The 56966-nt window shown below is 71.6% G+C and carries 51 protein-coding genes and 1 pseudogene (2 of these 52 cut by a window edge); 8 read left to right on the top strand and 44 right to left on the bottom strand.

All coding sequences use genetic code 11. From position 1 onward, the window contains the following. From A6A06_RS36105 to pyrR, 3 genes are all read right to left on the bottom strand, one after another. Nucleotides 1–360, bottom strand: the 5' portion of a protein-coding gene (locus A6A06_RS36105) for a dihydroorotase (protein ID WP_073767684.1). 936 nt of this gene lie to the left of the window's left edge; 360 of the gene's 1296 nt are visible here — the first part of the coding sequence; the start codon lies at nucleotides 358–360; its stop codon lies beyond the left edge, outside the window. Beyond that, nucleotides 360–1391, bottom strand: a complete 1032-nt coding sequence (locus A6A06_RS36110; protein ID WP_073767686.1) for an aspartate carbamoyltransferase catalytic subunit — start codon at nucleotides 1389–1391, stop codon at nucleotides 360–362. The genes A6A06_RS36105 and A6A06_RS36110 overlap by 1 nt, the downstream gene beginning before the upstream one ends. A gap of 94 nt (nucleotides 1392–1485) precedes the next feature. Then, a complete protein-coding gene (gene pyrR, locus A6A06_RS36115) occupies nucleotides 1486–2061 on the bottom strand; it encodes a bifunctional pyr operon transcriptional regulator/uracil phosphoribosyltransferase PyrR (protein ID WP_073767688.1) in 576 nt (191 codons plus the stop codon). Between the two features lie 222 nt (nucleotides 2062–2283). On the opposite strand from pyrR, the gene bldD reads away from it, so the two are divergent. Further along, nucleotides 2284–2784: a transcriptional regulator BldD gene (gene bldD / locus A6A06_RS36120; protein ID WP_003982726.1), complete on the top strand. Its 501-nt coding sequence runs from the start codon at nucleotides 2284–2286 to the stop codon at nucleotides 2782–2784. A 347-nt stretch (nucleotides 2785–3131) separates the two neighbouring features. Here bldD and nusB read toward each other — a convergent pair whose 3' ends face one another. The 4 genes from nusB to A6A06_RS36140 form a co-directional block, all read right to left on the bottom strand. Then, complete coding sequence (nusB, locus tag A6A06_RS36125; RefSeq protein ID WP_073767690.1) at nucleotides 3132–3566, bottom strand: transcription antitermination factor NusB; 435 nt, start codon at nucleotides 3564–3566, stop codon at nucleotides 3132–3134. A 2-nt stretch (nucleotides 3567–3568) separates the two neighbouring features. After that, nucleotides 3569–4135, bottom strand: a complete 567-nt coding sequence (gene efp / locus A6A06_RS36130) for an elongation factor P (RefSeq protein WP_073767692.1) — start codon at nucleotides 4133–4135, stop codon at nucleotides 3569–3571. Between the two features lie 67 nt (nucleotides 4136–4202). Beyond that, nucleotides 4203–5309, bottom strand: a complete 1107-nt coding sequence (locus A6A06_RS36135; RefSeq protein ID WP_073767694.1) for an aminopeptidase P family protein — start codon at nucleotides 5307–5309, stop codon at nucleotides 4203–4205. A 151-nt stretch (nucleotides 5310–5460) separates the two neighbouring features. Then, nucleotides 5461–6438, bottom strand: a complete 978-nt coding sequence (locus A6A06_RS36140; protein WP_073767696.1) for a recombinase family protein — start codon at nucleotides 6436–6438, stop codon at nucleotides 5461–5463. A gap of 14 nt (nucleotides 6439–6452) precedes the next feature. Between A6A06_RS36140 and A6A06_RS36145 the strand changes: the two genes are divergently transcribed. Further along, nucleotides 6453–6665 (top strand): hypothetical protein, encoded by a 213-nt coding sequence (locus A6A06_RS36145; protein ID WP_073767698.1) that lies wholly within the window; start codon nucleotides 6453–6455, stop codon nucleotides 6663–6665. Here A6A06_RS36145 and A6A06_RS36150 read toward each other — a convergent pair. The 13 genes and pseudogenes from A6A06_RS36150 to A6A06_RS36215 all read right to left on the bottom strand — a co-directional run bounded on the left by A6A06_RS36150 (nucleotide 6662) and on the right by A6A06_RS36215 (nucleotide 20455). Beyond that, nucleotides 6662–7654 carry an aldo/keto reductase gene (locus tag A6A06_RS36150; protein ID WP_073767700.1) on the bottom strand — a complete coding sequence of 331 codons (993 nt, stop codon included), beginning with the start codon at nucleotides 7652–7654 and terminating at the stop codon, nucleotides 6662–6664. The two genes, A6A06_RS36145 and A6A06_RS36150, sit on opposite strands and share 4 nt — an antisense overlap. 130 nt (nucleotides 7655–7784) lie before the next feature. Continuing rightward, nucleotides 7785–8775 (bottom strand): annotated as a pseudogene (locus A6A06_RS44085) (Tn3 family transposase); the annotation flags it as partial. 75 nt (nucleotides 8776–8850) lie between these two features. After that, nucleotides 8851–9705, bottom strand: coding sequence for a Pro-rich N-terminal domain-containing protein (locus tag A6A06_RS36165; protein ID WP_073767702.1), 855 nt, complete (start codon nucleotides 9703–9705; stop codon nucleotides 8851–8853). A gap of 371 nt (nucleotides 9706–10076) precedes the next feature. Next, nucleotides 10077–10514 carry a type II 3-dehydroquinate dehydratase gene (gene aroQ, locus A6A06_RS36170; protein ID WP_073767704.1) on the bottom strand — a complete coding sequence of 146 codons (438 nt, stop codon included), beginning with the start codon at nucleotides 10512–10514 and terminating at the stop codon, nucleotides 10077–10079. After that, a complete protein-coding gene (aroB, locus tag A6A06_RS36175; RefSeq protein ID WP_073767706.1) occupies nucleotides 10511–11602 on the bottom strand; it encodes a 3-dehydroquinate synthase in 1092 nt (363 codons plus the stop codon). Before aroB ends, aroQ begins: the two co-directional genes overlap by 4 nt. Next, complete coding sequence (locus A6A06_RS36180; protein WP_073767708.1) at nucleotides 11599–12180, bottom strand: shikimate kinase; 582 nt, start codon at nucleotides 12178–12180, stop codon at nucleotides 11599–11601. The genes aroB and A6A06_RS36180 overlap by 4 nt, the downstream gene beginning before the upstream one ends. Continuing rightward, entirely contained in the window at nucleotides 12177–13361 is a 1185-nt protein-coding gene (gene aroC, locus A6A06_RS36185; protein WP_073767710.1) for a chorismate synthase, read from the bottom strand. Before aroC ends, A6A06_RS36180 begins: the two co-directional genes overlap by 4 nt. A 116-nt stretch (nucleotides 13362–13477) precedes the next feature. Continuing rightward, nucleotides 13478–14317: a shikimate dehydrogenase gene (locus tag A6A06_RS36190; RefSeq protein WP_073767712.1), complete on the bottom strand. Its 840-nt coding sequence runs from the start codon at nucleotides 14315–14317 to the stop codon at nucleotides 13478–13480. A 126-nt stretch (nucleotides 14318–14443) separates the two neighbouring features. Next, on the bottom strand, nucleotides 14444–16384 hold the full coding sequence (gene mltG, locus A6A06_RS36195; RefSeq protein WP_073767714.1) for an endolytic transglycosylase MltG: 1941 nt from the start codon (nucleotides 16382–16384) through the stop codon (nucleotides 14444–14446). Between the two features lie 127 nt (nucleotides 16385–16511). Continuing rightward, nucleotides 16512–16976: a Holliday junction resolvase RuvX gene (gene ruvX / locus A6A06_RS36200; protein ID WP_030023480.1), complete on the bottom strand. Its 465-nt coding sequence runs from the start codon at nucleotides 16974–16976 to the stop codon at nucleotides 16512–16514. 13 nt (nucleotides 16977–16989) lie between these two features. Then, nucleotides 16990–19659, bottom strand: coding sequence for an alanine--tRNA ligase (gene alaS / locus A6A06_RS36205; protein ID WP_073767716.1), 2670 nt, complete (start codon nucleotides 19657–19659; stop codon nucleotides 16990–16992). Then, nucleotides 19659–20012 (bottom strand): DUF6167 family protein, encoded by a 354-nt coding sequence (locus A6A06_RS36210; protein ID WP_073767718.1) that lies wholly within the window; start codon nucleotides 20010–20012, stop codon nucleotides 19659–19661. Before A6A06_RS36210 ends, alaS begins: the two co-directional genes overlap by 1 nt. An 8-nt stretch (nucleotides 20013–20020) precedes the next feature. After that, the gene (locus A6A06_RS36215; RefSeq protein WP_242441128.1) at nucleotides 20021–20455 is read right to left on the bottom strand and encodes a DUF948 domain-containing protein; all 435 of its coding nucleotides are present in this window, start codon (nucleotides 20453–20455) and stop codon (nucleotides 20021–20023) included. A 168-nt stretch (nucleotides 20456–20623) separates the two neighbouring features. Between A6A06_RS36215 and A6A06_RS36220 the strand changes: the two genes are divergently transcribed. Further along, complete coding sequence (locus A6A06_RS36220) at nucleotides 20624–22867, top strand: ATP-binding protein (RefSeq protein WP_073767722.1); 2244 nt, start codon at nucleotides 20624–20626, stop codon at nucleotides 22865–22867. 57 nt (nucleotides 22868–22924) lie between these two features. Here the strand turns inward: A6A06_RS36220 and rpsD are convergent, their stop codons facing one another. Continuing rightward, nucleotides 22925–23536 carry a 30S ribosomal protein S4 gene (gene rpsD / locus A6A06_RS36225; protein WP_030023487.1) on the bottom strand — a complete coding sequence of 204 codons (612 nt, stop codon included), beginning with the start codon at nucleotides 23534–23536 and terminating at the stop codon, nucleotides 22925–22927. A gap of 185 nt (nucleotides 23537–23721) precedes the next feature. On the opposite strand from rpsD, the gene A6A06_RS36230 reads away from it, so the two are divergent. After that, nucleotides 23722–24480, top strand: coding sequence for a DUF2470 domain-containing protein (locus A6A06_RS36230; protein WP_073767724.1), 759 nt, complete (start codon nucleotides 23722–23724; stop codon nucleotides 24478–24480). Nucleotides 24481–24696: 216 nt separating this feature from the next. Here the strand turns inward: A6A06_RS36230 and A6A06_RS36235 are convergent, their stop codons facing one another. The 4 genes from A6A06_RS36235 to A6A06_RS36250 form a co-directional block, all read right to left on the bottom strand. Continuing rightward, complete coding sequence (locus tag A6A06_RS36235; RefSeq protein WP_073767726.1) at nucleotides 24697–26052, bottom strand: replication-associated recombination protein A; 1356 nt, start codon at nucleotides 26050–26052, stop codon at nucleotides 24697–24699. 87 nt (nucleotides 26053–26139) lie between these two features. After that, nucleotides 26140–26784, bottom strand: a complete 645-nt coding sequence (locus tag A6A06_RS36240) for a vitamin K epoxide reductase family protein (protein ID WP_073767728.1) — start codon at nucleotides 26782–26784, stop codon at nucleotides 26140–26142. A 199-nt stretch (nucleotides 26785–26983) separates the two neighbouring features. After that, entirely contained in the window at nucleotides 26984–28246 is a 1263-nt protein-coding gene (hisS, locus tag A6A06_RS36245) for a histidine--tRNA ligase (RefSeq protein WP_073767730.1), read from the bottom strand. 11 nt (nucleotides 28247–28257) lie between these two features. Further along, on the bottom strand, nucleotides 28258–28995 hold the full coding sequence (locus A6A06_RS36250; protein ID WP_073767732.1) for an MBL fold metallo-hydrolase: 738 nt from the start codon (nucleotides 28993–28995) through the stop codon (nucleotides 28258–28260). Between the two features lie 155 nt (nucleotides 28996–29150). On the opposite strand from A6A06_RS36250, the gene A6A06_RS36255 reads away from it, so the two are divergent. Further along, nucleotides 29151–29975: a peptidylprolyl isomerase gene (locus tag A6A06_RS36255; RefSeq protein WP_073767734.1), complete on the top strand. Its 825-nt coding sequence runs from the start codon at nucleotides 29151–29153 to the stop codon at nucleotides 29973–29975. Between the two features lie 253 nt (nucleotides 29976–30228). Then, nucleotides 30229–31461, top strand: coding sequence for a DUF349 domain-containing protein (locus tag A6A06_RS36260; protein WP_073767736.1), 1233 nt, complete (start codon nucleotides 30229–30231; stop codon nucleotides 31459–31461). Between the two features lie 57 nt (nucleotides 31462–31518). Here A6A06_RS36260 and A6A06_RS36265 read toward each other — a convergent pair whose 3' ends face one another. The 15 genes from A6A06_RS36265 to pgsA form a co-directional block, all read right to left on the bottom strand. Further along, nucleotides 31519–34089: a RelA/SpoT family protein gene (locus A6A06_RS36265; protein ID WP_073767738.1), complete on the bottom strand. Its 2571-nt coding sequence runs from the start codon at nucleotides 34087–34089 to the stop codon at nucleotides 31519–31521. A 221-nt stretch (nucleotides 34090–34310) separates the two neighbouring features. Then, nucleotides 34311–34859 carry an adenine phosphoribosyltransferase gene (locus tag A6A06_RS36270; RefSeq protein ID WP_073767740.1) on the bottom strand — a complete coding sequence of 183 codons (549 nt, stop codon included), beginning with the start codon at nucleotides 34857–34859 and terminating at the stop codon, nucleotides 34311–34313. Next, nucleotides 34856–35998, bottom strand: coding sequence for a protein translocase subunit SecF (secF, locus tag A6A06_RS36275; RefSeq protein WP_073767742.1), 1143 nt, complete (start codon nucleotides 35996–35998; stop codon nucleotides 34856–34858). The genes A6A06_RS36270 and secF overlap by 4 nt, the downstream gene beginning before the upstream one ends. 1 nt (nucleotide 35999) lies before the next feature. Continuing rightward, complete coding sequence (gene secD, locus A6A06_RS36280; protein ID WP_073767744.1) at nucleotides 36000–37772, bottom strand: protein translocase subunit SecD; 1773 nt, start codon at nucleotides 37770–37772, stop codon at nucleotides 36000–36002. A 149-nt stretch (nucleotides 37773–37921) separates the two neighbouring features. Beyond that, a complete protein-coding gene (gene yajC, locus A6A06_RS36285; protein ID WP_073767746.1) occupies nucleotides 37922–38476 on the bottom strand; it encodes a preprotein translocase subunit YajC in 555 nt (184 codons plus the stop codon). A 162-nt stretch (nucleotides 38477–38638) separates the two neighbouring features. After that, nucleotides 38639–39739: a Holliday junction branch migration DNA helicase RuvB gene (gene ruvB / locus A6A06_RS36290; protein WP_073767748.1), complete on the bottom strand. Its 1101-nt coding sequence runs from the start codon at nucleotides 39737–39739 to the stop codon at nucleotides 38639–38641. Nucleotides 39740–39878: 139 nt separating this feature from the next. Then, on the bottom strand, nucleotides 39879–40499 hold the full coding sequence (ruvA, locus tag A6A06_RS36295) for a Holliday junction branch migration protein RuvA (protein ID WP_073767750.1): 621 nt from the start codon (nucleotides 40497–40499) through the stop codon (nucleotides 39879–39881). Continuing rightward, complete coding sequence (gene ruvC, locus A6A06_RS36300) at nucleotides 40496–41119, bottom strand: crossover junction endodeoxyribonuclease RuvC (RefSeq protein WP_073767752.1); 624 nt, start codon at nucleotides 41117–41119, stop codon at nucleotides 40496–40498. The genes ruvA and ruvC overlap by 4 nt, the downstream gene beginning before the upstream one ends. A gap of 149 nt (nucleotides 41120–41268) precedes the next feature. Next, nucleotides 41269–42021 carry a YebC/PmpR family DNA-binding transcriptional regulator gene (locus A6A06_RS36305; protein ID WP_073767754.1) on the bottom strand — a complete coding sequence of 251 codons (753 nt, stop codon included), beginning with the start codon at nucleotides 42019–42021 and terminating at the stop codon, nucleotides 41269–41271. 104 nt (nucleotides 42022–42125) lie between these two features. Then, nucleotides 42126–42713, bottom strand: coding sequence for a pyridoxal 5'-phosphate synthase glutaminase subunit PdxT (pdxT, locus tag A6A06_RS36310; protein ID WP_073767756.1), 588 nt, complete (start codon nucleotides 42711–42713; stop codon nucleotides 42126–42128). Between the two features lie 55 nt (nucleotides 42714–42768). Further along, entirely contained in the window at nucleotides 42769–43698 is a 930-nt protein-coding gene (gene pdxS / locus A6A06_RS36315) for a pyridoxal 5'-phosphate synthase lyase subunit PdxS (RefSeq protein WP_030023508.1), read from the bottom strand. Nucleotides 43699–43835: 137 nt separating this feature from the next. After that, entirely contained in the window at nucleotides 43836–44381 is a 546-nt protein-coding gene (locus A6A06_RS36320) for a hypothetical protein (RefSeq protein ID WP_073767758.1), read from the bottom strand. Nucleotides 44382–45151: 770 nt separating this feature from the next. Beyond that, the gene (locus A6A06_RS36325; RefSeq protein ID WP_073767760.1) at nucleotides 45152–46312 is read right to left on the bottom strand and encodes a glycosyltransferase family 4 protein; all 1161 of its coding nucleotides are present in this window, start codon (nucleotides 46310–46312) and stop codon (nucleotides 45152–45154) included. Then, nucleotides 46309–47349: a phosphatidylinositol mannoside acyltransferase gene (locus A6A06_RS36330; protein ID WP_073767762.1), complete on the bottom strand. Its 1041-nt coding sequence runs from the start codon at nucleotides 47347–47349 to the stop codon at nucleotides 46309–46311. Before A6A06_RS36330 ends, A6A06_RS36325 begins: the two co-directional genes overlap by 4 nt. Then, complete coding sequence (pgsA, locus tag A6A06_RS36335) at nucleotides 47346–48059, bottom strand: phosphatidylinositol phosphate synthase (RefSeq protein ID WP_443333821.1); 714 nt, start codon at nucleotides 48057–48059, stop codon at nucleotides 47346–47348. Before pgsA ends, A6A06_RS36330 begins: the two co-directional genes overlap by 4 nt. A 219-nt stretch (nucleotides 48060–48278) precedes the next feature. Between pgsA and A6A06_RS36340 the strand changes: the two genes are divergently transcribed. Both A6A06_RS36340 and A6A06_RS36345 read left to right on the top strand, forming a co-directional pair. Then, nucleotides 48279–50477 (top strand): elongation factor G-like protein EF-G2, encoded by a 2199-nt coding sequence (locus A6A06_RS36340; RefSeq protein WP_073767766.1) that lies wholly within the window; start codon nucleotides 48279–48281, stop codon nucleotides 50475–50477. A gap of 134 nt (nucleotides 50478–50611) precedes the next feature. After that, nucleotides 50612–52282, top strand: a complete 1671-nt coding sequence (locus tag A6A06_RS36345; protein WP_073767768.1) for a hypothetical protein — start codon at nucleotides 50612–50614, stop codon at nucleotides 52280–52282. Nucleotides 52283–52331: 49 nt separating this feature from the next. On the opposite strand, the gene A6A06_RS36350 is transcribed toward A6A06_RS36345, so the two are convergent. The 4 genes from A6A06_RS36350 to thrS form a co-directional block, all read right to left on the bottom strand. Further along, nucleotides 52332–53537, bottom strand: coding sequence for a YncE family protein (locus tag A6A06_RS36350; protein ID WP_073767770.1), 1206 nt, complete (start codon nucleotides 53535–53537; stop codon nucleotides 52332–52334). After that, entirely contained in the window at nucleotides 53537–54337 is an 801-nt protein-coding gene (locus tag A6A06_RS36355) for a polysaccharide deacetylase family protein (protein ID WP_079194601.1), read from the bottom strand. The genes A6A06_RS36350 and A6A06_RS36355 overlap by 1 nt, the downstream gene beginning before the upstream one ends. A 110-nt stretch (nucleotides 54338–54447) precedes the next feature. Then, a complete protein-coding gene (locus A6A06_RS36360; RefSeq protein ID WP_030999463.1) occupies nucleotides 54448–55005 on the bottom strand; it encodes an HIT family protein in 558 nt (185 codons plus the stop codon). Nucleotides 55006–55094: 89 nt separating this feature from the next. Further along, on the bottom strand, nucleotides 55095–56966 hold the 3' portion of the coding sequence (gene thrS / locus A6A06_RS36365) for a threonine--tRNA ligase (protein ID WP_073767774.1). It continues 111 nt past the right edge of the window; 1872 of the gene's 1983 nt are visible here — the last part of the coding sequence; the start codon falls outside the window, past its right edge; the stop codon is at nucleotides 55095–55097.

Below are 56966 nucleotides of genomic sequence, written 5' to 3' on the forward strand. Positions count from 1 at the left end.
CTGCACGTCGCAGTAGCCGGACTCCTTGCCCAGGCGCCAGACCTGCTCGACGACGCCCGCGGTGTCGGCGACGGGGAAGGTGTTGGCCATGGCGTGTACGGCGGTGAATCCGCCGACGGCGGCGGCCTTGGTGCCGGTCAGGACGGTCTCGGAGTCCTCGCGGCCCGGCTCGCGCAGGTGGGTGTGCAGGTCGACCAGGCCGGGCAGCAGGATCTGCCCCGCGGCCTCGACGACCGTCGCGCCCTCGGCGCCGGAGACGGTCAGGTCCGTGCCGACGGCGGTGACCGTGCCGTCGGTGATCAGGACGTCCTGCGGCTCGCCGCCCAGGACCTTCGCCCCGCGGATCAGGGTCTTGCTCATTACTTGCTCTCCTCGGTGCGATGGGAGGTGCGGCGCGCGGCGCCTCCGTCTGGGGTGGTGGCGGGCGACGGGTGGGCGGGGGACGTGGTGACGGCGGGTTCGTTGCCGCCCAGCAGCAGGTAGAGGACGGCCATCCGGATGCTGACGCCGTTGGCGACCTGCTCGACGGCGGTGCAGCGCGGCGAGTCGGCGACCTCGGCGGTGATCTCCATGCCGCGGTTCATCGGGCCGGGGTGCATCACGATCGCGTGGCCGGGCATCCGGCTCATGCGGTCGCCGTCGAGGCCGTAGCGCCGGGCGTACTCCCGCTCGGTGGGGAAGAAGGCGGCGTTCATGCGCTCGCGCTGGACGCGCAGCATCATCACCGCGTCGGACTTGGTCAGCACCGCGTCGAGGTCGTAGCTGACCTCGCAGGGCCACCGCTCGACGCCGATCGGGACCAGCGTGGGCGGCGCGACCAGCGTCACCTCGGCGCCCAGCGTGGTCAGCAGGTGGACGTTGGAGCGGGCCACCCGGCTGTGCAGGATGTCGCCGACGATCGTGATGTGGCGGCCGGACAGGTCCTGGCCCGCGCCGTCGGTCAGGTGCCGGCGCATGGTGAAGGCGTCCAGCAGCGCCTGGGTGGGGTGCTCGTGCGTACCGTCTCCGGCGTTGACGACCGAGCCGCCGATCCAGCCGGAGGTCGCCAGGCGGTGCGGGGCGCCGGAGTCGCCGTGCCGGATGACGACGGCGTCCGCGCCCATCGCCTCCAGGGTCAGCGCGGTGTCCTTGAGCGACTCGCCCTTGGAGACGGACGAGCCCTTCGCGGAGAAGTTGATGACGTCCGCCGACAGCCGCTTGGCGGCCGCCTCGAAGGAGATGCGGGTGCGCGTGGAGTCCTCGAAGAAGAGGTTGACGACGGTCCGCCCGCGCAGCGTGGGGAGCTTCTTGATCGGCCGGTCCGCTACCCGGGCCATCTCCTCGGCGGTGTCGAGGATCAGGACGGCGTCGTCGCGGGTGAGGTCGGCGGCCGAGATGAGGTGACGCTTCATCCGGTTTTCTCCGTGAGTGATGGAGGTGTACGGGTATGTCCGTCGAGCAGGCATGGGTACGGGCCCGGTCGCGCCGGGTCCGTCCGCGGGGGTGCTACTGCTCGCCGGCCGGGGCGGTCAGCTTGACGCCGAGCAGCACGGCGTCGCGGCCGTCCTCCTCGGTGAGCTGGACCTTGACCGTCTCCCGCAGCGACGTGGGGAGGTTCTTGCCCACATAGTCGGCACGGATCGGCAGCTCGCGGTGGCCGCGGTCGACCAGGACCGCGAGCTGTACGGCACGCGGCCGTCCGATGTCGTTCAGGGCGTCGAGCGCGGCGCGGATCGTACGGCCGGAGAAGAGCACGTCGTCGACGAGGAGGACCACGCGGTTCTCGATGCCGTCACCGGGGATGTCGGTGCGCGCGAGGGCACGGGCCGGGCCCAGGCGCAGGTCGTCGCGGTACATGGTGATGTCGAGCGAGCCGACCGGCACGGCGCGTCCGGTGATCTCTTCGAGCTTGACGGCCAGCCGGCGGGCGAGGAAGACGCCGCGGGTGGGAATGCCGAGCAGCACCACGTCGTCGGCGCCCTTGGCGCGTTCGACGATCTCGTGGGCGATGCGGGTGAGCATGCGCGTGATGTCCGGCCCTTCGAGGACCGGACGCGCAGCCTGTGAGCTGGGGGCGTCCATGAAGAACGGACCTCCTTCTCCGCCTCACGGGACGGACTTTAAAGGACGTCGGAATTACACCGTCCACGGTATCAGGAGCCCCGGCGGACTCCGACAGCACCCCTTCGAGGCCACCGTGTGACTCATTCGGCTTGACGAAGCCAAATTACGCTGCGTAACCTCACAGTGAGTTACCAGCCGCGCGGCCCGCGCCGCACGTCTACACAGTGTCCGGGGAGCTTTATGTCCAGCGAATACGCCAAACAGCTCGGGGCCAAGCTCCGCGCCATCCGCACCCAGCAGGGCCTCTCTCTCCACGGTGTCGAGGAGAAGTCCCAGGGCCGCTGGAAGGCCGTCGTGGTGGGCTCGTACGAGCGCGGCGACCGTGCCGTGACCGTGCAGCGCCTGGCCGAGCTGGCCGACTTCTACGGCGTGCCGGTGCAGGAACTGCTGCCGGGCACGACCCCGGGCGGCGCCGCCGAGCCGCCGCCGAAGCTGGTCCTGGACCTGGAGCGCCTGGCCCACGTGCCCGCCGAGAAGGCCGGCCCGCTGCAGCGCTACGCCGCCACGATCCAGAGCCAGCGCGGCGACTACAACGGCAAGGTCCTCTCCATCCGCCAGGACGACCTGCGCACCCTCGCGGTGATCTACGACCAGTCGCCCTCCGTGCTGACCGAGCAGCTGATCAGCTGGGGCGTGCTGGACGCCGACGCACGCCGCGCGGTGCAGCACGAGGACATCTGACCGCACGGGCGCCACCTGCAGAAACGTACCGCCGCTCCGGACCGCTCCGGGGCGGCGGTTTTCTGTGTCCGCGCTGCCGGGCCCGTCCGGCGGCCCCGCCCGTACGGCGCACGACCCTTCTCGCCCGTAGAGCGCACGATCCCCACCCGTACGGCGCACGACCCTTCTCGCCCGTAGAGCGCACGATCCCCACCCGTACGGCGCACGACGCTCCTCGCGCGTAGAGCGCACGATCCCCACCCGTAGGGCGCATGCCCCGCCCGCACACCGCACCTGCCCAGCCCCGCCCATGCGAAGGGCCCGGAGCGTCTCCGCTCCGGGCCCTTCGCATGGGATCCACCGCCGCCTTACTGCTCCTCGCGCCGCAGGCCGGGCTTCAGTTCTTTCAAGCGGGCCAGCAGGCCGTTGACGAAGGCCGGGGATTCATCCGTGGAGAATTCCTTGGCCAGCTGCACCGCTTCGTCGATCGCCACGATGTCCGGGGTCTCGTCCACCCAGACCAGCTCGTACGCGCCGAGCCGCAGCACATTGCGGTCGACCGTCGGCATCCGGTCCAGCGACCAGCCGACGGAGTAGGTGTCGAGCAGCTCGTCGATGCGCTCGACGTGCTCCGCGTACCCCTCGACCAGCTCCAGGGTGTACTCGTTGACCGGCGGCTGTCGCGGGTCCGTCCGGGCGTGCCGCATCCAGTCCGCGAGCACGGTCTGCACGTCGGCACCGCGCTGGTCGGCCTCGAAGAGGATCTGGAAGGCGCGCTTGCGGGCCTTGTTGCGGGCGGCCACGGTTAGCTGTTCACCCGGCCGAGGTAATCACCGGAGCGGGTGTCGACCTTGATCTTCTCGCCGGTCGTGATGAAGAGCGGCACCTGGATCTGGTGGCCGGTCTCCAGCGTGGCGGGCTTGCTGCCGCCGGTGGAGCGGTCGCCCTGGACGCCCGGCTCGGTCTCCGCGATGGTCAGCTCGACGGCGGCCGGCAGCTCGACGTAGAGCACCTCGCCCTCGTGCTGCGCCACGACGGCCTCGAAGCCCTCGAGCAGGTAGTTGGCGGCGTCACCGACGGTCTTGCGGTCGATGTGCAGCTGGTCGAAGGTGTCCATGTCCATGAAGACGAAGTACTCGCCGTCCATGTACGAGAACTGCATCCCGCGCTTGTCGACAGTAGCCGTCTCGACCTTCACGCCGGCGTTGAAGGTCTTGTCCACCACCTTGCCGGACAACACGTTCTTGAGCTTGGTGCGGACGAAGGCCGGGCCCTTGCCGGGCTTGACGTGCTGGAACTCGACGACGGACCAGAGCTGGCCGCCTTCGAGCTTGAGCACCAGGCCGTTCTTGAGGTCGTTCGTGGAAGCCACGGTTGCGGAATCTCCTGGACTGCGGGTGGTGGGACCCGGGGCACGCACGCGCCGAACCGGGTCCGGCTCAGAGCGCGAGCAGCTCCTTGGTCGTGATCGTGAGTAGCTCGGGTCCGCCGTCCGCCTCGGGGCGGACGACGAGTGTGTCGTCGATCCGGACACCGCCGCGGCCCGGGATGTGAACCCCCGGATCGACGGTGACCGGCACGCAAGCGTCCAGTTTACCCATGGCTGCAGGTGACAGCCGAGGGTCCTCGTCGATTTCGAGTCCCACACCGTGTCCGGTACCCGGTCCCAGGCTCTCACCGTGCCCCGCGCCGACCAGGACCTGGCGCGCCGCCCGGTCCACCTCGCGGCACTCCACACCCGGTGCCAGCGCCTCCCGTCCGGCCCTCTGGGCTGCGAAAACAAGGTCGTACAGCTCGATCTGCCAGTCCGCGGGCGTGGTGCCGATGACGAACGTACGGCCGATCTCGCAGCGGTAACCCCGGTAGTTCGCCCCCAGATTGACGGTCAGGAAGTCACCTTCCTCGACCCGCCGGTCGGTGGGCAGATGTCCGGGACGTCCCGAATACGGGCCGGAGGCGACCGAGGTGGGGAAGGCGGGGCCGTCCGCGCCGTGGTCCACGAGACGGCGCTCCAGTTCGAGGGCGAGGTGCCGTTCGGTACGGCCCACCAGAATCGACTCCAGCAGTTCGCCGAGGGCCTGGTCGGTGATCTCGGCGGCGATCCGCAGACAGGCGATCTCCTCGTCGTCCTTCACGACCCGCTGCGCCTCGACGGCACGGGCGAGGTCATCGAGCCGCAGCCGCGGGGCGACCTGGGTCAGCGCGCGGTGCCGGGCGACCGTGAGGTGGTGCTCCTCGACGGCGAGCGAGCCCGCCCCGGCCCGCGCCGCCTGGTCCGCGGCGGCCACGACCGGGTCGCCGTCCCGGGTGGGCAGCTCGGACACGCGCAGCTCCTCGGCGGGCCGCCCTTCCGAGGGATCGCCGCTCAGCGGCCCCCCGGTCAGCAGGAGGTCGTCGGCGGGACCGAGCAGCAGGGCCGCGCCGGGCGGCGCGCAGCCGGTGAGGTAGCGGACATTGGCGGGACGCGAGATCAGCGCCGCGGCGCTTCCGGCGGCGACGCAGCGGTCGCGCAGCCGCGTACGCCGGGCCGAGTACAGCTCGGACATGCACCGAGCGTACGGTCCCCGGCCCGGCCCGGCCGGTCGGGCGGGTCCGGGCGGGGGATCGTAGGGGGCTGGGCGGGGCGGGCGGCGTGGGGGCGGGGAGAGCTTGGCCGGGTGTGAGTGGTTGGCGTACAGGAAATCCCGGTGGGAACGATCATGGTTCGGTCGGCACGAGCGCGCTGACCCGGTTCTCGTACTCGCGGCGGGCCTTGCGCTGGGCCGGGACCGCGGGCATGCCCTGGCCGCCGTCGAGCGGTTGGCAGAGGGCGAGGATCCGGCAGTGCACGGCCGGGACTGCGGTGACGCGAAGTGTGTAGCCCTGGCCGCGCCGTACGACGACGCCCTGGGCGAGCGCGGCCCGCTCGGCGGCCTCCGGTTCGGCGGTGCGGAGGAAGTCGGCGGCCTTGCCCGGCATGTCGAGGGTGACCAGCAGCTCCAGGGCCGGGGCTTCCTCCTTGGCGGCGGTGTGGTCGGGCAGGAGGTCGGCGACGGCCGTGCGGATGGCGCCGCGGCTGACGCCATGGTCGCGGGCAAGGGCGGCGATGGAGCGGTCCTCCAGATATGCGGTGCGGACGTCGCCGGTCTTGTCGGCCGGGACGGCGGGGCGGCGTCCACCCTTGCTGCCCTTGGTCTCGGAGGCGCGCAGCCCGTCGTACGTCGGTTCCCGCTGGAGGTCGCGCTGGAGTTCGCCGGTGGCGGCGAAGGGCTGCACCATGAACTTCACGGTGGACAGCAGCTCGCCGGTGCGCGGGTGGCGTGCGGTGAGGTCCATGGCGGAGAACGCGCCGTCGTGGATGCGCAGCGCGACCTGGTCGCGGTGGAGGACGTCGAGCACGTCGAGGATGTGTCCGGTGCCGCGTACGAGGCGGGACATCTCGGAGATGTGCACGGTGTCCCCGGGCCGGGCGTAGTCGAGGAGGGCGCGGAACTTCGGACGCTGGAGCGGGTGGAGGCGGCTGGAGGTGCCGCCGTCCTCCTCGAAGACGACCGGGTCCGCGATCTCGAAGACGACCGGGTCCTCGATGCAGGCCGCGTCCAGGACGAGGTTCTGCCGGGCGGTCGGCTGCTGGTCGGTCGAGACCCGCTTGTAGACCAGATTCGCCGCCAGGGCCCCTTCCGTTTGACGACACATAGCTGAGCGTCGGCGTGCTCGCGGTGGGCGCGGACGAGCACCGGGCGCTGGTCTCCTACGGCGAGATCGCCCCGGGCTCCGGCAACCGGGGCGCGATCCCGGCCGTCGAACAGGACGGGGCACCGCCGGCCCGGCCCAGGCTGGTCGTGACCGGCGAGGTCACCGGTGGGCGCGACGTCCATGACGTCGTCGAGCTGGACGCCGGGCGCGTCGAGCCCACCGGCTAACCCCGAGCGACCTCAGCGGTGTGCGCGGGGGTGTAGCGCTCGCCCGTCACCTGGTCGCTCAGCGGGTCCAGCGCGGCCAGCGCCTCGGCGTCCAGGGTGAGCTCCAGCGCGGCCGCGTTCTGCTCCAGCCGGGCAGGGCTGCGGGTGCCCGGAATGGTCGCCACCGCCACCCCGAGCCGCTCGGCCTGGGCGTACACCCAGGCCAGCGCCACCTGGGCCGGGGTGGCCCCCAGCCGGTCGGCCACCTCGCGCACGGTCCGCGCGATCTTCTCGTTGGCCTCGCCCGCCTCGCCGGCGAAGCGGGGGTTGGTGCGCCGGAAGTCCTTCTCGCCCAGTGCGGAGCGGTCCAGGGTGCCGGTCAGGAACCCCCGCCCCAGCGGCGAGTACGGCACCAGCCCGACCCCCAGCTCGGCCATCACCGGGGTGACCGCCTCGACGTCGCGGGTCCACAGCGAGTATTCGCTCTGCACCGCGGTGATCGGGTGCACCGCGTGCGCCCGGCGCAGCAGCTCGCCGTCGACCTCGGACAGGCCCAGATGGCGGACCTTGCCCGCCTCGACCAGCTCGGCCATCGCCCCGACGGTCTCCTCGATCTCCACGTCCTGGGGCGGGCGGTGGGCGTAGTACAGGTCGATCACCTCGACGCCCAGCCGCAGCAGCGAGGCGTCGCAGGAGCGCAGCACGTAGTCCCGGGCACCGCGGATGCGGCGTGACCGGTCGCCGGCACTGCGGTCGATGCCGAACTTGGTGGCCAGCTGCACCTGGTCCCGGCGGCCGTGGATGGCCCGGCCCAGCAGCACCTCGTTGTGCCCGGTGCCGTAGGAGTCGGAGGTGTCCAGGAACGTGACGCCCAGCTCCAGGGCCCGGTCGATGGTGGCCAGGCCGCCTTCCCAGTCGGCGGCGCCGTAGCTCTCGCTCATCCCCATGCACCCCAGGCCCATCGCGCTGACGGTGAGACCGGACGAGCCGAGCGTGGTTCGGGTGATCATTCGCGGATACTCCTCCTGCCCGGCGGACCGGGCGGTACCTCAAGGGCTGACGAACGCCTCCGACACTAGGAATTGGAGCGCGCTCGAAGTCAAGCCGGAGGACCGGCCCCCGCCGGTGGGTCAGGCGCGGCGGGCGCAGGCCCTGGCCGGGGCCGCTGGCCTTGATGTTGAACAGGTAGCGGCCCAGGAAGTTGATGTGCCGGTCCTTGAGCGGAGAGAGGCGGGCGACGTCCTCGTCCTTGATGTCGTGGCTCGCGGCGCGGAGCTGGGCGACGGCAGCGTCCTGGTAGCGGGTGTTCCACGGGACGACGGCGTCTGGGACGAGGCCGAGGGCGGCGAGCTGGTCCTCCTGGCCCTCGCGGTACGCCTGGCGGATCCGGCCGCGGCCGCCGTGGCAGATCGCGCGGGCGAGGCGGTGGCGGGATTCCCGCACGGTGAGCTGCCGGTTCATCAGCCTGCGGTAGGTGTCGGTCGACCAGCGCGAGCAGGTGCATGGTCCTGTCGATCCGCCCTTACTCGACGAACGCGGCGCCCAGCGGGGCCGGGTGGCCTTCGCGGCCGAACAACCCGCGACCTGGTCATTGACGGAATTCAGCCAAGTCACACCCCTCGCGGGTGTGCCTCTCGGGCACCTGGCCGAAGGCGTCGAGGAACCCGGTCCAGGAGTGGGCCCGTCCAGCAACCGGGCGCGCGGGCCCACCCACCGGTTCGACGGGGAGGCGAACACATCGCGCCGGTTCAGGGCGCGGTGCAGCTGCTCCAGGACGCTCACCACGTACGCGTCGCAGTCGACCGTGCCCTGCGGCAGGCAGCTTGGTGTTGGAGAACACTGCGCGCTTCCACATCGCCGACACCAGCTCGGCGTCGACTTCGCGGGGCAGTGGCGGCCGGTCCTTGACCCGGCGCCGGACAGCGCGGCCAGGCGGCGCACCGCCTTGAGGATGCGCCGCCCGGCTGGGGCGCCGCCCAGCGCGTCCGGCTCGCCCAGCAGGGGCAGGAACGGGCGCACGGTGTTGTAGCGCAGGGCCGGCTTCTCGCGGCATCGCCGCCTCCGCCGACCCGTCGTCCTCGGGCACCAGGGCCTCGACGGTCGCCACAGCGCCGGCCACCGCCGTACGCGGCCGTGATCGTCCCCCCGGCGGGGGAATACCCGGAGGGAGCGGCGCGAACCCCGGGAGCTCGGCGCCGCCCCGCCGCTACCAGCTCGGCGGGCTCGCGATGCTGCGGGCGACCACGTCGTCCAGGAGGCGGGCCGTGGTGGGCACGTCGTGTGCCGAGTTGTCGATGATGGGCAGGCCGGAGCCGTACCAGCCCGCCATCCGGCCGTGGATGCGGGCGACCTCCTCGTCGGAGAGGCGCCGGTTGCCCGTACGGCGGGCGTTCCGCTCCAGGACGATCTCCAGGCCCGGCAGCAGCACGATCGGCAGCAGCCCGGGACCCACATGGCGTTTCCAGCCACCGAGGCCGATGACCGGGCGGTCCGGGAACACGGCGTCGTCGAGGATGCAGGAGATGCCGTTGGCGAGGAAGTTGCGGGCCGCGAAGCCGCAGGTGCGGCGGGCGAGGCGGTACTGCGCCTCGGAGTGGTCGTTCCAGCCCGTCCGGGGGTCCGCGAAGCCGGACCGTACCCATTCGCGGACGTCGTCCAGGCTGATGTGGGCGGTGGGCACCCTGCGGGAGTCGGCCCAGTGCCGGGCGACGCTGGTCTTGCCGGCGCCGGCCGGGCCGATGAGCAGTACGGCCACGGCGGCGTGCGCAGCGTCCTGGGCTGAGGTGCCGACGGGCGGGCTGGGCAGCGCCACGGGGGCGCCGGGCGGGAGCTGGATGTGCCCGGTGGCCTCGGCGGGGGGCGGCGCGGTCGGTGCGCCGTGCGGCGGGGCGGTGGGCGGCGGCGGCGCGGCGGGCCAGCCGGGCGCGGGCGGCGCGGTCTGCGGCTGGTGCTGGTGCGGCGGTATGGGATGGCCTGCGCCGGGGTGCGGGGCCATCGCGGCCCCTTGGCCCGGCACCGGTCCATGAGGCGGTGGCAGCGGAGTCCCCCCTGCGTGCTGCATCCGGTGGCTCTCCGTCTCGTGCGGTCGAATTCCGTGGCCCGCCCGCGGTGTGCGGAGTGCTCGCGGTACGGGCGGGAGTCGTCCGTACGGTGCTCGCGTGTCCGGCGCGCCGGGCGTCCGGCCCGGGTGGGCCGAGGTGGTTGTCCGGCGAACGGTACCCGCAGAAGGTGGCCGCAGTCCTCCCCCGGCAAGGCAGCCTGCGCCCCCGGCCGTCGGCAGCCGTTGTCCCCCGCAGGACAGCCGGTCCCCCCAGCCGTCGCCGGCCGTCGCCCCCGGCCGTCGACAGCGACGACGGCCGGGGGGGGGCGGGACGACAGCCGGGGGGACGGGACGACAGCCGGGGAACGGCGCGGTGCCCCCGAGAGCCGCCCTCAGCCGGTGAGTTCGGCGGCCAGCGCGCGCAGCGCGAGTTCGTACGAGCCGATGCCGAAGCCGGCGACCGTGCCGCTGGCCACCGCCGCGATCACGGAGGTGTGGCGGAACTCCTCGCGGGCGTACGGGTTGGAGATGTGCACCTCGACGAGGGGCGCCGTGCGCTGGGCGGCGGCGTCCCGCATCGCGTACGAGTAGTGCGTGAACGCTCCGGGGTTGATGACGACCGGAACCGATCCGTCCGCCGCCTCGTGCAGCCAGCGGACCATCTCGCCCTCGTCGTTGGTCTCCCGGACCTCCGCCGCGAAGCCCAGCTCCTTGCCGAGCGCGGTGCACCGCTCCACCAGCCCGGCGTAGGAGGTGGCGCCGTACACGTCGGGCTCGCGGGAGCCCAGACGGCCGAGGTTGGGCCCGTTGAGGACCAGGACGCGCCTCACGCGGCGATCTCCGCGTGCGCGGCGAGCAGCATCGCCGGGTCCGGGCCCTCCAGGACGGTGGGCTTGGCCAGGCCGTCCAGGACGATGAAGCGCAGCCGGTCGCCGCGTGTCTTCTTGTCGACCTTCATCGTCTCCAGCAGCTTGGGCCACTGGTCGCCGCGGTAGGTCAGCGGCAGGCCGACCGAGCCCAGCACGGCGCGGTGCCGGTCGGCGGTCGCGTCGTCCAGCCGGCCGGCGATCCGGCCCAGCTCGGCGGCGAAGACCATGCCGACGGAGACGGCGGCGCCGTGCCGCCAGTTGTAGCGCTCGTTCTTCTCGATGGCGTGCGCCAGCGTGTGCCCGTAGTTGAGGATCTCGCGCAGGCCGGACTCCTTGAGGTCCGAGGAGACGACCTCGGCCTTGACCCGGATGGCGCGCTCTATCAGCTCGGCGGTGTGCGGGCCGTCGGGGCGCTTGGCGCCCTCGGGGTCGGACTCGATCAGCTCCAGGATCGCCGGGTCGGCGATGAAGCCCGCCTTGATGACCTCGGCGAGCCCGGAGACGTAGTCGTGGACCGGCAGGGAGTCCAGCGCGGCCAGGTCGCACAGCACGCCGGCCGGCGGGTGGAAGGCGCCGACCAGGTTCTTGCCCTCGGCGGTGTTGATGCCGGTCTTGCCGCCGACGGCGGCGTCGACCATGCCGAGCACGGTGGTCGGTACGGCGATCCACCGCACCCCGCGCAGCCACGTCGCGGCGACGAAGCCCGCGACGTCGGTGGTGGCGCCGCCGCCGACCCCCACGATCACGTCGGTGCGGGTGAAGCCGGTCTGGCCCAGCGCCTTCCAGCAGTACGCGGCGACCTCGGCGGTCTTGGCCTCCTCGGCGTTGGGCAGCTGGATGGCGATGGCCTCGTACCCCTGGCCCGCCAGGTCCTCGCGCAGTGCCTCGCCGGTGGCGGCCAGCGCTTCCGGGTGCAGTACGGCGACGCGCTTGGCCTTCCGGCCGATCAGGCTCGCCAGCTCGCCCAGCAGCTGCCGGCCGACCAGGACCTCGTACGGGTCGGTGCCCGCGGTACCGCCGACCTGGATACGGGTGGCCTGCTCCGTCACGGGTGTTCCTTCCTCCCGGGCGTGCCGGGGGCCGCGGCGTCCGCCGCCTGCGTCCCGGCTTCCGGTGATGTGTGTAGCTGCAATGCGTCCAGTACGGCTTCGGCGACCTCTTCGGGCGCCCGGCTGTCCGTGGCGACCACGGCGCGCGCGACCTCCGTGTACAGCGGGCGGCGCGCCTCCATCAGCTCGCGCCAGCGCTGGCGCGGGTTGACGGCGAGCAGCGGCCGCGGTGCGTCCAGCCCCACGCGCCGTACGGCGTCGGCCAGTTGGACGTCCAGGAAGACGACGGGCAGCCCGGCCAGCAGGGCACGGGTGCCCTCGTCCATGATCGCCCCGCCGCCGAGCGAGAGCACCCCGGGGTGGCTCTCGACCGCGGCGCGCACGGCCTGCCGTTCCAGCTCGCGGAAGTGCGGCTCGCCGTGGTCGATGAAGATGTCCGGGATGGGCTTGCCCGCGCCCGCCTCGATGTCCGCGTCGGTGTCGCGGTACCCCGCGCCCAGCCGCTCGGCCAGCAGGGCCCCCACGGTGGACTTCCCCGCGCCCGGGGGGCCCACCAGCACCACGAGCGGCGGCGTCACCTGATCGCCAGGCCGTCGAGGAAGGACCGCACGTTGCGGCGGGTCTCCGGCACGCTGTCGCCGCCGAACTTCTCCGCCACCGCGTCCGCCAGCACCAGCGCGACCATCGCCTCGGCGACGATGCCGGCCGCGGGGACCGCGCACACGTCGGAGCGCTGGTGGTGCGCCTGCGTGGCCTCGCCGGTGGCGACGTCGACGGTGGCCAGCGCGCGCGGGACGGTCGCGATGGGCTTCATCGCGGCCCGTACGCGCAGCAGCTCGCCGGTGGTCAGACCGCCCTCGGTACCGCCGGAACGGCCGGTGGTGCGGCGGATTCCTTCGTCGGTGGAGACGATCTCGTCGTGCGCCTGGGAGCCGGGCACCCGGGCCAGACCGAAGCCGTCGCCGACCTCGACGCCCTTGATGGCCTGGATGCCCATGAGGGCACCGGCCAGCCGGGCGTCCAGCCGCCGGTCCCAGTGGACGTGCGAGCCGAGGCCGACGGGAACGCCGTACGCCAGTACCTCGACGACGCCGCCGAGGGTGTCGCCGTCCTTGTGGGCCTGGTCGATCTCGGCGACCATCGCCGCGCCCGCCTCCGGGTCCAGGCAGCGCACCGGGTCGGCGTCCAGCCGCTCCACGTCGGAGGGCTTGGGGACCACGCCGTACGGGGCCTTCGCCGCGGCCAGCTCGACCACGTGCGAGACGATCTCGATGCCGGCCGTCTCCTTGAGGAAGGAGCGGGCGACCGTGCCGAGCGCGACGCGGGCCGCGGTCTCGCGGGCGGAGGCGCGCTCCAGGATCGGGCGGGCCTCGTCGAAACCGTACTTCTGCATGCCGGCGAGGTCGGCGTGGCCGGGGCGGGGGCGGGTCAGCGGGGCGTTACGGGCCAGTTCGGCGAGCTCCGCCTCGTCGACCGGGTCGGCCGCCATGACCTTGTCCCACTTGGGCCACTCGGTGTTCCCGACCATGATCGCCACGGGCGAGCCGAGGGTGAGTCCGTGCCGGACACCGCCGAGGAAGGTGACCTCGTCGCGCTCGAATTTCATGCGGGCACCGCGGCCATAGCCGAGCCGGCGACGGGCCAGGGCGTCCGCCACCATGTCCGTGGTGATCGGGACGCCGGCCGGGAGGCCCTCCAGCGTCGCCACGAGTGCGGGGCCGTGCGACTCCCCCGCCGTCAGCCAGCGCAACCTGCTCAACGATGCTCCTCATGTCCTGCTACTGCGCGAAGTCTTCCCCCTGATCCTCCCACGTCCGCGCCGGTGGACCGCTGCCCGTCCAGGAACCGGACCGCCGGCCGGACAGGCCGGCCGGGTCAGCGCCCGGCGAGCGCCGCCTCCCCCGCCGCGCGCATGGCCTCCAGCGGCGCCGGCGAACGGCCCGTCATCTGCTCCACCTGCAGTACGGCCTGGTGGACGAGAAGGTCCAGGCCGCCCACGACCGCCCCGCCGCGTGCGCCCCACGCCGTGGCCAGGGTGGTCGGCCACGGCTCGTACAGCACGTCGAAGAGGGTGCCGGGCCGTTCCGGCACGGCGGCGGCCAGCGCGTCGGTGGTCCCGGCCGGGGTGGTGGCGACGACCAGCGGCGTGTCGAAGGCCGCTGCCGCCCGGGACCAGTCGGCCGTACGGACGTCCACGCCGAGCCGCTCGCCCCAGCCGCGCATTTCCGCGGCCCGCGCCTCGCTGCGTACGTAGGCGGTCACCTCGCCCGTGCAGATGTGGGACAGGGCCGCGAGCGCGGAGGAGGCGGTGGCGCCGGCGCCCAGGATCGCGGCCTGTCCGACCTGCTGGACACCGCGCTCGCGCAGCGCGGCCAGCATGCCAGGGATGTCGGTGTTGTCGCCCGTGCGCCGCCCGTCCTCGGTGAAGACGACGGTGTTGACGGCCTCGACGGAGGCGGCGGTGTCACTGATCCCGTCCAGCAGCGGAATGACCGCGCGTTTGAGCGGCATGGTCAGGGAGAGCCCCGCCCAGCCGTCGTCCAGCCGCTCCAGGAAGCCGGGCAGCGCGGCCTCGTCGATCTCGTGGCGGCCGTACTCCCAGCCGGTCAGGCCCAGTTCGGCGTAGGCGGCCCGGTGCAGGACCGGGGACAGGGAATGGGCGATGGGCGACCCGAGGACCGCCGCGCGGTGCCGGGCCTGGACTTCACTGGACATGCTGCTCCTCAGCTCGGACCCGCGAAACGGTGGATGGACGAACCGCGCGCGGCGGCCGGGGCACCCCGGACCCGGCCGCGCCACGGCCGGGCGGGGGCCGGGCGGCACCGGCCGCCGGGACCCGCCCTACTGGTGCTTGCGCTTGTTGAACTCCTGGACCAGCTTCTCGTGGTCCTTGAGGTTGGTCGTGAAGTCCGTCTTCTTGCCGTCGATCGAGATGAAGAACAGCCACTTGGCGCTGTCGTCCGGGTCGACCGACGCCTTGAGCGCGTCCTCGCCCGGGTTGCCGATCGGGCCGGGCGGCAGGCCCTTGTAGAAGTACGTGTTGTACGGGTCGTCGTAGTTGCGGATCTCGCGCGTACCGATGTTGATCTTGCTCTGGTTCTTCAGATAGTTGTACGTCGAGTCGAACTCGAGTTTCTGGTTCGTGATCGTGTTGCTCGTCGCCAGCCGGTTGTAGACGACCGCGGCCATCTTCCGGAAGTCGTCGTGGGTGATGCCCTCGGCCTGGGTGAGGCTGGCGACCGTGATCAGGTCCAGCGGCGACTTGAGGCCCAGCTTCTGCGCGTTCTCCTCCAGGTCGTACTTGGTGTACTCCCGGTTGGCGCGCGCCACCATCTCCTTGAGGACGTCCTCCGGCTTGGCCTTGCCGCTGACGCTGTACGTGGAGGGGTAGAGGAACCCTTCCAGCGGATCCTTGATCTTCGGATTGCTGTTCGCCCAGGAGGGCAGCCCGAGGTTCTTGGCCTGGGAGGCGGCGATGTCCTTGGTGGTGCCGGACTTGAGGCTGAGCTTCTTGTCGATCAGCTCGTAGACCGCGCCGTTGCGCAGGCCCTCGCGGACGGTGAGGCCGTTCCGGCTCTTGGGGTCGAGCATGAGCTGCACCGCGGACGCCGCCGACATCTGCTTGCGCAGCGAATAGGCGCCGGCCTGGAGCTGCTTGTCGCTCGCCGCCTCCGTGAAGGCGTCCGCGCTCTTGACGACGCCCTCGCGCTTGAGGATCAGACCCATCTTCATGAGGGAGGTGCCCGCGGGGATCTGGACCTGCACGTCCCCCGTCCCCTCGCCCTCGAAGTCGGGGGCCGGGCCGAAGCGGCTCTGCCAGAAGTCGTAGCCGAAGTAGGCGATACCGCCGCCACCGACGACGAAGACACCGGCGACGAGCAGGCAGGCCATACGGCTGCGCTGCTTGTTCTTCTTGCCGCGGCGCTCGCGGCCGGCCCGGCGCTCCTCGCGCAGATCGGCGTCGTCGTAGCCGTCGTCGCCGTTCCGGCCGGGCCTGTCGGTCCGGTCGTCCCGGTCGTCCTGGAAGAAGGAGTGCGCGGGGTCCCGTACCTGCTCGTCCTGGTCCGACCCGGGACCGGCCCGGAAGTCGTCGCCCGGCGGGGTGGGGTGCGGCGGCTGGCGGAGCTGATCCGGGCGTACCGCCTCGAACTGGGCCGTCTGGGCGACCTGATCACTCGGATCGGCCTGATCGCCCTGGTCCGGCCGCCCGTGCGGTCCGGGCGGGCCCTGTGGCCCAGGCTGGCCGTGCTGCCCGGACTGATCGTGCGGTCCCGGCTGGCCGTGCGGGCCCGGCTGCCCCGCCTGCTGCTGGCGCAGGTGCTGCGGCTGCGGCGGCGGGTAGGCGTCCGGCGTTCCGTAGTAGTCGGGGCTCTGGCCGCTGTACGGGTCGACCGGCGGATGCTGTCCGTACGGGTCGTACGGAGCGCCGCCGTGAGAGGCGTCCCATCCGCCGTCATACTGCTGCTGGGCCGGGGGGTAGGGGCCGGACAGCTCATCCCACTGCCCGCCCTGCGGATGCTGCCCGTAGGGCGGCTGCAGGCCCGCGTACGGCTGGCCTGCATGAGGCTGGCCTGTATGCGGCTGCCCTGCATGAGGCTGGCCCGCGTGCGGCTGGCCTCCGTAAGCGGCCTGCTGCTGCGGGTCGCCGTACTGCTCCCCGTAGGGACCGTGCTGAGGGTGCTGAGGGTGCTGCGGCTGCCTCCCGTAACGACCCTGGTCTCCGTAGAGAGGGTCGTCGGGATGCCACGGTTCGGAGCCGTAGCCCCGGCCATACTCAGTCATCGATCCCCTAGAGCCGCGAGGCGGTGCGCTCCTGGGTGGCAGCGCGCTGACGGTACCGACCGCCTCTTTCTGCACGTGCGGTTGTTCGATCCGCCGCTACGTCGCGCGGAACGTTACCGTACCGCGATCAGATGACCACTTCGACGCTCTCTCCGGGTGGCTGCCCAGACACCCGTTCGGTCTCCAGCGCGCTCTGCAGGATCACCACGGCAGCGGCCTGGTCCACGACGGAGCGGCCCTTCTTGCTCCGGACCCCCGAGGCCCGCAGTCCCTGCGTGGCTGTGACCGTTGTCATGCGCTCATCGACGAGCCGTACCGCCACCGGAGCGATCCCCCGCGCCATCTCCTGCGCGAAGGCCCGCACCTTTGCCGCGGCCGGCCCCTCTCCCCCGTTCAGGGAGCGGGGCAGGCCGACGACGACCTCGATGGGTTCGTACTCCTCGACGATGGCCTTGAGCCGCCGGTGCGCGGCCGGAACGTCCCGGCCCGGCACCGTCTCGACGGGGGTCGCGAGGACCCCGTCGGGGTCGCACGAGGCGACCCCGATCCGGGCGTCACCGACATCGATGGCGAGGCGCCTGCCGCGCCGCATCTCACTCACGCGCTCAGGCCGCCTCGGCCACGAGACGCTCGACGGCCTCGATCGCCTCGGGCACCGCGGCGGCGTTCTGGCCGCCGCCCTGGGCGACGTCCGGCTTGCCGCCGCCACCGCCGCCGAGCGTCTTGGCAGCGGTACGGACCAGGTCACCGGCCTTGATGCCGCGCTCGCGGGCGGCCTCGTCGGTGGCGATGACGGTCAGCGGGCGTCCGTTGGCCACGGTGAACAGGGCGACGACGACCGGGCGGTCGCCCGGGATGCGGCCGCGCACGTCCAGCACCAGCTTGCGCAGGTCGTCGGCGGAGGTGCCGTCGGCGACCTGGGCGGCGGCCAGCGCGATGCCCCGTACGTCCTTGGCGCCCTGGGCCAGCCCGGCGGCGGCCTGGAGGACCTTCTCGGCGCGGTAGCGCTCGATCTCCTTCTCGGCCTCGCGGAGCTTGGCCAGCATCCCGGAGACCTTCTCGGGCAGCTCCTCGGGACGGCCCTTGACCAGCTCGGTCAGCTGCGAGACGACGGTGTGCTCACGGGCCAGGAAGTGGTACGCGTCGGCGCCGACCAGGGCCTCGACGCGGCGCACGCCGGAGCCGATGGACGACTCGCCGAGCAGCTTGACCAGGCCGAGCTGGGCGGTGTTCGCCACGTGCGTGCCGCCGCACAGCTCCTTGGAGAAGTCGCCGATGGTCACCACGCGCACCTGGTCGCCGTACTTCTCGCCGAACTCGGCGATGGCGCCCTGCTTCTTGGCGTCCTCCATGCTCATGACCTCGGCCTGGACGTCCAGCTCGCGGGAGAGCACCTCGTTGATCCGCTGCTCGACGTCGGTCAGGACGGTGCCGGGCACGGCGGCCGGCGAGCCGAAGTCGAAGCGGAAGCGGCCCGGGGAGTTCTCCGAACCGGCCTGGGCGGCGGTGGGGCCGAGCGCGTCGCGCAGCGCCTGGTGGGTGAGGTGGGTGGCGCTGTGGGCGCGGGCGATGGCCCGGCGGCGCCTGACGTCGATGGTGGCGTACGCGGCCGAGCCGACCACGACCTCGCCGACCTGGACGACGCCCTTGTGCACCGTGACGCCGGGGACCGGCCGCTGCACGTCGCGGACCTCGACGACGGCGCCCGACTCCAGCCGGATGCGGCCGGTGTCGGCGAGCTGGCCGCCGCCCTCGGCGTAGAAGGGGGTGCGGTCCAGGACGATCTCGACCTCGTCGCCCTCGTGGGCGGCGGGCGCGGCCGAGCCGTTGGCCAGCAGGCCCACGACGGTCGACTCGCCCTCGGTGTGGGCGTAGCCGGTGAAGACGGTGGCGCCGGCGCGGTCGGCGACCTCGCGGTAGGCGGACAGGTCGGCGTGGCCGTGCTTCTTGGCCTGGGCGTCGGCCTTGGCGCGCTCCCGCTGTTCCTTCATCAGCCGGCGGAAGCCGTTCTCGTCCACCGAAAGGCCCTGTTCGGCGGCCATTTCGAGGGTGAGGTCGATGGGGAAGCCCCAGGTGTCGTGGAGCAGGAACGCCTTGTCGCCGGAGAGCACCGTGCCGCCGCCGGCCTTGGTCTCGGTGACGGCGGTGTCCAGGATGTTGGTGCCGGCCTTGAGCGTCTTGAGGAAGGCGGCCTCTTCGGCGAGGGCGACCGTCTCGATGCGCCTGCGGTCCTCCAGCAGCTCCGGGTACTGCTGGCCCATCGTCTTGATGACGACGTCGAGCAGTTCGGCGACGACGTGGCCGGTGGCGCCGAGCAGGCGCATGTTGCGGATGGCGCGGCGCATGATGCGGCGGAGCACGTAGCCGCGGCCCTCGTTGCCGGGGGTGACGCCGTCGCCGATGAGCATGGTGGAGGTGCGCATGTGGTCGGCGACCACGCGCAGCGACACGTCGGAGTCCTCGCCGGCGCCGTAGCGCACGCCGGTCAGCTCGCCGGCCTTGTCGATGACGACGCGCAGGGTGTCGGTCTCGTACATGTTGTGGACGCCCTGGAGGATCATCGCCAGGCGTTCCAGGCCGAGGCCGGTGTCGATGTTCTGGCTCGGCAGGTCGCCGAGGATCTCGAAGTCCTCCTTCGAGGTGCCGGCGCCGCGCTCGTACTGCATGAAGACCAGGTTCCAGATCTCCACGTACCGCTCGTCGTTGACGGCCGGGCCGCCCTCGACGCCGAACTCCGGGCCGCGGTCGTAGTTGATCTCGGAGCACGGGCCGCACGGGCCCGGGACGCCCATGGACCAGTAGTTCTCGGACTTGCCCAGGCGCTGGATGCGCTCCTTGGGCACGCCGACGACCTCGTGCCAGATGCGCTCGGCCTCGTCGTCGTCCAGGTAGACCGTGACCCAGAGCTTCTCCGGGTCCAGGCCGTAGCCGCCGTCCGCCTGCGAGCTGGTCAGCAGCTCCCAGGCGTACGTGATGGCGCCTTCCTTGAAGTAGTCGCCGAAGGAGAAGTTGCCGCACATCTGGAAGAACGTGCCGTGCCGGGTGGTCTTGCCGACCTCTTCGATGTCCGGCGTGCGCACGCACTTCTGGACGCTGGTGGCCCGGTCGAAGGGCGGCTTGACCTCGCCGAGGAAGTACGGCTTGAAGGGCACCATGCCCGCGGGGACCAGCAGCAGCGTCGGGTCGTCCGCGATGAGCGACGCCGACGGCACGACGGTGTGCCCGCGCTCCTCGAAGAAGCGCAGCCAGCGGCGGCGGATTTCAGCCGACTCCATCAGTGGTCCTCATTTCCGGTCGGTCCGGCCGGGCCGGGTGTTCTCGTTCGGTACTGCGTGATCTGGTACTGCGTCGTTCCGAGTGCGCCGCGGGGGCGCGCCGGGGGCAGCTCGCGGGCGTCGCCCTGGTCCGTCAGGCCCAGTGCTTCGTGCAGCTGCCCCTCACGGTCCGCCATTCCCGTGCGGACGTCCAACGCGAATTGGCGGAGCCGGTGTCCGGTCTCGACGGCCTTGTCCGCGGCCTGTGCCGCGAGGCTTTCGGGCTGCAGCTTGCGGAGCTTGCGGTTGACCTTGGTGGTGGCCCAGACCCCGGCGGCGGCGCCGGTGGTGAACCAGAATGCGCGGCGGAACATCGCGGCGATCAGTCCTTGGAGCGACGGTTGCGGCGCCCGCCGCGGCGGGCGGAGGGCAGGGTGCGGCCGACGACGGTGCGCTTCGGCTCGGGCGGTGCGCCCTTCTTGCCGATCGCGCTGCGCACGCCGTAGCCGAACGCCGCGACCTTGACCAGCGGTCCGCCGAACGCGGAGGAGACGGTCGAGGAGAGCGCGGAGGCGTTGGCGGTGACCTCCTGGACGTCGGAGGCGATGGCGTCGACGCGGGCGAGCTGGGTGTGCGCGGAGCGGACGGTCGCGGACGCGTCGGCCAGGAGCGGTACGGCCTGTTCGGACACCTCGGCGACCATCTTGGTCGTCGCCTTGAGCGTCTGTGCGAGCCTCACCAGCACGAGGGCGAGGAAGGACACGAGGATCGCCCAGAAGACGGCCACGAGGATCCCGGCCACCTCTCCACCGGACACGTTGGCACCACTCTCCGACTGACTTGGTCTGGTCTCGTCCTGCTCGAACGGCAGAGCCCGAGCCTATCGCGCCGCGGCCGTCCGCCCGTACCGCGTTCCCCGTGCGGCGCGGGGCCTGCCGACGGGCGATTGTACGGTGCGCACACCTGCGAGTACGCTCCGTGTTCCATGCGACGCTCCATGCGCCCCGGCCCTGCTTCCCGCCCGTTCACCACGCGTCTGCGGGGGCCCGGGAACCTTCCCGCGGAGTTCACCCGGTTCGTCGGCCGCGACGGGGAGCTGGCCACGCTCGCCGTCCACCTGGAGTCGGCCCGGCTGGTGACGCTCACCGGTGTCGGCGGTGTCGGGAAGACCCGGCTCGCCACCCAGGCCGCAGCCCTCGTGCAGGATCGCTTCTGCGACGGGGTGTGGCTGGTCGAGCTGGCCACCCTGCGCCACGGCCACCTGCTGGACCACACCGTCGCCGAAGCCCTGGGCCTCGCCGACCACACGAGCCGGCCCCCGCGCGCCGCGCTGCGCGACCACCTCGCCGGGCGCGAGCTGCTGCTCGTCCTGGACGGGTACGAGCAGCTGGCCGGCGACTGCGCGGCACTCGCCGCCGACCTGCTGCGGCGGGCTCCCGGCCTGCGCATTCTGGCGGCGGGCCGGCGGCCGCTCGGCCTGCCCGGCGAGCAGCACCTGCCGCTGCCGCCGATGAACGGCCCGGACGCGGCCGTCCTCTTCCACGACCGCGCCGCGGCCGTGGTCCCCGGCTTCCGCGCCGGGGACCACGCGGAAGCCGTCTCCGAACTGTGCCGTCGGCTGGACGGCATCCCGCTCGCCCTGGAGCTGGCGGCCGGGCGGCTGCGGGCCCTGTCGGTGGAGCAGATGCTGCACCGCATCGACGACCGCTTCCGGCTGCTGACCGGCGGCGCGTGCACCCCTCCCCCGGACTGCTCCGCCGCGCCCGGACCGGGAGGACCCCTGCCGCGCCACCAGACGCTGCGCACGGCCATCGGCTGGAGCCATGAGCTGTGCGCGCCCGCGGAACGGCTGCTGTGGGCGCGGCTCTCCGTCTTCGCCGGGCAGTTCGACCTGGACGCCGCGGAGTACATCTGCTCGGGCCCGGACCTGCCCGCGGACGAGCTGGTCGACGTCCTCGGGGAGCTGGTGGCCCAGTCCGTCGCCGTACGGGAGGAGACCCCGGCGGGCCTGCGCTACCGGATGCTCGACACCGTACGGGAGTACGGAGGCGGCTGGCTGGAGGCGCTGGGCGACATCGAGCGGCTGCGCCGCCGGCACCGCGACTGGTACCTGGGCCTGGCCACCTGGTGCGAGCTGGACTGGTTCAGCCCGCGGCAGGCGGAGGTCGCCGCCCGTATCGAGTGCGAGCTGCCCAATCTGCGGATCGCCCTGGAGTACAGCCTCGACAGCCCCGGGGACGCGCACCTGGGCCAGTACCTGGCGGGCACCCTGTGGTTCTACTGGGTCGGCTGCGGCCGTCTCTCGGAAGGCCGGCACTGGCTCGACCGCTCCCTGGAACTGGACGGCGAGCACGACGACGCACGGCTGAAGGCCCTGTGGGTGGCCGGGTACGTGGCGGCGCTCCAGGGCGACGCGGTCGGCGCGATGAGCGCGCTCCGGGAGTGCGGCGAGGAGGCGGAGCGCGCGGGCAACGCCACCGCGGCCGCGTACGCCGTGCACCGCACCGGCTGCCTCGCACTGGTCAGCGACGACATGCCGCGCGCCGAGCTGCTGCTGCGCGACGCGCTCGACCGCTACCGGGAGATCGGCGAGCTGAACAGCAATGTGCTGATGGGGCAGGTCGAGCTGGCGATGGCAGTGGCCTTCCAGGGTGATGTCGCGCAGGCGGTACGGCTGTCCGAGGACGTACGGCAGATCTGCGACGACCACGGGGAGCGGTGGGCACTGGCGTACGCGCTCTTCGTGCTGGCCTACGCGGCCTGGAGCCGTGGGGAGGCGGCGCAGGCGCGGGCCCTGCTGGAGGAGTGCCTGGCCATCGACCACGCCTTCCACGACCTGCTGGGCGCGGTACTGGCCGTCGAGCTGCTGGCGCTGGTCACGCTCGGCGAGGGCGACGCGGCGGAGGCGGCGCTGCTCCAGGGGGCCGCCGGGCGGATCTGGCCCTCGGTGGGGCTGCCGCTGTTCGGGTCCCGCTATTACAACCAGCCGCACCTGCTCTGCGAGGAGCAGGCACGGGAGCTGCTGGGGGCGGAGCGGTACGAGCACTGTGTGGCGGCCGGCGCCCGGCTGGACCTGGACGCCGCGGTCACCCGGATTCTCGGCGGCGGGGAGAGGTCCCGGCCGGACGGGTCCGTACCGGGTCCGCGCGGCGCGGCGGCGGAACCGCGCCCGGGAAACAGCGAACCCGCCGCCTCCCCCACCGCGAGCGGCGGGGAGACGACGGGCTGAGCACGCGGCTGTCCGCGCGCGGGGCGCGGACCGATCCGTGCGGTGTCTACGCCTGGATCAGCGGGCGTAGTACTCGACGACGAGCTGCTCGTCGCAGATCACCGGGATCTCCTTGCGCTGCGGGTCACGGTCCAGGCGGAACGCCAGGGCCTTGAGGTTGACCTGCAGGTAGCGGGGGGTCTCGCCGTCGGGGGCGTAGCCACCCTCGCGCGCGACCTGGAAGGGGTGCTTCTCGCGGCTGCGCTCGCGCACCATCACGACGTCGTCGGGACGGACGCGGAAGGACGGCTTGTCGACCTTGCGGTCGTTCACCGAGATGTGGCCGTGCACGACCATCTGGCGGGCCTGGTAGATCGTCCGGGCGATGCCCGAACGCAGGACGAGCGCGTCCAGACGGCGCTCAAGCTCGATGATCAGCGCTTCGCCGGTCTTGCCTTCGACCTTCCGAGCGCGGTCGTAGGCACGCGCCATCTGGCGCTCGCTGATGTCGTACTGCGCACGCAGACGCTGCTTCTCGAGCAGGCGGACCTTGTAGTCACTGTTCTGCTTGCGGCCACGGCCGTGCTCGCCGGGCGGGTAGGGACGGGCCTCGAAGTACTTGACGGCCTTCGGCGTCAGCGCAATGCCGAGCGCGCGCGACTTCTTGACCTTGGGACGCGACTGGTTCACGTGGAACGGACCTCCGTGTAAGTTAGGTTAGGCTTACCTTACCGCGAGGAGAACGCATGTTTCGACCTGGGATCCCCCTGCCCGGTGCTGATCAGAGCACCGAGATGGGTCAGCCGCGTCCCGTGGAAGACGCCCAGCAGCCAGTTGCCGCCGAGCGCGTACGAACCCTCGTCGAGTCCAATGGTATGGCCTCGTTGAGCATCCCCGGAATCGAGGACCCCGACGACGCCGGACTCTCGTCCCCAGTATGCCGTACGGTCACCCCCTCAGGCGACGTGCTGTTGCTGGTTCCTGGGGACTCCGCGGCCGCCAGGGCCGCCGCACACGCCCAGGACGACGACCTCACCGCCGTGATGGAGATCACCGACGTGGCCCCCGTCTCGGTGCCCCACCGCATCCGCGGCCGGGCCTGGGTGGCCGGCTGGCTCACTCCCGTACGCAATGAGGAGCGCGCCCGCGCGGCCATGCTGCTCGCCGAGCGGCACCCCGTCGGCGAGCTGCTCGGCATCGGTGAGGCCCTGCAGCCGGACCCGCAGCCGGGCATGTTCGGGCGGCCCGCCTGGATGATGCTGCGCATGGAGGTCGGCGAGGCGGCCGTGGACGACCTGTGGGGCGCGCAGTCCATCGAGCCGGAGGAGTTCGCCAGGGCCGAACCCGACCCGCTGGCGGCCCACGAGGCGGAGCTGCTCCAGCATCTCCACTCGGCCCACAGCGACCAGGTCCGCGGCCTGTGCACGCTGCTCGGCGACCGCTCGCAGCGTGCGTGCGACTTCCACGACCGGGCCGTACCCGTGGCCCTGGACCGCTTCGGCCTGCGGGTGCGCTTCACCGACTCCCGGCACCGCTCCTTCGACGCCCGCTTCGACTTCCCGGAACCCGTCCGGGACGTCGTCGAACTCCGCCACGCCATGCACACCCTCTTCGACGCGGCCGCGTCCGGATGAACCCGAACCCCACTCAATCGCCGGACGGGCGGCCCCCCAGCCCGTCCGGCGCTTGAGGACGGCCGTCGGCTACGACGCGCCCGCACCCAGCAAGCCCCGCCCGGCAAAATCAAGCCCGTCCGGGGGCACCTCCCAGCGGTAGCTGGGGGAGCTTGAGGATGCCCCTCGGCCACGAGCAACCCGCACCCGTCGCGCAACCGCCCCCTCAACGCACCCCTACGACTCCTCACCGCGCAAGCGGCTACGTACGCGCTCCGTCACATCCGCATACCGCGCCTCGGAGCCATACCGCGTAGGCGCGTAATACCGCTTGCCGTGCACCTCGTCCGGCGCGTACTGCTGCGCCGCGATTCCGCCGGGCAGGTCGTGCGGGTACTGATAGCCCTTGCCGTGCCCCAGCTTCTCGGCGCCCTTGTAGTGGCTGTCGCGCAGGTGCGGCGGCACGGGGCCCGCCAGCCCGGCCCGTACGTCCGCGAGGGCCGCGTCGATCGCCAGGTAGGCCGCGTTGGACTTGGGGGCCAGCGCGAGCGCGATCGTGGCCTGGCTGAGCGTGATCCGGGCCTCCGGGAAGCCGATCAGCGCCACGGCCTGGGCCGCGGCCACCGCGGTCTGCAGGGCGGACGGGTCGGCGAGCCCGATGTCCTCGCTCGCCGAGATCATCAGCCGGCGGGCGATGAACCGCGGGTCCTCCCCCGCCTCGATCATCCGCGCCAGGTAGTGCAGCGCCGCGTCCACATCGGAGCCCCGGATGGACTTGATCAGGGCGCTGGCGACGTCGTAGTGCTGGTCGCCGGACCGGTCGTACTTCACCGCGGCCCGGTTGACGGACTCCTCCAGCGTCTGGAGGGTGATCTCCTTCTCCCCCTTGGAGATGGCCGCCCCGGCGCCCGCTTCCAGGGCCGTGAGCGCACGGCGCGCGTCGCCGCCCGCGACGCGCAGCAGATGCGCCTCGGTGTCCGCGGGCAGTGTGACCGCGCCCGCCAGCCCCCGCGCGTCCGTCAGGGCGCGCTTCAGCAGACCGCGCAGGTCGTCGTCGGTGAGCGGTTCGAGCGTCAGCAGGAGCGAGCGGGAGAGCAGGGGGGAGATCACCGAAAAGTACGGGTTCTCGGTGGTGGCGGCGATCAGCGTCACCCAGCGGTTCTCGACGGCGGGCAGCAGGGAGTCCTGCTGGGCCTTGCTGAAGCGGTGGATCTCGTCCAGGAAGAGGACGGTCTCCTTGCCGTAGCCGCCCGAGGCGCGGCGCGCGCCGTCGATGACGGCCCGCACCTCCTTGACGCCGGCCGTGATCGCGGAGAGCTCCACGAAGCGCTTGTTCGTCGCCTGGCTGACCACGTACGCGAGGGTGGTCTTGCCGATGCCCGGCGGGCCCCACAGGAAGACCGAGGACGGTCCGGCGGGCCCGCCGTCGCCCTCGCCGACGAGGCGGCGCAGCGGCGATCCGGGCTTGAGCAGATGCTGCTGGCCGACCACCTCGTCGAGGGTGCGCGGACGCATCCGTACGGCGAGGGGCGACCCCGTGGGGTCTTTCTCCTGGCGGTCTTCGGCAGCGGCGGTGAACAGGTCGGGCTCCACGCTCAAGAGCCTATGCCACCCCACTGACAACGCCGCCGGGCGCCGGTGTCCCCGGTGTCCCGGCGGCGCTCCGTGCCGCGGGAGATCTCAGACCAGGGTGCTCCAGTACGACCACCACTTGGTGAGGATCAGCAGGGCGATCACGCCGTACCAGAGCACCGGCACGACCCAGTGGAACTCCAGGACGGCCTTCCGCACGCCTTCCGGCACGGGGATGATGCCGTGCTTGAGGTTGTGCACGGTGGTGTACCAGAACATCAGGATCGTGACGCACCAGGTCAGCGTGCACCACAGGCAGAGCGAGTTGATGACGTACAGCGACTGCGACATCAGCCACATGCAGAACACGGCGCCCGCGAGGGTGCCGATGTTCAGGCCGATCCAGTACCAGGCGCGGTAGCGGGCGCCCGCGAGCAGCCCGACGCCGACCGCGAGGACCACGCCGAACGCGATCAGACCGGCGACCGGGTTGGGGAAGCCGAAGACCTCGGCCTGCGGGCTCTGCATCACGTTGCCGCAGGAGATGATCGGGTTCAGGCTGCAGGCCGGCTTGAAGTTGGGGTCCTTCAGCAGCTCGATCTTGTCCAAGGTGATCACCCAGGACGCGAGGATGCCCAGCGCACTGGTGATCACCAGCAGCCACGCCAGGCCCCGCCCCGAGCCGGTCGTGCCGCCGCCGCGGCCGGGGTGATCGTCGCCGGTGGACACGTCGTCAAGCGCTGTCGTCGTCATATCGCCGTTCCGTCGGTGCCTTGGGGAGTGAGCGGACGGCGCGTTCCAACTGGCGCGCGCCGGGCCCTCATTCTGCCCCAACCGGACACGGAACCACCGTTCGATGCGCATAAAGACCCCCTTCCGAGCCACCGCGCGGCGGACGGCCGGAAGGGGGCCTCTACACGACAGCGGGAGCGCCGTACAGGGGCGGAGGGGATCAGCCGAGCCTGCGGCGGACCTCTTCGACCACCGCGTCCGGCGCGACCGGCGTCTGCTCGCCGCTCTCCAGGTCCTTGAGCTGGACGACGCCTTCGGCCAGATCGCGCTCACCCGCGACGACCGCCAGGCGGGCGCCGGAGCGGTTGGCCGACTTCATCGCGTTCTTCAGGCCCTTGCCGCCGTACGCGAAATCGGTGGCGATCCCGGCCCGGCGCAGCTCGGTGACCGTGGCGAACAGGAGCCGCCGGGCCTCCTCGCCGAGCGGCACGGCGAAGACGGCCGTGCTCGCGGGCAGTTCCAGCTCGACGCCCTCGGCCTCCAGCGCCAGGACCGTGCGGTCCACGCCGAGCGCCCAGCCCACCGAGGGCAGCGCGGGGCCGCCGATCATCTCGGAGAGGCCGTCGTAGCGCCCGCCGCCGCCGACCGCGGACTGCGAGCCGAGGCCGTCGTGGACGAACTCGAAGGTGGTACGGGTGTAGTAGTCCAGCCCGCGCACCAGCTTCGGGTCGTCCTCGTAGGCGACGCCCGCCGCGGTCAGCAGCTCGCGCACCTGCTCGTGGTACGCCTTGCACGCCTCGCACAGGTGGTCGCGCAGCAGCGGCGCGCCCGCCAGCTGCTTCTGCACGTCGGCGCGCTTGTCGTCGAGCACCCGCAGCGGGTTGATGTCGATGCGGCGCCGGGTGTCCTCGTCCAGGTCGAGTCCGTACAGGAACTCCTGGAGGGCCGTCCGGTAGGCGGGGCGGCACTCCTTGTCGCCGAGCGAGTTGAGCAGGATGCGGAAGTCGCGCAGGCCCAGCGAACGGTAGGCGTCGTTGGCCAGGATGATCAGCTCGGCGTCCAGCGCCGGGTCCTCGGCGCCGATGGCCTCCGCGCCGACCTGGGAGAAGTGGCGGTAGCGGCCCTTCTGCGGACGCTCGTACCGGTAGTAGGAGCCGGAGTACCAGAGCTTGACGGGGAGGTTGCCCGCCTTGTGGAGGTTGGCCTCCAGGGCGGCGCGCAGCACGGAGGCGGTGCCTTCGGGGCGCAGCGCGAGCCGGTCGCCGCCCTTGGTCTCGAAGGCGTACATCTCCTTGCTCACGATGTCGGTGGACTCGCCGACACCTCGCGCGAACAGCTCGACGTTCTCGAATCCGGGCGTCTCGACGTACCCGTACCCCGACCGCTTGAGGGGTCCGGAGATGGCCTCGCGCACGGCGAGGAAGACCGCGGACTGCGGCGGGATCAGGTCGTAGGTGCCCTTGGGGGCCTTGAAGGTGCTCACGGAAGTTCTCGTCACATTCCTCGTCGCGGAGCCGGGCGCTGCGGTGCGCCGTCTCCGAGGCCGGCGGCCACCTCCCGCAGGAAGGGGTTGGTGGCGCGCTCGCGGCCGATGGTGGTCTGGGGGCCGTGGCCGGACAGCACCACGGTCTCGTCCTGGAGCGGCAGGCACACGCGCTCCAGCGACCGCAGTATCTCGGCGTGGTCGCCGCCCGGCAGGTCGGTACGTCCGATGGAGCCGGCGAACAGCAGGTCGCCCGAGAAGAAGACCGGCGGGCACCCCTGGTTTCCAGAGGTGGCGGCCTGCTCGGGCATCCCGAAGGTCACCGACCCCTTGGTATGGCCCGGGGTGTGCGCGACCGAGAACTCCAGCCCGGCCAGCTCCAGCTTCGCGCCGTCGCCCAGCTCCTTGACGTCGTCCGGCTCCCCCACGGTCAGCTCGCCCATGAGCTGCTGCCCGATGGAGCGGCCGAGGGCCTTCTCCGGGTCGCTCATCATGTAGCGGTCCTCGGGGTGGATCCAGGCGGGCACGTCGTGCGCGCCGCAGACCGGGACGACCGAGGCGACGTGGTCGATGTGGCCGTGGGTGAGGACGACGGCGACGGGCTTGAGCCGATGCTTCTTCAGCGCTTCCTCGACGCCCGGCGCGGCCTGGTGGCCCGGGTCGATGATCACGCACTCCTCACCCGCGGCCGGGGCGACCAGGTAACAGTTGGTCCCCCAGGCCCCGGCGGGGAACCCGGCAATGAGCACGTTCGTCCTCAACATTCGACGGCTACGGACGGATCACCGACGGCGATCCGGAAGATTTCGGCAGTTCCAGAGCCTACCGGCGGGACTCCCACCCGGGCGAACCCGTATACGGTACGGCCCACGGCAGACCTCAGCGCACACCTAGGAGACGACCGGTGGTCAGCAGCGATCAGCGGCGGCGGCAGCTCGCCCGCGAGAAGTTCGAGCGCCAGCAGCAGCGGCGGGACGCGGCCCGCCGCAAGGCCAAGCGCCGCAACGTGATCGTCGCGTCGGCCCTGGCCGTCGCGCTGGCCGCGGGCGCGGCCGCGTACGCCTCGGTCGGGCTGGCCGGCGGCGACGACACGGCGGACGCCGCGGCGCCGTCCCCGAGCAAGCCCGCCGACCCGTGCGGCAAGCCGGCGCCGGGCGCGCCGTCCAAGGAGCGCTGGAAGAAGGAGCCGGCGATGTCCGTGGACACTTCGGCGTCGTACGCGATGAAGCTCCGGACGACCTGCGGCGACATCGGCATCGAGCTGGATGCCGCGAAGGCGCCGCACACCGTCAACTCCTTCAGCTTCCTGGCGGACCAGAAGTTCTTCGACCACAGCACGTGCCACCGGCTCGTCGACCAGGGCATCTACGTCCTGCAGTGCGGCGACCCGACCGGCACCGGCGCGGGCACCCCCGGCTACACGATCCCGGACGAGAACCTGAAGGACCCGAAGCTCAAGGGCGACATCTACCCGGCGGGCACGGTCGCGATGGCCAACCGGTACGACGGCAAGAGCGACAAGACCCGCAACAGCGGCGGCAGCCAGTTCTTCCTGGTCTACCAGGACAGCAAGCTGCCCCCGAACTACACGCCCTTCGGCACGGTCACCGAGGGCCTGGACGTCGTGAAGAAGATCGCCGCCGCGGGTTCCAGTCCCGACCAGGCGACGGGCAACACCGCGCCGAACGCGACGGTGGTGATCAACCGGGCGACGGTCACGAAATCCTGACCCGGGCACGCCCCCGGGCACGCCGGAGGCGCCGCCGCGGTGGGCGAACCGCGAAATTTCGGTCGTGCTGGATGCGGACAGCCGGCCCGCCGGTCGCCTAGATTGGCGTTGTGTAGGGTGCCTGCTCCGACGGCTGCCACCCGCACCCGCAAGACACCCGTCGGACCGGCCGGGGCGCAGCCCCGCCGGACAGAAACTGTGGACGATGCCGGGGGGCGACGCGCTCTCGTCGGCATCATGTGGAGGAGGCGCTGTGAGCAGCGACCCATGGGGCCGCGTCGACGAGACGGGGACCGTGTACGTGCGTACCGCCGACGGCGAGCAGGTCGTCGGATCGTGGCAGGCGGGAACTCCCGAAGAGGCCCTCGCCTACTTCGAGCGCAAGTATGAGGGCCTGGTCGTCGAGATCGGCCTCCTCGAACGGCGGGTCAGGACCACCGACCTGTCGGCCAAGGACGCGACGGCCGCGATCGACCACCTGCGGCAGCAGGTGGACGAGCACCACGCGGTGGGTGACCTGGACGCGCTGCGCAAGCGGCTGGACCAGCTCGTCACCGATGTCGACGCGCGCCGCGAGGAGCGCAAGGCGCAGAAGGCGCGGCAGAGCGACGAGGCCCGGCAGGCCAAGGAGAAGCTGGTCACCGAGGCCGAGGAGCTGGCGGCCAGCGAGCAGTGGCGGGCGGCCGGCGAGCGGCTGCGGGCCCTGGTGGACACCTGGAAGGGCCTGCCGCGCCTGGACCGCAAGGCGGACGACGAGCTGTGGCACCGCTTCTCGCACGCCCGCTCGGCGTTCTCCAAGCGGCGCAAGGCGCACTTCGCGTCGCTGGACGCGCAGCGCGAGGAGGCCCGCAAGGTCAAGGAGCGGCTGGTCTCCGAGGCGGAGGCGCTGTCCGGCTCGACGGACTGGGGGCCCACCGCGGCCCGCTACCGCGAGCTGATGGCGGACTGGAAGGCCGCGGGCCGCGCCCAGCGCGAGCACGAGGACGACCTGTGGAACCGCTTCCGCGGCGCCCAGGACATCTTCTTCCAGGCGCGCAGCGAGGTGTTCGCGGAGCGCGACGCCGAGCAGCGGGAGAACCTGACGCGCAAGGAGGAGCTGGTCGTCGAGGCCGAGAAGCTGCTCCCGGTCTCGGACCTGAAGGCGGCGCGGGCCGCGTTCCGTTCGGTCAACGAGCGGTGGGAGGCCATCGGGCACGTGCCGCGGGACGCCCGCCCGAAGATCGAGGGCCGGATGCACGCGGTCGAGCGCGCCATCCAGGAGTCCGAGGAGACCGAGTGGCGCCGTACGAACCCGGAGGCGCGGGCGCGCGCGGCGGGTCTGACCGGGCAGCTCCAGGACGCGGTCGACAAGCTGCACCAGCAGATCGACGCGGCGCGCACGGCGGGCAACGACGCCAAGGCCGACAAGCTGGGGCGTGAGCTGGAGGGCCGGCAGGCACTGCTGGACCAGGCCTTGAAGGGCCTGGAGGAGTTCGGCGGCAAGTAGGCCGCAGCACGAGGGCCCCGGTACGGATGTCCGTACCGGGGCCCTCGTACGTGATCGTCACGGCCTGCGCGCCGACGTCACCCGGTAGACGTCGTAGACGCCCTCCACGCTGCGTACGGCCTTCAGGACATGCCCAAGATGCTTCGGGTCGCCCATCTCGAAGGTGAAGCGGGAGGTGGCCACCCGGTCGCGGGACGTCTGGACGGCCGCGGACAGGATGTTGACGTGCTGGTCGGAGAGGATGCGCGTGACGTCCGACAGCAGCCGGGACCGGTCCAGCGCCTCGACCTGGATGGCGACCAGGAAGACCGAGGACTGGGTGGGCGCCCACTCGACGTCGAGGATGCGCTCCGGCTGCTTGGACAGCGAGTCGACGTTGACGCAGTCGGCGCGGTGCACCGAGACGCCGTTGCCGCGGGTGACGAAGCCGATGATCGGGTCGCCCGGCACCGGCGTACAGCAGCGGGCGAGCTTGACCCACACGTCGTCGACGCCCTTGACCACCACGCCCGGGTCGGCGCTGGAGCGCCGCTTGGAGCGCGGCCGGATCGGGGTGGACTCGGCGATGTCCTCGGTCGCCTCGTCCTGCCCGCCGAGCGCCTGGACCAGCTTCTGCACGACGCTCTGCGCCGTGACGTGGCCCTCGCCGATGGCGGCGTACAGGGACGAGATGTCCGGGTAGCGCATCTCGTGCGCGAGGGTGACCAGCGAGTCCCCGGTGAGGATGCGCTGGATCGGCAGGTTCTGCTTGCGCATCGCACGGGCGATGGCGTCCTTGCCCTGCTCGATGGCCTCGTCGCGGCGCTCCTTGGAGAACCACGCGCGGATCTTGTTGCGGGCGCGCGGCGACTTCACGAAGCCCAGCCAGTCCCGGGACGGGCTGGCGCCGGGCGCCTTGGAGGTGAAGACCTCCACGAGGTCGCCGTTGTCGAGGGTCGATTCGAGCGGTACGAGCCGTCCGTTGACGCGGGCGCCTATGGTCCGGTGGCCGACCTCGGTGTGCACGGCGTAGGCGAAGTCCACGGGGGTGGCGCCGGCCGGCAGCGCTATCACGTCACCCTTCGGCGTGAAGACGAAGACCTCGTTGCGGGACAGGTCGAAGCGCAGCGATTCGAGGAACTCTCCCGGGTCCTCGGTCTCCTTCTGCCAGTCCAGCAGCTGGCGCAGCCACGCCATGTCGTTGACGGTGTCCTGGCCGTCGGCCTTGTTCTTCGGTACGTCGGTGCGCACCTTGGAAGCCCCGGCGACGGCCTCCTGTTTGTACTTCCAGTGCGCGGCGATGCCGTACTCCGCGCGCCGGTGCATGTCGAACGTACGGATCTGCAGCTCGACGGGCTTGCCGCTGGGACCGATGACGGTCGTGTGCAGCGACTGGTACATGTTGAACTTGGGCATCGCGATGTAGTCCTTGAACCGCCCCGGGACCGGGTTCCACCGGGCGTGGACGGTGCCGAGCGCCGCGTAGCAGTCGCGGACGGTGTCGACGAGGACGCGGATGCCCACCAGGTCGTAGATCTCGGCGAAGTCGCGGCCCCGCACGATCATCTTCTGGTAGACGCTGTAGTAGTGCTTGGGCCGGCCGGTGACGGTGGCCTTGATGCGGGCGGCGCGCAGGTCGGCCTGGACCTCGTCGGTCACTATGGCCAGGTATTCGTCCCGCTTGGGGGCGCGCTCGGCGACGAGCCGCACGATCTCGTCGTACATCTTGGGGTAGAGGATCGCGAAGGCGAGGTCCTCCAGCTCCCACTTGATGGTGTTCATGCCCAGGCGGTGCGCCAGCGGAGCGTAGATCTCCAGCGTCTCGCGGGCCTTCTTCTCCTGCTTCTCCCGCTTCAGGTAGCGCATCGTGCGCATGTTGTGCAGGCGGTCGGCCAGCTTGATGACCAGGACGCGCGGGTCCTTGGCCATGGCCACGACCATCTTGCGTACGGTCTCGGCCTGCGCGGCCTCGCCGAACTTGACCTTGTCCAGCTTGGTGACGCCGTCGACGAGCAGGGCGACCTGGTCGCCGAAGTCGCGGCGCAGGGTGTCCAGGCCGTACTCGGTGTCCTCGACGGTGTCGTGCAGCAGGCCCGCCATGAGGGTGGCCGGATCCATGCCCAGCTCGGCGAGGATCGTGGTCACCGCGAGGGGGTGGGTGATGTACGGGTCGCCGCTCTTGCGCTTCTGGCCGCGGTGCCAGCGCTCGGCGACCTGGTAGGCGCGCTCGACCTGCCGCAGGGTGGCGGCCTCGATCTTCGGGTCGTTGCTGCGCACGATCCGCAGCAGCGGTTCGAGGACCGGGTTGTACGGGCTCTGCCGCTGCACGCCCAGGCGCGCCAGGCGGGCCCGTACCCGGTTGGAGGAGCCGGTACGGCCGGTGTAGACGGGCGGCGTGGGCTTGGCGGCCGGTACGGGTGACGCGGCGGGCCGGACGGCGGGCGGCTGGGACTTCGGCACGCCGGAGCCCTCGCTGTTCTTCTGCACACCCGAACTCTGCGTGCCCGAATTCTGCGTGTCGGAGTTCTGCGTGCCGGAGTTCTGCGCACCCGAGGCGGCCGCGTCCGCGGGGCCGGGCTGGTCCGGATGGGCGGACTGCGATGCCCCCGGGCGGAGTCCGGGGGAAAGCGGCTGGGCCTCGTCTGGCAAGAGCACTCCTCAAAGGGGGTCCGGACCACAAGACCACGAACGGGTCAGGCTGCCATGGTATCGACCTCGGCGCTCCGGCTCCTCCGCGGCCGCCGGGTCCGTACATGACAGCAAAAGGGCATCCGGGTTTGTTCCGGATGCCCTTTTGCTCGGTTTTTGCGGAATTCCGTCCGTCCGGGGAGCGGCGCGGCCGCCCCGGGACGGCCGTCCCGCAGGTCCCGTCAGACCGTGATCAGCGACTCCAGCGGAGCGCCCTTCAGCCCCGGCTCCAGCCGCTGCCGCCCGGCCAGGAAGCCCAGCTCCAGCAGCACCGCCACGCCCGCGACCTCGGCCCCGGCCCGCCGGACGAGCTGCAGCGACGCCTCGGCCGTACCGCCGGTGGCCAGCACGTCGTCGATCACCAGCACCCGGTCGCCGGGGGCGACCGCGTCCGCGTGTATCTCGATCTCGGCCGTGCCGTACTCCAGGTCGTACGCCTGGCGGAGCGTCGCGCCGGGCAGCTTGCCCGCCTTGCGTACGGGGACGAAGCCGACACCGGCCCGTACGGCCACCGGAGCGGCGAGGATGAACCCGCGCGCCTCCAGGCCCACGACCTTGTCGGCCTCGTACCGCTCGCACAGGGACACGAACGCGTCGGTCAGCGCGCCGAACGCGGCCGGGTCCGCCAGCAGCGGCGTGATGTCCTTGAAGACCACGCCCGGCTTCGGATAGTCCGGTACGTCCGCGATCCGGCTGAGCAGCAGCTCCCGCAGGCCGTCGGGGGCGCTCACCGGCGCTTGCCCGACGGGCGGCCGCGGCTGCGGTTGCGGGACGCGGGCTGGTTGCGCTGGCCGACCATGCTGTCGGCCTCGTCCCCGGTGTCCTCCGCGTCCTGCGGCGCGTCCTCGTCCCCGGCGTCCGGCGCGGCGTCCTCCTGCTGCCCCGGTGCCCCGGCCTTGGCGGCGGCGGCGCGCTTGGCACGCACCCGCTTGGCCAGCGCCTTCATCCCCGGCTCGCGCTCCTTGAAGTCGGCGACCAGCGGGGTCGCGATGAAGATCGAGGAGTACGCACCGGCCGCGAGGCCGACGAACAGGGCGAGCGAGATGTCGTTGAGCATCCCGGCGCCGAGCACACCGCCACCGACGAAGAGCAGACCGGCGACCGGCAGCAGCGCCACGATCGTGGTGTTGATGGACCGCACCAGGGTCGAGTTGATGCTGCGGTTGGCCACCTCGCTGTAGGTGTAGCGGGTCTGCTTCTGGATGTCCTTCGACGATTCCTTCAGGCTGTCGAAGACCACGACGGTGTCGTAGAGGGAGTAACCGAGGATCGTCAGCAGACCGATGACGGTGCCCGGGGTGACCTCGAAGCCGACCAGCGCGTACACGCCGACCGTGATCGTGAGGTCGTGGATCAGCGCGATCAGGGCCGCCAGCGCCATTCTCCACTCGAAGGCGATGGCGAGGTAGATCACCACCAGGACCATGAAGATCCCCAGGCCCAGCCAGGCCTTGTTGGCGATCTCCTCACCCCAGCTGGGGCCGACGAGCTGGGTGTTGATGTCCTTGACCGGGACGTTCAGGTCCTTGGCCAGGGCCTCCTGCACCGGCAGCGACTGCTCGGTGTCCAGCTCGCTGATCTGGATGCGCAGGCCGCCGTTGCCCAGCTTCTGGACCGTGGCCTGGTGGCCCGTCGCCGCGGCCTCGGCCCGGTGCTCCGCCTCGGTGGCGGAGACGCTCGTCTTCGGGGTGGTGAAGACCGCGCCGCCGGAGAACTCGATGCCCATGTTCAGGCCGCGCACCGCCAGGCCGACGATGGCCGTGATGGTGATCAGGATCGAGATGCCGTACCAGATCTTCCGCTTTCCGATGAAGTCGTAACCGACCTCACCGCGGTAGAGCCGGGCGCCGATGTTGCCTAGCTTCGACATCTCACGCCTCCTTCGTCTCGGTGGGGGCGGTGGTGCGACGGCGGCGCAGCGGCGGCTTGGCACCCAGACGCTTGGGGTCCAGTCCGGACCACGGGTGGCCGTTGGCGAAGAACTTGCGCCGGGCCAGCAGCGTCATCAGCGGCTTGGTGAAGAAGAAGACCACGACGACGTCGAGCAGGGTGGTCAGGCCCAGCGTGAACGCGAAGCCCTTGACCTTGCCGACGGTGACGATGAACAGCACGAACGCGGCCAGGAACGACACGAAGTCGGAGACCAGGATCGTGCGCCGGGCCCGCGGCCAGCCGCGCTCGACGGCCGGGCGCAGCGTACGGCCCTCGCGGATCTCGTCCCGGATGCGTTCGAAGTAGACGATGAAGGAGTCCGCCGTGATGCCGATGGCGACGATGGCGCCGCAGACGGCCGGCAGGTTCAGCGCGAAGCCGATGGCCGGGCCCAGCAACGTCATGATCGCGTACGTGAGGACCGCGGAGACCCCGAGGCTCGCCAGCGCGACCAGCGCCAGACCGCGGTAGTAGGCGACCAGGTAGACGATGACCAGCGCGAGGCCGATGGCGCCCGCGATCAGACCCGCCTGGAGCTGCTCGCCGCCGAGTGCCGCGGTGACCGTGGTCTCGTCGGCGATCTTGAAGGAGAGCGGCAGGGCGCCGTAGGACAGCATGTTCGCCAGGTCGCCCGCGGACTCCTGGGTGAAGCCGCCGGAGATGGTGGCGCTGCCGCCGTTGAGCTGCTGGCTCACCCGCGGGTCGGAGACGACCGCGCCGTCCAGCACGATGGCGAACTGGTTCTGCGGCTGGGTCTTGGCGGCCAGCTTGCCGGTGATGTCGGCGAACTTCTTGCCGCCGGCGCCGGTGAAGTCCATCTGGACGATCCAGCCCTGGCCCTGCTGGCTCTCGAAGACCGCGGAGGCGTCCTTGACGTCGGTGCCCTCGACGGCGACCGGGCCCAGCACGTACTTCTGCGAGCCGTCGTCCTTGCAGGCCACGACGGGGTCGCCCGGCTTGACGCCGGCGGCCTTCTCGCCTGCGGCGGCGCGCGACTGCTTGGTGGAGCAGTCCAGGTCCGCGAGCTGCTTCTGCAGCGCGGCCGGGATCTCGTCGGCGCCGGTGGACGGCTGCGGGGTGTCGCCCGGCTTGGGCGAACCGCTGCCGGTGGCCTTCGGCGGGTCGGCCGGGCCCTTCTTGAGGGCGCTGGTCACGGCGCGGCCCTGGGCCGTGGAGGTGGCCGACGGCTTCGTGGAGGGCTCGCCGTCCTTCTTGCCGTCGTCCTTCCCGTCCTTCTTGCCGTCGTCGCCCTTGCCGCTCGCGGAGGGCGTGGGGCTCGGGCTGGCCGGCGGTGTCTTCGTACCGGCGGTGGTGGTCACCACCGGCCGGAAGCCGAGCTGAGCGGTGGTACCGACCTGCTGGCGGGCCTGCTTCGCGTCCGTCCCCTTGGGGATGTTGACGACGATGTGGTTGGTGCCCTGGGTCTGGACCTCGGCCTCGGACACACCGAGACCGTTGACCCGCCGCTCCATGATGCCCGCGGCGGTGTTCATGTTGGTCTCGTTGATCGCGTTGGGCTTGCCTGGCTGGTTACGGGCCTCCAGCGTGAAGCTCGTACCGCCGGCGAGGTCGATGCCCAGCCGGGGCGTCGAGGTGCCGGAGATGAACATCCCGGCGACCAGCGCCACCATGGCGATCACGATCAGGACCAGGGTGCGCCCCGGCCTTCCCTGGCCCCCAGGAGACCTGCGGCCCTTTTTCGGTGCTGCCACCTTCTCGTATCTCCCTGTCCAACCGCCCGGCTCGGTGCCTGCCGAGCGGCCACGAAGTGTAGTGGGGACGTGCCCCCGCCGGAGCCTAAACCGTCCCGGAACCGCGGTGCACCGTTCGAGGGGTGCTCCGCGGTTCCGTCGGGGCGGGGCTACTTCGCGTCGGCGCCGCCGTCCTTCTTGTCGGCCTTGTCGGCCTGCGCGCCGCTCTTGGCGCCCTCGGCGGCCTCGGCGCCGGTCGCGTCCTCGGCCTTCCCGGCGTCCTTCGCGTCGGCGGCGGGCTCGCTCTTGGCGAGGTCGGCCTTCGGCGACTTGTCCAGGTTCGCGGCCTTGTCGCCTGCGTCGGCCTTCTCGTCCGCGGCCGGGGCGGCGTCGGTCAGCGAGGAGGCGTCGTCCGGCACGACCGTGTCGTCCTTGCCCGACTCGGCGCCGTCGAGGATGCGGTTGTACTCCTCGTCGGGGAGGACCGCGCCGACCGCGTTCTTGGCGTAGAGGGCGTGCACGCCGGGAGCCACCTCGAGGAGGACGGCGTCGTCGTGGATCTCCTTGACGGTGGCGTACATGCCTCCAATCGTCCGGACGCCGGTGCCGGGCTGCATCTCGTCGCGCATCTGCGCCGCCGCCTGCTGCTTCTTCTTGGCGGACCGGGTCATCAGGAACATGGCCCCGATGAGGACGATGAAGGGGAGGAGAGTCACGATACTCACGGGACGAAAATCCTTCGCACGACCGCAAGTCCGCGGTCTGATATACGGGGGTGGGTATGCCGGACCATACGGTCGGCATCGGCGGAGTCTAAGCGAGTCCGCACCGGTGGAACAACGCCCAGCATGGCACCGCAGTTCCTGACCCGGCGAGTCCCCGCGCCGTCACGTCCCGAAGAGCCCCTGCTGTCCGGTTCCCCCCGCTTGCTGCGGGGGCGGCGCCAGGCCCAGGTGGGCCCAGGCCGCGGGGGTGGCGATCCGGCCACGGGGCGTACGGGCGAGCAGGCCCTCCCGTACCAGGAACGGCTCGGCGACCTCCTCGACCGTCTCACGCTCCTCCCCCACGGCCACCGCCAGGGTGGACAGGCCCACCGGACCGCCGCCGAACAGCTTGAGCAGCGCCGTGAGCACCGCGCGGTCCAGGCGGTCCAGGCCGCGGCCGTCGACCTCGTAGACGGCCAGGGCCTGCGAGGCGATCTCCTTGGTGATCACTCCGTCCGCCTTGACCTGCGCATAGTCGCGGACGCGGCGCAGCAGCCGGTTGGCGATGCGCGGGGTCCCGCGGGAGCGCCCGGCGATCTCCGCGGCGCCCTCGGCTTCTATGTGCACGTCGAGCAGCCCGGCGGAGCGGTGGATGACCCGTTCCAGTTCGCCGGGGGCGTAGAACTCCATGTGGCCGGTGAAGCCGAAGCGGTCGCGCAGCGGCGGGGGCAGCAGACCGGCCCGGGTGGTGGCGCCGACCAGGGTGAAGGGCGGCAGCTCCAGGGGGATGGCGGTGGCCCCGGGGCCCTTGCCGACGATGACGTCGACGCGGAAGTCCTCCATGGCCATGTAGAGCATCTCCTCGGCGGGCCGGGACATCCGGTGGATCTCGTCGAGGAAGAGCACCTCGCCCTCCTGGAGGGAGGACAGGATCGCGGCCAGGTCGCCGGCGTGCTGGATGGCGGGGCCCGAGGTGATGCGGATCGGGGCGCCCATCTCGGCGGCGATGATCATGGAGAGGGTGGTCTTGCCGAGGCCGGGGGCGCCGGAGAGCAGCACATGGTCGGCGGTGGCGCCGCGGGCGCGGGCCGCGCGCAGGACCAAGTCGAGCTGCTCGCGCACCCGCTCCTGGCCCACGAACTCCTCGAGGTCCTTGGGGCGCAGCGCGGCCTCGACCGCGGTGTCCTCGCCGTCCGCGTCGGGCCCCACCAGCCGGTCGGGCCACTCGGCCGTGCCGCCCGGAGGCGGGCCGGCCGCGGTCTCGGTGGGCTCGTCCCAGTTCACTGCGTCCTGCCTCACGTGGTCGTACCGGCCCGGTCGGCCGGCTTCGCGTCGCGGTTCTTGCGGGGGTGTTCGGTCGTACGGGTCCGGGGCGCGCGGCCTCGCCGGACCGGGCCGCGGGCCGCCGCGCGGTGCACGGTGCTCACCGTGTCCGGTTCAGCGACTGGAGGGCCGCCTTGAGCAGCTGCGACACCTGCGGCGAGCCGCCCTCGGCCAGGGCCGCCTCGGCCTGCGGCGCGACGGCGGACACCGCCTCGTCGGCCTCCCGGGTCGCGTACCCGAGACCGATCAGCGCGGCGTGCAGCTGGTCGCCCCACCCGGCCGTCACGGCGCTGCCGACGCCCGCGCCGCCCGTGCCGACGGGTGCGCCGAGCCGGTCCTTCAGCTCCAGCAGCAGCTTCTGGGCGCCCTTCTTGCCGATGCCGGGCACGGCCGTGAGCGTCTTCTCGTCACCGTTGGCGACGGCGAGCCGCAGCGTGTCCGGGGAGTGCACCGCGAGCATGGCCTGGGCCAGGCGCGGGCCCACCCCGCTGGCGGTCTGGAGGAGTTCGAACGTCTGGCGCTCGTCGTCGTCGGCGAAGCCGTACAGGGTGAGCGAGTCCTCCCGTACGACGAGGGAGGTGGCCAGCTTGGCCTGCTGGCCGATGCGCAGCCCGGACAGGGTGCCCGGCGTGCACTGCACGGCCATGCCGATGCCGCCGACCTCAACGACGGCGGTGTCCGGGGCCAGGGCCGCGACCGGGCCGGAGACGAAGGCGATCATCGGGTGCCCTTCTGGGGTGCCTCGGACCGCGGTCCGAGAACGCGTGCGGGAGTACGTCGGGTGGCGGCGGGCGCCGGGCGGGCACGGGCTGCGGCGTGCGCCTGCTGGAGGCGGTTGGCGGCATGCGCCTGCTGGAGGCGGTTGACGGCGGGGGCGCGCCAGATGTGGCAGATGGCCAGGGCCAGCGCGTCCGCCGCGTCGGCCGGCTTGGGCGGGGCGTCCAGCCGCAGCAGCCGGGTGACCATCGCACCGACCTGCGCCTTGTCGGCGCGGCCCGAACCGGTCACGGCGGCCTTGACCTCGCTGGGGGTGTGCAGCGCGACGGGCAGGCCGCGGCGCGCGGCGCACAGCATGGCGACCGCGCTGGCCTGGGCGGTGCCCATGACCGTACGGACGTTGTGCTGGCTGAAGACGCGCTCGACGGCGACGCAGTCGGGCCGCTGCTCGTCGAGCCACGCGTCGATACCGCGCTCGATGAGCACCAGGCGCTGTGCGACTTCCGCGTCGGCCGGTGTCCGTACGACGCCCACGGCGGCCATCGTGAGCGGGCGGCCCGCGACGCCGTCGACCACGCCGACACCGCAGCGCGTCAGCCCCGGGTCCACGCCCAGCACCTTCATCGCCGCTCCCCCACTTCTCCCCTGTGCGCCAACTGTTCTCCGCGGGGTTCGAACCCCTGATCAGCACAGTATCCGCTGCCACTGACAACACAGAACGGGCCGACGGGGTGTGTCCCCGCCGGCCCGTCACCGCCGCAGCTGACTGCCCGTCAGGCGTCGACCTTGGCCATGACCTCGTCCGACACGTCGAAGTTGGCGAAGACGTTCTGCACGTCGTCGCTGTCCTCCAGCGCGTCGACCAGCTTGAAGATCTTGCGGGCGCCCTCTTCGTCCAGCTCGACCTGCATGGTCGGAACGAAGTTGGTGTCGGCCGAGTCGTAGTCGATGCCCTCCTTCTGGAGAGCGGTACGGACCTCGACCAGGTCGGTGGCCTCGCTGAGCACCTCGAAGGACTCGCCGAGGTCGTTGACCTCCTCGGCGCCGGCGTCCAGGACCGCGCCGAGCACGTCGTCCTCGCTCAGCTCACCCTTGGGGACGATCACCACGCCCTTGCGGTTGAACAGGTACGAGACCGAGCCGGGGTCGGCCATCGAGCCGCCGTTGCGGGTCATCGCGACCCGCACGTCCGAGGCGGCGCGGTTGCGGTTGTCGGTGAGGCACTCGATGAGCACCGCGACACCGTTGGGGCCGTAGCCCTCGTACATGATCGTCTCGTAGTCGGCGCCGCCGGCCTCCAGGCCCGCGCCGCGCTTGACCGCGGAGTCGATGTTCTTGTTCGGCACCGAGCTCTTCTTCGCCTTCTGGATGGCGTCGAAGAGGGTCGGGTTGCCCTCGATGTCGGCACCGCCGGTGCGGGCCGCGACCTCGATGTTCTTGATCAGCTTCGCGAAGAGCTTGCCGCGCTTGGCATCGATCACGGCCTTCTTGTGCTTCGTCGTAGCCCATTTAGAGTGGCCGGACATCCGCCTGTCTCCTTCGCGTAACCAGGTTGAGAAACGAACGTCACAGATCCTACCGGGACGGGATCGGGCCGCCGCACACACGGTGGGCGGCCCACGGCGGACCGTTACGCGCAGCGCACCATGCCGACGAAGTACGCGTGCACCCGGTGGTCGCCGGTGAGCTCCGGATGGAAGGACGTGGCAAGGACGTTACCCTGCCGGACCGCCACCGTGTGCCCGTCGTACGACGCCAGTACCTCGACGGCGGCACCCGTCGACTCGACCCAGGGCGCCCGGATGAAGACGCCCTGCACCGGACCGCCCCCGATCCCGGTCATCGCGACCGCCGCCTCGAAGGACTCGTTCTGCCGTCCGAAGGCGTTACGGCGCACGATCATGTCGATGCCGCCCAGCGTCTCCTGGTCTGCGCGGCCGTCCAGCAGCTTGTCGGCCAGCATGATCATGCCCGCGCAGGTCCCGTACACCGGCTTGCCGGAGCGCACGAACTCCCGCAGCGGCTCCAGCATCCCGAAGACCACCGCCAGCTTCGACATGGTCGTGGACTCGCCACCCGGTATGACCAGACCGTCCAACTCGTCCAGTTCCTCGGGCCGGCGCACCGGCCTGGCCAGGGCGTCCGCCGTCGCCAGCGCCGTCAGATGCTCGCGCACGTCGCCCTGGAGGGCCAGCACGCCGATGGTGGGGGTACTCATCCGTCCGTCGTTCTCCCGCTCGCCGTCTTCGCGCCCTCGGCGCCCGTCCGCCCGCTCACCAGCCGCGGTTCGCGTAACGCTCCGCCTCGGGCAGCGTGTCGCAGTTGATGCCGACCATGGCCTCGCCCAGGTTGCGCGAGACGTCCGCGACGACCTTCGGGTCGTCGTAGAACGTGGTCGCCTTGACGATGGCAGCGGCGCGCTTGGCCGGGTCACCGGACTTGAAGATCCCGGACCCCACGAAGACACCCTCGGCACCGAGCTGACGCATCAGCGCGGCATCGGCCGGCGTGGCCACACCACCGGCGGAGAACAGCACGACCGGCAGCTTGCCCAGCTCGGCGACCTCCTTGACCAGCTCGTACGGAGCCCGCAGCTCCTTGGCCGCCGCGAACAGCTCGTTGTTGTCACAGCCCCGCAGCTTGGCGATCTCACCCTTGATCTGGCGCAGGTGGCGCACCGCCTCGACGACGTTGCCGGTACCGGCCTCGCCCTTCGAGCGGATCATGGCCGCGCCCTCGGCGATCCGCCGCAGCGCCTCGCCCAGGTTGGTGGCGCCGCACACGAACGGGGTGGTGAACGCCCACTTGTCGGAGTGGTTGACCTCGTCGGCCGGGGTGAGGACCTCGGACTCGTCGATGTAGTCCACGCCGAGGGACTGCAGCACCTGCGCCTCGACGAAGTGGCCGATCCGGGACTTGGCCATGACCGGGATGGAGACCGCTTCGATGATGCCGTCGATCATGTCCGGGTCGGACATACGGGCCACGCCGCCGTCCTTACGGATGTCCGCGGGGACCCGCTCCAGGGCCATCACCGCGACGGCACCGGCGTCCTCCGCGATCTTCGCCTCCTCTGGCGTGACGACATCCATGATCACGCCGCCCTTGAGCTGCTCGGCCATGCCGCGCTTGACGCGGGCGGTTCCGGTCTCGGGGTTCCCGGCGGGAGCGGTGGCAGACGTGGCGTTGGGCGTGCTGGACACGGTATGACCTCACTAAGGGCGGGCGGCTGTACTCCGCCGCCCACACAACCGTTTGCCCCGGCCCCCTGAAAAGGGCCAATCGCAAGGCAGTGGCTCGTCAGCAGCGCCGACCGGACCACGGTTCCGCCGGAACGCTCTCAACGGCCGGAGCCGCGGTCGTCGAGGACCGCCGGGGGCTCGTCATCCATCTCGAAGGCCATCGGGAACGGCGCATGCCCCGCGAGACGGAACCAGCGCACCACGCGGTGGCGGCGTACGGCACGGGCCGCCCGCACGGAGTCGTTGTGGAACCGCCGCGCCATCGGCACCCGGCGCACCGCCGCCGTCAGCTCGGCGACCGTCTGCTCGCCACCGGGCGCCTCCCGCAGCGCTTCGAGCTGCCCCTCATCGTCGAAAACCGCGCGCAGCGCCTGGCTCAGCCCGCTCTCGGCGACCTCCCGCTGCTCCTCGGCCGCCTGCCGTGCCTCGTGCGCCACCTCGTAGAGCACGATCGACGCGGCCGGGTCGAGCACACCGGACGTCCCCAGCTCCTGAGCCACCGAAGCCCGCCGCAGAAGCTGCGCGTCCAGCGCAGCGCGGGCCGCGTCGATACGGGCATGCAGACGGTCCAGGCGCCCCGCGGTCCAGCTCAGATAGACGCCGATGACGACGAGGGCAGCCGCGATCCAGATCAAAGTGGTCACGCCGGGTCACAGTACCGGGAGGCCGTACCGGCCGGTCTTGTACGCCCGGTGGGGGTGCGGGTTGTGCGCGTGGGGTCCGGTGGGTGGTGGGCTCGGGCCCACGCAGGGGTCACTCCTCGACACCGTGTACGTCACCGGCGAAAACATAGTGAACCCAGATACCCGGCTGCTCTGCGGGGAGACCCCTGCGTGGACCCGAGCCCGGCCGGATCGCGGCTCTCCCGCCATCGTGGCTGCAATACCCCTGCGCGCAGCGCAGGGCCGCGTCCACCGCGCGCAGCGCGGTGGCTGGGTCAGGCACGTCGTGGGTGCGCACCTGCCGCTGGGTGACGCCATAGCCGTCCACGCCCCGCCCCCGTGAGCCTCATCGCTAGGTGGGCACCGGTCAGGGTGGCGTGGGTGCACATCTGCCGCCGGGTGACGCTATGGCCGCCCCCCCCGCCTCCGTCCCGTGAGCCTCACCATGTGGTGGGCGGACACAGCGGTGATCGAAGAATTCCCCCCCCAGCTGGCCGCAGTCGCCAAACGACCTGAGGGGGTGCGTAGGGGGCCATCCCCGCAGAGCAGCCGGGTATCTGGGTTCACCATGACACTCCCCGTTGCCGTACACGGTGTCGAGGAGTTGGCCCCCTGCGCGCCCCCGCCCCACAGCGAAAGCCATACGGCCCCGCGCGCCAGCGAACCCCCTCGCGCGAAGCGCAAAGCGCCCACCCCGCACAAGGTGAACCACAAACCGAAAACCGCGCGCGCAGCGCGCAGCGCAGCGCGCACTAGTCCCGCGCCAACCCCCACCGCGCCCGCAACCCCGTCCGCTCATCCGTAGCCACCATCGCCGCCCCCGCGGTAACCGTCTCGTACACGGCGAGAATGTCGGCCCCGACCGTCGACCAGTCGAACCGACGCACATGCCGGCTGCCCCGCTCCCGCAGCTCGGCGAGTCTCGCGGGGTCGCCGAGAAGCCGTACAGCCGCAGCGGCGAGCGCATCCGCGTCCTCGTTGACGAAGAGTTCGCCGGCCCCGCCCTGGTCCAGTACCTGCGCAAACGCGTCGAGGTCGCTCGCGAGCACCGGCGCGCCGGCCGACATCGCCTCGACGAGGATGATGCCGAACGACTCGCCGCCGGTGTTGGGCGCGACGTACAGGTCCACGCTGCGCAGCAGCCGCGCTTTGTCCTCGTCGCTGACCATGCCGAGGAACTGCACCCGCGAGCGCAGGTCGGCGGGGAGCTCTGCGACGGCTTCGTCCTCGTCGCCGCGGCCGGCGACGAGCAGCCGGGCGTCGGGGACCGCGGCGAGGATCTTCGGGAGTGCCCGCATCAGGACGGGCAGGCCCTTGCGGGGCTCGTCGATGCGGCCTATGAAGCCGATGGTCCGGCCCTGCCATTCCTCCTTGGGCCGGGCTTCGGCGAAGAAGTCGACGTCGACGCCGTTGGGGATGACGACGGCGTCCCCGCCGAGGTGTTCGACCAGGGTGCGCCGGGCGTATTCGCTGACCGCGATCCGCGCGCTGATCTTCTCCAGTGCGGGCTGCAGGATCGGATACGCCGCGAGCATGACGCGGGAGCGTGGGTTGGAGGTGTGGAAGGTCGCCACGATCGGGCCTTGTGCCGCCCAGCAGGCGAGGAGTCCGACCGACGGTGTGCCGGGTTCGTGGATGTGGATGACGTCGAAGGCGCCGTCGTGCAGCCAGCGGCGGACGCGGGCCGCCGAGAGGAAGCCGAAGTTGAGCCGGGCAACCGAACCGTTGTAGGGCACGGGGACGGCACGTCCGGCGGAGACGACGTACGGCGGCAGTGGTGTCTCGTCGTCCGCCGGGGCGAGTACGGACACCTCGTGGCCGAGCCGGATCAGGTGCTCGGCCAGGTCCCGGATGTGGAACTGGACGCCGCCCGGGACGTCCCAGGAGTAAGGGCAGACGATCCCGATCCTCAAGACTGCTCCGTCCGCGGGGCACCGGCCCGCGCCCCACCGGCGTGCGGCGCCTCCGTACTAGCGGCATCCGTACCAGCTGCATCCGTACCGGCGGCCTCCGTACCGGCCGCCGCACCCCCGTCGGCGGACGCGCGCGGTTCCAGGTCACCGAGCCACAGACGTTGCAGCATGTGCCAGTCCTCCGGGTGGTCGGCGATGCCGGAGGCGAAGGCGTCGGCCATCTCCTGCGTCATCGTGGCGGCCTTCTCGGCGCGGGTGCCGGTCTGCGGCACCTCGATCTCCGGGTGCACCCGCCCGCGCATGACGGGGCTCTCGTCGTACCACAGGGTGACCGGCAGGAGCATCGCCCCGGTCTGTACCGCGAGCATCGCCGGTCCGGCCGGCATCTTGGCCGCCTCGCCGAAGAATTTCACCTCGATGCCGGAGGCGGACAGGTCCCGGTCGGCGACGAGGCAGACCAGGCCGCCGGCCCGCAGCCGCCGGGCGAGGGTGCCGAACGCGGCGCCCCCGGTGTGCGGCAGCACCTCCATGCCCAGGCCTTCGCGGTAGGCGACGAACCGGTCGTAGAGCGATTCGGGCTTGAGGCGTTCGGCGACGGTGGTGAACGGCACGCCCAGCTTGGTGGTGACCCAGGCGCCCGCGAGGTCGTAGTTGCCCATGTGCGGCAGGGCGAGGATGACCCCGCGGCCGCTCTTCAGGCCCTCTTCCAGGTGGTGCACGTCGGCCGGCGCGAAGCCGCCCTTCATCCGTTCCTTGCTCCAGGCGGGGAGCCGGAAGGACTCCATCCAGTAGCGCAGGTAGGACCGCATCCCGGCCCGGGACAGCTGGGCGAGGCGCTGCGGCGTGGCGTCGGGCACGACGCGCGCGAGGTTGGCCTCCAGGCGCAGCACCCCCTTGCCGCGCCGTTTCCAGGCCGCGTCGGCGATCCGGCGGCCGAGGGCCTTGGCGGTCGGCTCGGGCAGTTTTCTGACCGCGCTCCAGCCCAGGGCGTACGCCCCGTCGGTCAGCTTCTCGCGGTCGATGGCTGGGCGCTTCACGCGCTGTTCCCCCCTTGTGCGATGGCGTCGGCCTCGGCCGACTCCCGGCGTACGGTGACCACGCGCTGGGCGAGGGTGACCACGCTGCCGGCGGCCACCACCCACAGCGCGACCGGCAGCAGGTACTGGACGCCGGGGACGCCGAAGGCGTGGAGTCCGGCGAGGCCGGCCGCGACCAGGGTGATGACGAGCCGCTCGGCCCGTTCCACCAGTCCGTTGACGTTCACCGGCAGTCCGATGCTCTCGCCGCGGGCCTTGGTGTACGAGACCACCTGTCCGCTGGCCAGGCAGAAGATCGCCACCGCGCAGAGCCACAGGCTGTCGCCGGCCCCCGCGTACCAGAGCGCCAGCCCGCCGAAGATCGCCGAGTCGGCGACCCGGTCGAGGGTGGAGTCGAGGAAGGCTCCCCAGCGGCTGGACCGGCCCAGCTGCCGTGCCATGTTGCCGTCCACCAGGTCCGAGAACACGAACAGGGTGATGACGATCGTGCCCCAGAAGAACTCGCCGAGCGGGAAGAAGACCAGGGCACCCGCCACCACACCCCCCGTGCCGACGAGGGTGACCGCGTCCGGGCTGACCCCGAGGCGGATGAGCAGGGCGGCGAATGGCGTGAGGACACGCGTGAAGAAAGCACGCGCGTACGTGTTCAGCATGGCCTTCCCGGAGGTCGATACGGGCCGCGCGGTCAATGGGGCCACCGGCTGGCCCATCGTAGCCAGGCGGCACCCGCGTACCGCGAACGCACCACGGCCCGGGGCACGACCCGTGACCGGCCAAGATGTCGGCGCAGCAGCCGCCACACCCGCGGCGGCCCGCGCCACGGGGCGTCCCACAAGATCCCTGATCGTCCCTTGTGCGATGTATGGACGTGCCATGACCAGGGTGGAAAGCTCGAACCACCGCAAAGTGTCGACCGGGAGGCGAGACACATGGGCGAGAAGACGAGGACACATCCGGGAGCCGCCGGCAGGGCGACATCGGCCGACCAGCCCACGTCCCTGAGGAATGTGGTGCTGGTCGGCCACAGTGGTGCGGGGAAGACGACGCTGGTGGAGGCGCTCGCGCTGGCGACCGGCGCGGTCAACCGGGCGGGCCGGGTCGAGGACGGCGGCTGCTTGTCGGACTACGACGAGATCGAGCACCGGCAGCAGCGGTCGGTGCAGCTGTCCCTGGTTCCCGTCGACTGGGGCGGCATCAAGATCAATGTTTTGGACACACCCGGGTACGCCGACTTCGTCGGGGAGCTGAGGGCCGGTCTGCGGGCAGCGGACGCGGCCCTCTTCGTCGTTTCGGCGGCGGACGGCGTGGACGGCGCGACCCGCATGGTCTGGGACGAGTGCGCCGCGGTCCGGATGCCGCGGGCGCTGGTCGTCACGCACCTGGAGGCGGCGCGCGCCGACTTCGGCCAGATGACGCGGCTGTGCGGCACCGCCCTGGGCGGCGACAACCCGGACGCCGTGCTCCCGCTGTACCTGCCGCTGTACGGCGAGGCGGGCGCCGACGGCCACGCGCCGGTGCACGGCCTGATCGGTCTGCTCACCCAGCGGGTCTTCGACTACTCGTCGGGGGAACGTGTCGAGCGCGCGCCGGAGCCCGGCGAACTGCCGCTGATCGAGGAGGCCCGCAACCGGCTCATCGAGGGCGTCATCGCCGAGAGCGAGGACGAGTCCCTCATGGACCGCTACCTCGCCGGCGAGGACATCGACGTGAAAACGCTGATCGGTGACCTGGAGACGGCGGTCGCACGCGGCACCTTCCACCCCGTGCTGGCCGCCGCGCCGGCCGCCGAGGGCGCCCGGCAGGGGCTGGGCACCGTCGAGATCCTGGACCTGATCGCCCGCGGCTTCCCCACCCCCGCCGAGCGTGAGGCGCCCGCGGTCACCACCCCCGACGGCAAGCCCCGCCCCGCGCTGACCTGCGATCCGGCGGGCCCGCTGGCGGCGGAGGTGGTCAAGACCTCGTCCGACCCGTATGTCGGCAGGCTGTCGCTGGTACGGGTCTTCTCCGGCACGCTGCGCCCGGACGAGACGGTGCATGTGTCCGGGCACGGCCTGCAGGACCGCGGCCACGAGGACCATGACGTGGACGAGCGGATCGGCGCGCTGTCCGCCCCCTTCGGCAAGGTCCAGCGCTCGCTCGGCAAGGCGATTGCCGGCGATCTGGCCTGTGTGGCGAAGCTGACCCGCGCGGAGACGGGCGACACCCTCTCCGACCGGGACGCGCCGCTCCTGATGGAGCCGTGGACCATGCCGGACCCGCTGCTGCCGGTCGCCATCCAGGCGCACAGCAAGGCGGACGAGGACAAGCTCTCCCAGGGCCTGTCGCGCCTGGTCGCCGAGGACCCGACGATGCGCCTGGAGCACAACCAGGGCACGCACCAGGTGGTGCTGTGGTGCCTGGGCGAGGCGCACGTCGACGTGGCCCTGGAGCGGCTGCGGTCGCGGTACGGCGTGCAGGTCGACACGGTGCCGTACAAGGTCTCGCTGCGGGAGACCTTCGGCGGCCGGGCGGCGGGCCGCGGGCGGCATGTGAAGCAGTCCGGCGGCCACGGCCAGTACGCGATCTGCGAGATCGAGGTGGCGCCGCTGCCCGGCGGCAGCGGCATCGAGTTCGTGGACAAGGTGGTGGGCGGCGCGGTGCCCCGGCAGTTCATCCCGTCCGTCGAGAAGGGCGTACGGGCGCAGGCGTCGCGCGGTGTCGCGGCCGGGTATCCGCTGGTCGACGTCCGGATCACGCTGCTGGACGGCAAGGCGCACTCGGTGGACTCCTCCGACGCCGCGTTCCAGACGGCGGGCGCCCTGGCGCTGCGGGAGGCCGCCGGTGACGCGCGTATCCATCTGCTGGAGCCGGTGGCCGAGGTGACGGTACTGGTTCCGGACGATTTCGTCGGCGCGGTGATGAGCGATCTGTCCGGGCGGCGCGGCCGCGTGGTGGGCACCGAGCAGGCCGGGCACGGGCGCACCCTCGTACGGGCCGAGGTGCCGGAGATCGAGATCAGCCGGTACGCGGTGGACCTGCGCTCCCTCTCGCACGGCACGGGGCGCTTCCACCGGTCCTACGCGCGGCACGAGCCGATGCCTCCGCAGCTGGCCGCGAAGCTGCGCGAGCAGGAGGAGAACGGCTCGTGATCCACGGTTCGTCGCCGGTCGTCCACCTCGGCATTCCCGGGGTGGACGACGGCGGTACGCTGTGATCGCAGCTCAGAAGGTGTGCGACCGACGGTAGTTGGGCAGAAGGCCGCAGCAGCGGATGCGTGCGGGTGATGGGGGCGGTAGTGGCAGCAGACGGCTTCGACTTCAGTCCCGGGGCTCAGGTCCCGCTGTCCGGCGGTGCCGGACAGACCGCGGCGACCCAGGCGTTGGCCTCGGCCGCGTACCGGGACAATCCGCTGGCCGACATCTCCAAGGCCGACTCCGCCACCGCGAAGTCGACGATCAAACCGCCCAAACTCTCCTTGTTCGAGCCGAATCTGGGCGAGGCGTTCTCCCGCGCGCTCCAGCTGCGGATGCTCGGCGGGGCCCGCGGCGCGCTCATCCAGTCCTTCGGCATCGAACCGCAGACGGTCGTCGAGCACTCCCTGGCCGCCCTCCGCATCCGCAAGATCCGCGATGTGAAACTGACCGTCCTGATGGTCGGCTTCGGGCTGCTGTTCCTGCCCGGCGTACTGCTGTGGCTGGGCGCCTTCCAGCTCAAGAAGCTGCTGTCGAAGGCGCAGGGCACCGGCACCTCGGCGCTCGGCGTCGCGCTGATGCTCGCGGTCGCCGCCATCGCGGTGCTCTTCCTGGTCAAGCTGCCGTTCACCGGGTTCTGGTCGGTGTACCTGCGGGCCATGGTCGTGGTGCCGGTGATCGGCTACTGGTGGGCGAAGCGGATCAGTGAGACCACCGCCAAGGACCTGCGGGACGCCTGGAAGGGCCTGCTCGAAGGCGGCGGCGTGGGCGCCAAGATCCCCGAGGCGGTCCCCCGGGACCCGAACGAGACCGCCGCCGAGCAGATGCGCCAGAGCCTGGCCAAGCTCACCGCCGAGCAGAACAGCAACGTCGCCTTCTACGCGGGCCCCAACGGCATACTCGGCATGGGCACCCGCTGGGGCAGCTGGCAGATGGCCGAGGAGCTGCGGCCCAAGGCGGAGGGCGGCGAGATCAACCCGTTCCGCAGCTACGACGTGATCCGCGTCATCCACGACCGGCTGCGCCTGCTGGAGCGCAGCCCGCTGCACACCGGCGGTTTCAAGCAGCCCCCTTCCGTACGCCACTGGGTCGTGGTGCCGGTCGGTGAGAAGGCCGGTTCCGTCTCCCGCCCCGAGGGCACCGAGGTGGAGGCCTTCCAGGTCCGGGGCCACGAGATAGAGCGGATCTGCAACGAGCAGCAGTTCGGCAGCGGCAGCCGGCACTACCTCGGCGTCCAGTTCGTGCTGTGGGACGGGCAGCTGGTGATAACCCTGCTGATCACGGTGACCGTGCTGCACGAGACGCTGCGGGTGGAGGTCACCGGCCACGCCCTGGGCCCGGTGAACCCGCTGTTCACCTCCAAGCCCTCGCCGAAGAGCAAGAGCGTCTCCAAGACGGTCAAGTTCTGGGAGACCAAGTCGGTGAGCCTGCCGCTGGTCGACGCGAGCGAGGTGGTGCGGCTCGCCGCCCGCGCCCCGCTGACGTGGTTCCCCGGCTTCCTGGAGTTCCTCGGCGGGAAGCTGACCCTGCCGGAGCCGTTCGGGCTGCGGCACGCCTGGGCGGACAAGCCGTGGCGGCACCGCTTCATGGCCGACGACGCGCTGCGCGCGGCGACCCCGGTGCTGCGTGTGGTGCACTCCGCCGCCCTGAGCGTGCTCAAGGAGAACGGGGTGGACATCTCGCGCTTCGACAGCCGTTCGCTGGTGCTCAGCGGCCAGGTGCAGGCCGCCGAGCCGCGCAAGGCCGACGAGTACAACGCGTAGCCGCCGGCCGGCGCCCGCCCGTACGCGGGCGGGCGGGCGGGCGGGCGGGCTACCGGAAGATCCCCGTGTGCCCGAGCGAGTACCGCCCCGGCTGCGGGTAGACCGCCAGGCCGTGCGGGCCCTCGCCCACCGGGATCTTGGCGAGGGTCTTGCCGGTATGGGTGTCCATCGCGTAGACCTCGGAGTTGTAGCGGCCGGAGAGCCACAGCACGTTGCCGTCGGCGGAGACGCCGCCCATGTCCGGGCTGCCGCCGCCGGGGATATGCCATTTGTCCACCAGCTTGCCGCTCTTGAAGTCGAGCAGGGACACGGAGCCCTCGCCCCGGTTGGAGATGTACATCTTCCGGGAGTCGCGGCTGACGTAGAGGCCGTGGGTGCCCTTGCCGGTCGGCATCAGGCGGGGTTTTCCGAACGTGTCGCCGTCCAGCACCCACATGCCGTCGGCCATCATGTCCGCGACGTACCAGGTCTTCCCGTCCGGTGACATCTTCACGTCCTGCGGCATGGCGCCCCGGAACGGCAGCTTCTGCTGTCCGATGACTTTCATCCGCTCGGTGTCGACCTTCAGCAGTTCGCCCGAGAACTCGCAGGAGACGATGAAGTACCTGCCGTCCGCCGAGAAGTCGGCGTGGTTGACGCCCGCGCAGCTGACCGGGACGGTCTTGCGGACGGTCATCGTCTTCGGGTCGCGGAAGACCAGCTCCTTGTCCATGGAGGCCATCACGACCGCGTACCTGCCGTTCGGCGTGAAGTAGAGGTTGTACGGGTCGTGCACGTCCACCGACCCGCCGGACCTGCCGGTGGCGGGGTCGATCGGCGTCAGGTCGTGCCCGCGGTTGTTGTTCACCCACAGCGTCTTCATGTCCCACGACGGGACGACGTGCTGCGGCTGCACCCCGACCGGGATGGTCTCGATGACCTTGTACGTCCTGGGGTCGATGACGCTCACCGTGTCCGAGCCGGTGTTGGGCACGTACACGCGGGAGGGGAAGTCCTTGACCTGCGGCGCGAGCTTGCCGGGGCGGTCCGCCGCGTACACGTCGTGCTCGTCCAGCAGCGGCGGCATCCCCGGCAGCAGCGACTTGGCGGCCTTCGCGGGCCCCGGCGCCGAGGCCCCGGGGCTGCTGTCGGCGGCCTTCATCTCGCTGCCGCCGCCGCACCCCGCCGCCACCAGTGCGCAGGCGACGGCCAGCAGCGCGGCCCGCCGGCCTGCCCGAGCACGTTTCTGATCTTGGATTGGGGTCCGGTCAGCCATCAGGTCACAAGCTCCGTTGTCGTCACCGCGCGCAGTCCGCGCCGGTGCAGGCCGTCGAGGATCGGGGGCAGCGCGGCAACCGTGCCGGGGTGCCCGAGGTGGAGGCTCACGATGGATCCCGGGCGGGCCCGGTCCAGCACGGTGCGCTGGACGGCGGGGGCGCCGGGGTCGTCCGCGTCGAGGGAGTCGACGTCGTAGGAGAGGACGTGCGGATAGCCGGCCCTGCGGGCCAGCCGGGTCACCAGTGTGGTGGCGTACTGCGTACGGGAGGGGCGGAACCAGCTGCCGATCGTGCCGGTCAGCTTCCGCAGCCGCTCGGCGCAGCCGCTGATCTCGGCGTACGCCGCGTCCTCGGCCAGGGCGCAGATGTCGAGGTGGCGCTGGGTGTGATTGCCCAGTTCGTGGCCGCCGTCGAGGATGCGGCGGGCCATCAGCGGCTGCTCGTCGAGCCAGCTGCCGACGGCGAGTACGGTCACCCGGGCGCCGGCCCGCTCGGCCTCGCCGAGCAGCGCGGTGGCCGTCCTGGCGTCGCCCTGGCCGTGGAAGGTGAGGGCGACGGAGTTGCCGCGCGGGGGCCCGTGCTGGATCTGTACGGGCAGGCCGGGCGCGCGGGTCGGCGGGCGGGCGGCTCGGGCGGCGTCCGGGACGGCCGGTCCCGAGGGGCGCGCCCCCGGTCCGGGCGGTCCCGTGCCGCCCGGCGGCGGGGAGCCGGAGGCCCGTACGGAGGCGGTGTCCGTACGGGCCGTCGCGCAGCCCGCCGCGAGCGCACCGGCGGCCGCGGCCGAGGCGGCACGCAGCACGGAGCGACGATGCAGGGAAGTCACCTCACCATTAGAGGGCAAGGTGTCCGTTTTTTCGCTTTATCCGATTTACCGCAGCGCGTGTCCCGGCCCGCGCTGCGGCGTCCGGGCTACTGCGGCCAGGCGTCGGCCAGCATCTTGCGGGTGTCGGCGAGCAGCTGCGGAAGCACCTTCGTCTGGCCCACCACGGGCATGAAGTTGGTGTCGCCGCCCCAGCGCGGCACGACGTGCTGGTGCAGGTGGGCGGCGATTCCGGCGCCGGCCACGGCACCCTGGTTGAGGCCGATGTTGAAGCCGTGCGCTCCAGAGGCGGCCCGCAGCGCGGTCATCGCCCGCTTGGTGAACTCGGCCAGCTCCAGGGTCTCGGCCCGGTCCAGCTCGGTGTAGTCGGCCACATGGCGGTACGGCACCGACATCAGGTGGCCGCCGTTGTACGGGTAGAGGTTGAGCACCGCGTACACGTGCTCGCCGCGGGCGATCACCAGCCCGTCCTCGTCCGACTTGGCCGGAATCGTGCAGAAGGGGCAGCCGTCCTCGGCGCCCGGCCCGGACGGTTTGTTCTCCCCCTGGATGTAGGCCATCCGGTGGGGCGTCCACAGGCGCTGGAAGGCGTCCTGTGTCCCGACTCCGATCTGCTGCTCCGGCTCACTCGTCATGCGGGCCAGCATATTCCCCGGCCCGCGCGCGAATGCGGCGAGGGGCGGTCCCGGATGCCCGGGGCCGCCCCTCGTTCACCCCCGCGTGTGCGGGGTCCGTCTCACACCTGGATACGGCGCTCCACCGCGTCCACGATCTCGGCGACGGCCTGCGCCTTCGGGATGCCGTTCTTCTGCGACCCGTCCCGGTAGCGGAAGGACACCGCGCCGTTGGCCACGTCCTCGTCACCGGCGATGACCATGAACGGGACCTTGCTGCGCTGCGCGTTCCTGATCTTCTTCTGCATCCGGTCCGAGGACGCGTCCACGTCGATCCGCAGCCCCTGCTTCCTCGCCTCGGCGGCGAACTCCTGCAGGTACGGGACGTGGTCGTCGCCGATCGGGATGCCGGTGGCCTGCACGGGGGCCAGCCACACCGGGAAGGCGCCCGCGTAGTGCTCCAGCAGCACCGCGAAGAACCGCTCGATGGAGCCGAAGAGGGCTCGGTGGATCATGACCGGCTGCTGCTTGGAGCCGTCGGCCGCGGTGTACTCCAGGCCGAAGCGCTTGGGCTGCTGGAAGTCGACCTGGATGGTCGACATCTGCCAGGACCGGCCGATCGCGTCCCGCGCCTGCACGGAGATCTTCGGGCCGTAGTACGCGGCACCGCCCGGGTCCGGGACCAGCGGCAGGCCCTGCTTCTCGGCCGCCTGCTGCAGCGCCTCGGTGGCCTCCTCCCACTCCGCGTCCTCGCCGATGAACTTGTCGGACTCGGGATCGCGGGTGGACAGCTCCAGCTCGAAGTTGTCCAGGCCGTAGTCGCGCAGCAGCTCCAGCACGAAGGTCAGCAGCGAGTCCAGCTCGTCCGCCATCTGCTCCTTGGTGCAGTAGATGTGCGAGTCGTCCTGGGTGAAGCCGCGGGCCCGGGTCAGGCCGTGCACCACGCCGGACTTCTCGTAGCGGTAGACCGTGCCGAACTCGAACATCCGCAGCGGAAGCTCACGGTACGACCGGCCGCGCGCCTTGAAGATCAGGTTGTGCATGGGGCAGTTCATCGCCTTGAGGCGGTAGTTCTGCCCGTCGAACTCCAGCGGCGGGAACATTCCCTCGGCGTAGTTCGGCAGGTGCCCCGAGGTCTCGAAGAGCGCTTCCTTCGAAATGTGCGGGGTGTTGACGAACTCGTAGCCCGCGTCCTCGTGACGGCGGCGGGAGTAGGTCTCCATCTCCCGGCGGATGATGCCGCCCTTCGGGTGGAAGACCGCGAGGCCCGAACCCAGCTCCTCGGGGATCGAGAACAGGTCCAGCTCCGCGCCCAGCTTGCGGTGGTCGCGCTTCTCGGCCTCGGCGAGGAACTCCAGGTGCGCCTTCAGCTCGTCCTTGGTCGGCCAGGCGGTGCCGTAGATGCGCTGGAGCTGCTTGTTCTTCTCGCTGCCGCGCCAGTACGCGGCGGCCGAGCGCATCAGCTTGAAGGCCGGGATGACCCGGGTGCTGGGCAGGTGCGGGCCGCGGCACAGGTCCTTCCAGCACAGGTCGCCGCTCTTGGCGTCGAGGTTGTCGTAGATGGTCAGCTCACCGGCGCCGACCTCGGCGGACGCGCCCTCGGCGGCCTCGGCGGCGGAGCCCTTGAGGCCGATCAGCTCCAGCTTGTACGGCTCGTCGGCCAGCTCCGCACGGGCGTCGTCGTCGCTCACCGCGCGCCGGGCGAACTTCTGCCCGCGCTTCTGGATCTCCTGCATCTTCTTCTCGACGCGCTTGAGGTCCTCGGGGGTGAACGGGGTCTCGACGTCGAAGTCGTAGTAGAAGCCGTCCTTGATGGGCGGGCCGATGCCCAGCTTCGCCGCCGGGAACAGCTCCTGCACGGCCTGCGCCATCACGTGCGCGGTGGAGTGGCGCAGGATGTTCAGGCCGTCCTCGCTGGTGATGTCGACGGGCTCGACCTCGTCGCCCTCGGCGACCTCGTACGCCAGGTCCTTGAGCTGCCCGGCGACGCGGGC

Source organism: Streptomyces sp. CB02923, assembly GCF_001905005.1.
Taxonomy (GTDB): Bacteria; Actinomycetota; Actinomycetes; order Streptomycetales; family Streptomycetaceae; genus Streptomyces.

Coding starts and splice junctions, on each gene's coding strand:
- A6A06_RS36110 (WP_073767686.1), bottom strand. CDS start 1,391: ATGAAGCGTCACCTCATCTCGGCCGCCGACCTCACCCGCGACGACGCC.
- pyrR (WP_073767688.1), bottom strand. CDS start 2,061: ATGGACGCCCCCAGCTCACAGGCTGCGCGTCCGGTCCTCGAAGGGCCG.
- bldD (WP_003982726.1), top strand. CDS start 2,284: ATGTCCAGCGAATACGCCAAACAGCTCGGGGCCAAGCTCCGCGCCATC.
- A6A06_RS36135 (WP_073767694.1), bottom strand. CDS start 5,309: ATGTCCGAGCTGTACTCGGCCCGGCGTACGCGGCTGCGCGACCGCTGC.
- A6A06_RS36140 (WP_073767696.1), bottom strand. CDS start 6,438: ATGTGTCGTCAAACGGAAGGGGCCCTGGCGGCGAATCTGGTCTACAAG.
- A6A06_RS36150 (WP_073767700.1), bottom strand. CDS start 7,654: ATGATCACCCGAACCACGCTCGGCTCGTCCGGTCTCACCGTCAGCGCG.
- A6A06_RS36165 (WP_073767702.1), bottom strand. CDS start 9,705: ATGCAGCACGCAGGGGGGACTCCGCTGCCACCGCCTCATGGACCGGTG.
- A6A06_RS36190 (WP_073767712.1), bottom strand. CDS start 14,317: ATGTCCAGTGAAGTCCAGGCCCGGCACCGCGCGGCGGTCCTCGGGTCG.
- mltG (WP_073767714.1), bottom strand. CDS start 16,384: ATGACTGAGTATGGCCGGGGCTACGGCTCCGAACCGTGGCATCCCGAC.
- ruvX (WP_030023480.1), bottom strand. CDS start 16,976: ATGCGGCGCGGCAGGCGCCTCGCCATCGATGTCGGTGACGCCCGGATC.
- alaS (WP_073767716.1), bottom strand. CDS start 19,659: ATGGAGTCGGCTGAAATCCGCCGCCGCTGGCTGCGCTTCTTCGAGGAG.
- A6A06_RS36210 (WP_073767718.1), bottom strand. CDS start 20,012: ATGTTCCGCCGCGCATTCTGGTTCACCACCGGCGCCGCCGCCGGGGTC.
- A6A06_RS36220 (WP_073767722.1), top strand. CDS start 20,624: ATGCGACGCTCCATGCGCCCCGGCCCTGCTTCCCGCCCGTTCACCACG.
- A6A06_RS36230 (WP_073767724.1), top strand. CDS start 23,722: ATGGCCTCGTTGAGCATCCCCGGAATCGAGGACCCCGACGACGCCGGA.
- A6A06_RS36240 (WP_073767728.1), bottom strand. CDS start 26,784: ATGACGACGACAGCGCTTGACGACGTGTCCACCGGCGACGATCACCCC.
- secF (WP_073767742.1), bottom strand. CDS start 35,998: ATGTCGAAGCTAGGCAACATCGGCGCCCGGCTCTACCGCGGTGAGGTC.
- ruvA (WP_073767750.1), bottom strand. CDS start 40,499: ATGATCGCCTTCGTCTCCGGCCCGGTCGCGGCCCTGGCCCCGGACACC.
- ruvC (WP_073767752.1), bottom strand. CDS start 41,119: ATGAAGGTGCTGGGCGTGGACCCGGGGCTGACGCGCTGCGGTGTCGGC.
- A6A06_RS36305 (WP_073767754.1), bottom strand. CDS start 42,021: ATGTCCGGCCACTCTAAATGGGCTACGACGAAGCACAAGAAGGCCGTG.
- pdxT (WP_073767756.1), bottom strand. CDS start 42,713: ATGAGTACCCCCACCATCGGCGTGCTGGCCCTCCAGGGCGACGTGCGC.
- pgsA (WP_443333821.1), bottom strand. CDS start 48,059: ATGGGCCAGCCGGTGGCCCCATTGACCGCGCGGCCCGTATCGACCTCC.
- A6A06_RS36340 (WP_073767766.1), top strand. CDS start 48,279: ATGGGCGAGAAGACGAGGACACATCCGGGAGCCGCCGGCAGGGCGACA.
- A6A06_RS36345 (WP_073767768.1), top strand. CDS start 50,612: ATGGGGGCGGTAGTGGCAGCAGACGGCTTCGACTTCAGTCCCGGGGCT.
- A6A06_RS36350 (WP_073767770.1), bottom strand. CDS start 53,537: ATGGCTGACCGGACCCCAATCCAAGATCAGAAACGTGCTCGGGCAGGC.
- A6A06_RS36360 (WP_030999463.1), bottom strand. CDS start 55,005: ATGCTGGCCCGCATGACGAGTGAGCCGGAGCAGCAGATCGGAGTCGGG.